General features: G+C 38.5%; 50 protein-coding genes and 5 tRNA genes (1 of these 55 only partly in view). 19 read left to right on the plus strand and 36 right to left on the minus strand.

Annotated features, from left to right (window positions below):
- Positions 1–2 precede the first annotated feature (2 nt).
- From DTA23_RS17150 to DTA23_RS17170, 5 genes are all read right to left on the minus strand, one after another.
- Positions 3–1,436, minus strand: coding sequence for an NAD-dependent succinate-semialdehyde dehydrogenase (locus tag DTA23_RS17150; RefSeq protein ID WP_070563128.1), 1,434 nt, complete (start codon positions 1,434–1,436; stop codon positions 3–5).
- A 77-nt stretch (positions 1,437–1,513) separates the two neighbouring features.
- The gene (locus DTA23_RS30480) at positions 1,514–1,909 is read right to left on the minus strand and encodes a thiol-disulfide oxidoreductase DCC family protein (RefSeq protein ID WP_070563123.1); all 396 of its coding nucleotides are present in this window, start codon (positions 1,907–1,909) and stop codon (positions 1,514–1,516) included.
- Positions 1,910–2,050: 141 nt separating this feature from the next.
- Positions 2,051–3,265 (minus strand): bifunctional 3,4-dihydroxy-2-butanone-4-phosphate synthase/GTP cyclohydrolase II, encoded by a 1,215-nt coding sequence (locus DTA23_RS17160; protein WP_070563122.1) that lies wholly within the window; start codon positions 3,263–3,265, stop codon positions 2,051–2,053.
- Between the two features lie 71 nt (positions 3,266–3,336).
- On the minus strand, positions 3,337–4,821 hold the full coding sequence (locus DTA23_RS17165; RefSeq protein WP_070563119.1) for an LptF/LptG family permease: 1,485 nt from the start codon (positions 4,819–4,821) through the stop codon (positions 3,337–3,339).
- Between the two features lie 102 nt (positions 4,822–4,923).
- Complete coding sequence (locus DTA23_RS17170) at positions 4,924–5,301, minus strand: START-like domain-containing protein (RefSeq protein WP_070563117.1); 378 nt, start codon at positions 5,299–5,301, stop codon at positions 4,924–4,926.
- Positions 5,302–5,367: 66 nt separating this feature from the next.
- Here DTA23_RS17170 and DTA23_RS17175 point away from each other — a divergent pair.
- From DTA23_RS17175 to DTA23_RS17185, 3 genes are all read left to right on the plus strand, one after another.
- Positions 5,368–5,441, plus strand: a tRNA-Met gene (locus tag DTA23_RS17175).
- A gap of 293 nt (positions 5,442–5,734) precedes the next feature.
- Positions 5,735–5,808 (plus strand) — tRNA-Met (locus tag DTA23_RS17180).
- Positions 5,809–5,943: 135 nt separating this feature from the next.
- Complete coding sequence (locus tag DTA23_RS17185) at positions 5,944–7,830, plus strand: peptide-N-glycosidase F-related protein (protein WP_112375499.1); 1,887 nt, start codon at positions 5,944–5,946, stop codon at positions 7,828–7,830.
- A gap of 223 nt (positions 7,831–8,053) precedes the next feature.
- Here DTA23_RS17185 and DTA23_RS17190 read toward each other — a convergent pair whose 3' ends face one another.
- The 4 genes from DTA23_RS17190 to DTA23_RS17200 all read right to left on the minus strand — a co-directional run bounded on the left by DTA23_RS17190 (position 8,054) and on the right by DTA23_RS17200 (position 10,955).
- Entirely contained in the window at positions 8,054–9,634 is a 1,581-nt protein-coding gene (locus DTA23_RS17190) for a hypothetical protein (protein WP_112375500.1), read from the minus strand.
- A gap of 1 nt (position 9,635) precedes the next feature.
- Positions 9,636–10,091: an ATP-binding cassette domain-containing protein gene (locus tag DTA23_RS29325; protein WP_256604135.1), complete on the minus strand. Its 456-nt coding sequence runs from the start codon at positions 10,089–10,091 to the stop codon at positions 9,636–9,638.
- Positions 10,027–10,413 carry an ATP-binding cassette domain-containing protein gene (locus DTA23_RS29330; protein WP_256604136.1) on the minus strand — a complete coding sequence of 129 codons (387 nt, stop codon included), beginning with the start codon at positions 10,411–10,413 and terminating at the stop codon, positions 10,027–10,029. Before DTA23_RS29330 ends, DTA23_RS29325 begins: the two co-directional genes overlap by 65 nt.
- A gap of 158 nt (positions 10,414–10,571) precedes the next feature.
- Positions 10,572–10,955 carry a hypothetical protein gene (locus tag DTA23_RS17200; protein WP_070563107.1) on the minus strand — a complete coding sequence of 128 codons (384 nt, stop codon included), beginning with the start codon at positions 10,953–10,955 and terminating at the stop codon, positions 10,572–10,574.
- 195 nt (positions 10,956–11,150) lie between these two features.
- Between DTA23_RS17200 and DTA23_RS17205 the strand changes: the two genes are divergently transcribed.
- On the plus strand, positions 11,151–11,411 hold the full coding sequence (locus tag DTA23_RS17205) for a hypothetical protein (protein WP_070563105.1): 261 nt from the start codon (positions 11,151–11,153) through the stop codon (positions 11,409–11,411).
- Here the strand turns inward: DTA23_RS17205 and DTA23_RS17210 are convergent.
- The 6 genes from DTA23_RS17210 to rplM all read right to left on the minus strand — a co-directional run bounded on the left by DTA23_RS17210 (position 11,408) and on the right by rplM (position 16,110).
- Positions 11,408–12,229 carry a helix-turn-helix domain-containing protein gene (locus tag DTA23_RS17210; protein ID WP_083295829.1) on the minus strand — a complete coding sequence of 274 codons (822 nt, stop codon included), beginning with the start codon at positions 12,227–12,229 and terminating at the stop codon, positions 11,408–11,410. The genes DTA23_RS17205 and DTA23_RS17210 overlap by 4 nt on opposite strands.
- 139 nt (positions 12,230–12,368) lie before the next feature.
- On the minus strand, positions 12,369–13,232 hold the full coding sequence (locus DTA23_RS17215; RefSeq protein ID WP_083295831.1) for an SDR family oxidoreductase: 864 nt from the start codon (positions 13,230–13,232) through the stop codon (positions 12,369–12,371).
- 188 nt (positions 13,233–13,420) lie between these two features.
- Positions 13,421–14,257 (minus strand): translation elongation factor Ts, encoded by an 837-nt coding sequence (gene tsf, locus DTA23_RS17220; protein ID WP_070563096.1) that lies wholly within the window; start codon positions 14,255–14,257, stop codon positions 13,421–13,423.
- A 195-nt stretch (positions 14,258–14,452) separates the two neighbouring features.
- Positions 14,453–15,250, minus strand: a complete 798-nt coding sequence (gene rpsB / locus DTA23_RS17225; protein ID WP_070563093.1) for a 30S ribosomal protein S2 — start codon at positions 15,248–15,250, stop codon at positions 14,453–14,455.
- Positions 15,251–15,268: 18 nt separating this feature from the next.
- Entirely contained in the window at positions 15,269–15,655 is a 387-nt protein-coding gene (rpsI, locus tag DTA23_RS17230; RefSeq protein WP_070563091.1) for a 30S ribosomal protein S9, read from the minus strand.
- Between the two features lie 11 nt (positions 15,656–15,666).
- Entirely contained in the window at positions 15,667–16,110 is a 444-nt protein-coding gene (gene rplM / locus DTA23_RS17235; RefSeq protein WP_046671993.1) for a 50S ribosomal protein L13, read from the minus strand.
- Between the two features lie 235 nt (positions 16,111–16,345).
- On the opposite strand from rplM, the gene DTA23_RS17240 reads away from it, so the two are divergent.
- From DTA23_RS17240 to DTA23_RS17260, 5 genes are all read left to right on the plus strand, one after another.
- Positions 16,346–18,067: a tetratricopeptide repeat protein gene (locus DTA23_RS17240; protein ID WP_112375501.1), complete on the plus strand. Its 1,722-nt coding sequence runs from the start codon at positions 16,346–16,348 to the stop codon at positions 18,065–18,067.
- Positions 18,057–18,860 (plus strand): lipoprotein insertase outer membrane protein LolB1, encoded by an 804-nt coding sequence (gene lolB1 / locus DTA23_RS17245; protein ID WP_070563085.1) that lies wholly within the window; start codon positions 18,057–18,059, stop codon positions 18,858–18,860. Before DTA23_RS17240 ends, lolB1 begins: the two co-directional genes overlap by 11 nt.
- A 108-nt stretch (positions 18,861–18,968) precedes the next feature.
- Positions 18,969–20,282 carry a murein hydrolase activator EnvC family protein gene (locus tag DTA23_RS17250; RefSeq protein WP_112375502.1) on the plus strand — a complete coding sequence of 438 codons (1,314 nt, stop codon included), beginning with the start codon at positions 18,969–18,971 and terminating at the stop codon, positions 20,280–20,282.
- Between the two features lie 93 nt (positions 20,283–20,375).
- On the plus strand, positions 20,376–20,573 hold the full coding sequence (gene tatA, locus DTA23_RS17255) for a twin-arginine translocase TatA/TatE family subunit (protein ID WP_046671996.1): 198 nt from the start codon (positions 20,376–20,378) through the stop codon (positions 20,571–20,573).
- A gap of 183 nt (positions 20,574–20,756) precedes the next feature.
- Positions 20,757–22,223 (plus strand): LysM peptidoglycan-binding domain-containing protein, encoded by a 1,467-nt coding sequence (locus DTA23_RS17260; RefSeq protein WP_112375503.1) that lies wholly within the window; start codon positions 20,757–20,759, stop codon positions 22,221–22,223.
- 9 nt (positions 22,224–22,232) lie between these two features.
- On the opposite strand, the gene DTA23_RS17265 is transcribed toward DTA23_RS17260, so the two are convergent.
- The gene (locus DTA23_RS17265; RefSeq protein WP_070563077.1) at positions 22,233–22,745 is read right to left on the minus strand and encodes a phosphoribosyltransferase family protein; all 513 of its coding nucleotides are present in this window, start codon (positions 22,743–22,745) and stop codon (positions 22,233–22,235) included.
- Positions 22,746–22,850: 105 nt separating this feature from the next.
- Positions 22,851–23,432: a C40 family peptidase gene (locus tag DTA23_RS17270; RefSeq protein ID WP_046671999.1), complete on the minus strand. Its 582-nt coding sequence runs from the start codon at positions 23,430–23,432 to the stop codon at positions 22,851–22,853.
- Positions 23,433–23,968: 536 nt separating this feature from the next.
- Here DTA23_RS17270 and thrA point away from each other — a divergent pair.
- From thrA to thrC, 3 genes are all read left to right on the plus strand, one after another.
- Entirely contained in the window at positions 23,969–26,416 is a 2,448-nt protein-coding gene (gene thrA, locus DTA23_RS17275; protein WP_070563074.1) for a bifunctional aspartate kinase/homoserine dehydrogenase I, read from the plus strand.
- 87 nt (positions 26,417–26,503) lie between these two features.
- Positions 26,504–27,442 (plus strand): homoserine kinase, encoded by a 939-nt coding sequence (locus DTA23_RS17280; RefSeq protein WP_046672011.1) that lies wholly within the window; start codon positions 26,504–26,506, stop codon positions 27,440–27,442.
- Between the two features lie 152 nt (positions 27,443–27,594).
- On the plus strand, positions 27,595–28,902 hold the full coding sequence (thrC, locus tag DTA23_RS17285) for a threonine synthase (RefSeq protein WP_070563071.1): 1,308 nt from the start codon (positions 27,595–27,597) through the stop codon (positions 28,900–28,902).
- Positions 28,903–28,917: 15 nt separating this feature from the next.
- Here thrC and DTA23_RS17290 read toward each other — a convergent pair whose 3' ends face one another.
- Entirely contained in the window at positions 28,918–29,859 is a 942-nt protein-coding gene (locus DTA23_RS17290) for a hypothetical protein (protein ID WP_070563068.1), read from the minus strand.
- 58 nt (positions 29,860–29,917) lie between these two features.
- On the opposite strand from DTA23_RS17290, the gene DTA23_RS17295 reads away from it, so the two are divergent.
- Positions 29,918–31,105 (plus strand): class I SAM-dependent rRNA methyltransferase, encoded by a 1,188-nt coding sequence (locus tag DTA23_RS17295; RefSeq protein ID WP_070563065.1) that lies wholly within the window; start codon positions 29,918–29,920, stop codon positions 31,103–31,105.
- A gap of 65 nt (positions 31,106–31,170) precedes the next feature.
- Entirely contained in the window at positions 31,171–32,367 is a 1,197-nt protein-coding gene (locus DTA23_RS17300) for an MFS transporter (protein ID WP_112375504.1), read from the plus strand.
- Positions 32,368–32,436: 69 nt separating this feature from the next.
- On the opposite strand, the gene DTA23_RS17305 is transcribed toward DTA23_RS17300, so the two are convergent.
- The 7 genes from DTA23_RS17305 to DTA23_RS17335 all read right to left on the minus strand — a co-directional run bounded on the left by DTA23_RS17305 (position 32,437) and on the right by DTA23_RS17335 (position 38,261).
- A complete protein-coding gene (locus tag DTA23_RS17305; RefSeq protein WP_112375505.1) occupies positions 32,437–33,198 on the minus strand; it encodes an SGNH/GDSL hydrolase family protein in 762 nt (253 codons plus the stop codon).
- Between the two features lie 34 nt (positions 33,199–33,232).
- Positions 33,233–34,420: an aspartate aminotransferase family protein gene (locus DTA23_RS17310; RefSeq protein ID WP_112375506.1), complete on the minus strand. Its 1,188-nt coding sequence runs from the start codon at positions 34,418–34,420 to the stop codon at positions 33,233–33,235.
- A 61-nt stretch (positions 34,421–34,481) separates the two neighbouring features.
- Positions 34,482–34,901: a hypothetical protein gene (locus DTA23_RS17315; RefSeq protein WP_231585177.1), complete on the minus strand. Its 420-nt coding sequence runs from the start codon at positions 34,899–34,901 to the stop codon at positions 34,482–34,484.
- Positions 34,901–35,857, minus strand: coding sequence for a hypothetical protein (locus tag DTA23_RS17320; RefSeq protein ID WP_070563055.1), 957 nt, complete (start codon positions 35,855–35,857; stop codon positions 34,901–34,903). The genes DTA23_RS17315 and DTA23_RS17320 overlap by 1 nt, the downstream gene beginning before the upstream one ends.
- A gap of 33 nt (positions 35,858–35,890) precedes the next feature.
- On the minus strand, positions 35,891–36,436 hold the full coding sequence (locus tag DTA23_RS17325; protein ID WP_046671841.1) for an RNA polymerase sigma factor: 546 nt from the start codon (positions 36,434–36,436) through the stop codon (positions 35,891–35,893).
- 21 nt (positions 36,437–36,457) lie between these two features.
- Positions 36,458–37,411 carry a transketolase family protein gene (locus DTA23_RS17330; RefSeq protein ID WP_046671842.1) on the minus strand — a complete coding sequence of 318 codons (954 nt, stop codon included), beginning with the start codon at positions 37,409–37,411 and terminating at the stop codon, positions 36,458–36,460.
- A 1-nt stretch (position 37,412) separates the two neighbouring features.
- Positions 37,413–38,261, minus strand: coding sequence for a transketolase (locus DTA23_RS17335; RefSeq protein WP_070563052.1), 849 nt, complete (start codon positions 38,259–38,261; stop codon positions 37,413–37,415).
- A 170-nt stretch (positions 38,262–38,431) separates the two neighbouring features.
- Here DTA23_RS17335 and DTA23_RS17340 point away from each other — a divergent pair, with 170 nt between their 5' ends.
- Positions 38,432–40,849, plus strand: coding sequence for a glycoside hydrolase family 3 N-terminal domain-containing protein (locus DTA23_RS17340; protein ID WP_112375507.1), 2,418 nt, complete (start codon positions 38,432–38,434; stop codon positions 40,847–40,849).
- A gap of 124 nt (positions 40,850–40,973) precedes the next feature.
- Here DTA23_RS17340 and DTA23_RS17345 read toward each other — a convergent pair whose 3' ends face one another.
- From DTA23_RS17345 to DTA23_RS17360, 4 genes are all read right to left on the minus strand, one after another.
- Positions 40,974–41,528 carry a NifU family protein gene (locus DTA23_RS17345; RefSeq protein WP_070563046.1) on the minus strand — a complete coding sequence of 185 codons (555 nt, stop codon included), beginning with the start codon at positions 41,526–41,528 and terminating at the stop codon, positions 40,974–40,976.
- A gap of 72 nt (positions 41,529–41,600) precedes the next feature.
- Positions 41,601–42,950 carry an adenylosuccinate lyase gene (gene purB, locus DTA23_RS17350; RefSeq protein ID WP_070563043.1) on the minus strand — a complete coding sequence of 450 codons (1,350 nt, stop codon included), beginning with the start codon at positions 42,948–42,950 and terminating at the stop codon, positions 41,601–41,603.
- 128 nt (positions 42,951–43,078) lie between these two features.
- The gene (locus DTA23_RS17355; RefSeq protein ID WP_046671847.1) at positions 43,079–43,303 is read right to left on the minus strand and encodes a hypothetical protein; all 225 of its coding nucleotides are present in this window, start codon (positions 43,301–43,303) and stop codon (positions 43,079–43,081) included.
- Between the two features lie 146 nt (positions 43,304–43,449).
- Complete coding sequence (locus DTA23_RS17360) at positions 43,450–43,653, minus strand: PG1828 family lipoprotein (RefSeq protein WP_112375508.1); 204 nt, start codon at positions 43,651–43,653, stop codon at positions 43,450–43,452.
- 354 nt (positions 43,654–44,007) lie between these two features.
- Here DTA23_RS17360 and DTA23_RS17365 point away from each other — a divergent pair, with 354 nt between their 5' ends.
- The gene (locus DTA23_RS17365) at positions 44,008–45,357 is read left to right on the plus strand and encodes an acyl-CoA dehydrogenase family protein (protein ID WP_204990850.1); all 1,350 of its coding nucleotides are present in this window, start codon (positions 44,008–44,010) and stop codon (positions 45,355–45,357) included.
- A gap of 114 nt (positions 45,358–45,471) precedes the next feature.
- Here the strand turns inward: DTA23_RS17365 and DTA23_RS17370 are convergent, their stop codons facing one another.
- The 5 genes from DTA23_RS17370 to rplS form a co-directional block, all read right to left on the minus strand.
- Positions 45,472–46,257, minus strand: a complete 786-nt coding sequence (locus tag DTA23_RS17370) for an META domain-containing protein (RefSeq protein ID WP_112375510.1) — start codon at positions 46,255–46,257, stop codon at positions 45,472–45,474.
- A 118-nt stretch (positions 46,258–46,375) separates the two neighbouring features.
- Entirely contained in the window at positions 46,376–48,202 is a 1,827-nt protein-coding gene (gene yidC / locus DTA23_RS17375; RefSeq protein WP_112375511.1) for a membrane protein insertase YidC, read from the minus strand.
- Between the two features lie 39 nt (positions 48,203–48,241).
- On the minus strand, positions 48,242–49,852 hold the full coding sequence (gene pyrG / locus DTA23_RS17380; RefSeq protein ID WP_070563031.1) for a CTP synthase: 1,611 nt from the start codon (positions 49,850–49,852) through the stop codon (positions 48,242–48,244).
- A gap of 123 nt (positions 49,853–49,975) precedes the next feature.
- Entirely contained in the window at positions 49,976–51,061 is a 1,086-nt protein-coding gene (locus tag DTA23_RS17385) for a carbohydrate-binding family 9-like protein (RefSeq protein ID WP_070563028.1), read from the minus strand.
- A 295-nt stretch (positions 51,062–51,356) separates the two neighbouring features.
- On the minus strand, positions 51,357–51,704 hold the full coding sequence (gene rplS / locus DTA23_RS17390; RefSeq protein ID WP_046671854.1) for a 50S ribosomal protein L19: 348 nt from the start codon (positions 51,702–51,704) through the stop codon (positions 51,357–51,359).
- Positions 51,705–52,046: 342 nt separating this feature from the next.
- On the opposite strand from rplS, the gene DTA23_RS17400 reads away from it, so the two are divergent.
- A tRNA-Pro gene (locus DTA23_RS17400) sits at positions 52,047–52,120 on the plus strand.
- Positions 52,121–52,165: 45 nt separating this feature from the next.
- Here DTA23_RS17400 and DTA23_RS17405 read toward each other — a convergent pair.
- Positions 52,166–54,541, minus strand: coding sequence for an ABC transporter permease (locus DTA23_RS17405; RefSeq protein ID WP_070563022.1), 2,376 nt, complete (start codon positions 54,539–54,541; stop codon positions 52,166–52,168).
- Positions 54,542–54,976: 435 nt separating this feature from the next.
- Here DTA23_RS17405 and DTA23_RS17410 point away from each other — a divergent pair.
- Both DTA23_RS17410 and DTA23_RS17415 read left to right on the plus strand, forming a co-directional pair.
- Positions 54,977–55,050, plus strand: a tRNA-Pro gene (locus tag DTA23_RS17410).
- A gap of 334 nt (positions 55,051–55,384) precedes the next feature.
- A tRNA-Pro gene (locus tag DTA23_RS17415) sits at positions 55,385–55,458 on the plus strand.
- 318 nt (positions 55,459–55,776) lie between these two features.
- Here the strand turns inward: DTA23_RS17415 and DTA23_RS17420 are convergent.
- Positions 55,777–57,671, minus strand: the 3' portion of a protein-coding gene (locus DTA23_RS17420; RefSeq protein WP_070563020.1) for a DEAD/DEAH box helicase. The gene runs 1,075 nt beyond the window's last position; only the last 1,895 of its 2,970 coding nucleotides appear in the window; its start codon lies off the right edge, out of view — the gene reads right to left on this strand; it ends in the stop codon at positions 55,777–55,779.

Genomic DNA, 57,671 nt, shown 5'->3' on the forward strand with positions numbered 1-57,671 from the left:
TTTTATTCACCGCCGAAGCAGATATATTTTAATTCCATATATTCATCCAAACCGTGTTTAGAACCTTCACGACCTACACCAGATTTTTTTACTCCACCAAAAGGAGCTGCTGCATTTGAAATAAGACCTGTGTTAATACCTACCATGCCAGCTTCTAGCTGTTCAGCAACACGAAAACAGCGATTTATATTTGTACTATAGAAATAGGAGGCTAGGCCAAATTCAGTAGCGTTGGCCATTGCTATTCCATCATCTTCTGTTTTGAAACTGAAAAGAGCGCAAATAGGACCAAAAGTCTCCTCGCGGAATATAAGTGCTTCTTTCGGGACGTTGGTCAGGACAGTTGGTTGGAAAAATAGGTCTTTGATGACCTTTCCTCCTGTAGCCAATTCGGCACCATGATTTAACGCGTCTTGCACATGATGCTGCACTTTTTCTAGCCCTTTTGTATTGATTAATGGACCTACCTGGACGCCTTTGTCAAGTCCATTGCCAACTTTCAATTTACTGACAGCATGGCTAAGTTTCATCGAAAACTCATCATAGACTTCTTCTTGGATTAGAAACCTATTGATGGAAACGCAAGTTTGCCCTGAGTTTCTAAATTTTCCGGCAATAGCTCCTTCGACTGCAGCATCAATATCCGCATCGTTAAAAACCAAAAAAGGAGCATTACCACCAAGCTCCATAGACACTTTTTTAATGTTAGAGGCTGATTGTTCTATGAGTGTTTTTCCGACTTCGGTTGAGCCTGTGAAAGATAGTTTTCGTATGAGGTTGTTCGTAGCGAGTTCTTTGCCGATACCAGCACTATCTTTTCCAGTAATCACATTAAAAACGCCTTTTGGAATCCCAGCATCTTCAGCCAGTTTAGCCAAAGCTATAGCAGAAAATGGTGTTTGAGATGCCGGTTTTAGCACAATGGTACAACCAGATACCAAAGCTGGAGCAACCTTTCGGGTGATCATCGCTAAGGGGAAATTCCAGGGTGTAATTGCAGCAACAACTCCGACCCCTTGCCTAATTGTAAGCATTCTAGTTCCTTTTTTTTGAGAAGGTATCGTCTCACCATAGGCCCTTTTTCCTTCTTCTGAAAACCATTCTACGAAGGAACTACCGTAGTCAACCTCTACCCTCGATTCGCTAAGGGGTTTGCCACTTTCTAAGGTCATGATTTCCGCTAGATCGTCTTTATATTGCTGAATAAGATCGTACCACTTTCGGACGGTGTTGCATCGTTCCAGTACAGTTGTGTTTTTCCAGCTTTTCCACGCCTTGTCAGCATCAATTATGGCTTTAGTACAGTCAGCTACTTTTAGATCTGGCAACGAAGCAATAACTTTCCCTGTTGCAGGATTTACCACATCAAAGGTGTGTTTTGACTTGATAAATTTCCCATTGATATAGGCACTGTCAATTAAAAGTGTATTTTTCATCGATGTAAATTTAATTGTCACAAGTATAATTAGAAGATTTCTGAACTAAACTTCACTTCAATATGATCGTTGTTTGTTCAAATGAATCTCTCTCGCTCAGATTTTGACGGTATTGTGCAAAACTCATTTTTTCCAAACCATCGATAGCGATTTTTAGCAAAATAATCATAGAGCGCATCTCTCCATTTGAGTGGTAAAATCTTCAGTAAATAACATGTCATGTATGGGAAGCCCAATTGCTTACAAATCTTTAAAACAGCTTCACTTTTGAGATAGATACCGGTTGGAGATAGGAAAACAATGGAGTCAGTATTTTTGGGAATATTTGTTAGTGTGGTCCGGGCAAATTCAGACTGCAAAGAACTAAATAAGAATTTCTTTCTGCGATCTATTCTTAATAATAGTTGAACAAAGCGATTACAGATCAAGCAATCACCATCGAAAAAGATGATATATCTCCCTTGTTGTTCCATATTATAAAGTTACTTCTATTTATTGAAAGTACTGCCACAACAAGATCATAAAAGGGAGAGATTTTATCATTAACCGAGTTTAGTCCTCTATGTAAAAAAGGCGGTGTTTCTATTGGAAACACCGCCTTTTTTAATTCCTTTTTATAGGTTTTTCATGATTGTATGTCCCATACGATCCCTTTTGGTTTTTAAGTACTCTTCGTTAAAGGGATTTGCAGTTATTTCAATAGGTACATTTTCTATAATTTCAAGACCATAACCTACTAGGCCAGCACGTTTTGTCGGATTATTTGACATAAGACGCATTTTTGTGACACCAAGATTTCGAAGAATCTGTGCTCCGACACCATAGTCTCTTAAATCTGCTTTAAATCCTAATTGTACATTGGCATCTACCGTGTCCAAGCCATTTTCTTGTAACTTGTAAGCATGTAGCTTATTGATCAGTCCAATACCGCGACCTTCTTGATTCATATAGACAATAACACCTTTCCCCTCTTGCTGGATCATTTCCATTGCTTTGTGCAATTGAGGACCACAGTCACAACGGCAAGAACCAAAAATATCACCCGTAACACAAGAGCTGTGCACCCGCACCAAAATAGGCTCATCTTCATTCCACTCGCCTTTGTAAAGCGCTAAATGTTGTTCGCCAGTGTCTTTTTGTGTAAAGGCTTTCATCTTAAAATCACCAAATTGCGTTGGCATATTAACAGTGACTTCTTCATTGATTAAAGAATCGTGCTTAAGACGGTATTCAATTAGATCTTCAATACTAACGATCTTTAAATCAAATTTTTTAGCAACCTCTATTAGTTCTGGAAGTCTGGCCATTTCACCATCTTCTTTTAGAATCTCAACCAATACACCTGCTGGTTCAAATCCTGCTAATCGAGCCAGGTCAACGGTAGCTTCAGTGTGTCCTGTGCGACGTAATACGCCACCATCTTTTGCTATTAGCGGGAAAATATGTCCTGGTCTACCTAATTCTTCATAATGAATATTAGGATCAATCATTGCTTTAATTGTTTTCGAGCGGTCTGACGCAGAAATTCCGGTTGTACAACCGTATCCCTGTAAGTCAATGGAAACTGTAAAGTTTGTTTCATATACTGCTGTATTCTGTCCCACCATTAGATCCAGATGTAATGCATCTGCTCTTTCTTTTGTAATTGGGGCACACACTAGTCCACGACCATGAGTCGCCATAAAGTTGATGATTTCGGGAGTTGCATTGCGGGCAGCTGTGACAAAGTCTCCTTCATTTTCGCGATCTTCGTCATCCACGACGATTACTACTTTTCCTGCTTGTATATCAGCGATCGCTTCTTCGATCGTGTTTAATTTGAAATCCATTTATTGATATATTGTAATTGGTACAAAGTTAGTGTAGAATCTAAATTTATTTATAATAGCGTTGTCACAATCTAATGTGATTCTTTCAATTTATTCTTTTTTGCAAGCTTTTCCTTAATCCATTTCCAAGCGGCTTCTACTTTTAATTTATATTGATCAATATCAAATAACGCGGAATCTGTCGTTGACTTGTATGTTAGAAAAGCGGCCAATGGTGTTAAGACAATAATGGCCATCCACATGCCAACGGCTGATGATATGGCACCATCTTTAGCTGTTTTTTCTGCTACTGTAGAGATAATGTGATAGATCAGAAAGAAAATGATGGCCATCACCACAGGAAGACCAAGTCCACCTTTTCTGATAATGGCTCCTAGTGGAGCTCCAATTGCAAATAGTAAGAGACAGGAGACAGCTAGGGTAAACTTGCGATGCCATTCAATACGATAACGGATATCTTTCGATTTGTAATCTTTAAATTCAAGTGTACGGCCGTTTAGATCTTCCTTTAAATAATTCAATTGGTTCAGCGCATTCATAGTGATTTGTGCTCGTTGTTCTTGTGGAACGAGATCGGTAAGCAAATTTTTAAAAGGTTTGATCTTAGCCTCTTTGACCTTTGGCTGTCCGGGTTGATTCACACTAAAATATTTCGAATAGATATTATATCGGGTGTCTAATGTACGGACGATTGCCTTTCCCATGCTGTCTATTTTGATATGATTGGAATCGATGTACATGTCTAACTGTTTCAGGTTTAACATGGCATGGTGGCTCTTGAAGAGGTTTTCGTCAGTTTTACCCTGTTGAAAACTTCCCATATCAAACTTTTGCTCTGTTTCCTTAAACTTAAACCGCGTAAATTGCTGGCGTGGATCGTAGGTCTTGGAGTTTTTAGTCCGTGCTTCCTCGTAGCGGATACCATCCTTAAGTTTAAGGATCATATAATTGTTGTCAGGAGAGTTATAGATATACCCTTCTTTGGCCATAAGTACATTATTGGCTGTATTACCGCCACGATGATCATAGATCATCAAGTCATAGAGAATTGTTCCCGCTTTGTTTTTTCCTCTAGCGCGGATTGAGTAACCTGGAATGGTGTTGTTAAAGATTCCGGGTTTGATGAGGAAATCTGCCTTTTTATTACGTACATCAGTAAGTAGCGTACCCATTTTTAGGTTCACTACGGGGAGAATATAATCGGAGAACAGAAAAGAACTTGTTGCGAAAATTGCAACGAGTATAAATAGCGGGGTCATTGCTTTACGTAAAGATACGCCTGCAGCCTTGATTGCAACTAATTCATAGCTTTCACCCAGATTTCCGAAAGTCATAATGGAGGAAAGGAGCATGGATAAAGGCATTGCCATTTGGATTTGAACAACGCATTGATATCCAATTAGCTCCATGATGGTATACCATTCAAATCCTTTTCCAATCAAATCATCAATGTACTTGAATAGGAAAAGCATCAATAAGACAAACATCACAATAAAGAATGTGACAATAAATGGTTTTATGAAAGCTTGAAGAATAAGTAAATGAACCTTTTTCATCCGTGACGCAAAGCAAATTGATGCCTTTACATTAAGGCATCTCCCAACTAAGAAGCTCCTGCTGGAGCCCCTAGTGGAAATATATTGCAAAGATAGGCTTTTTTATGCACCTATAACACTTTGAAGATAGACTATTGAATTTTTCCAAATTAACTTTCTATTTTCAAGGTCTTCTTCTTTAGCGTAATCTGTTATCTTAAGAGCAACATCATTCGTTAGCTCGTCTTGATCGATCTCCAGATCGAAATAATAGGGATCATCATCTAGCCATTTAAAGCGTACAGATTTATTTTCTTTTGATGCTACAATTTTTGCTCGGTGAGGTTCATCATCCCAAATGAAAGTATAAACGGTGTCTTTATAGTTTACATCATCTGCAAACCATTGTGCCAATTCGTTTGGTTCTTGCAAATACGGAAATAAAATTCTAGGTGAAGAGTTGATGATATATTCTAGTTGGAATTTTATTTTATCTGCCATAAAAATGTTTTTTTAAATTTTAGTTTGTTTAAATCAAAAATAAGCTATATTTGCATTCCCAAAAATGGCGGGGTAGCTCAGATGGTTAGAGCGTTGGATTCATAACCCAAAGGTCGGCAGTTCGATTCTGCTCCCCGCTACAAATCTCTTCCAAAATTGCTTTTTATTGCATCAACTTATTATTTGTAATAATACATATTTATTTTGTTATTGCAAGTTTTTTTGTAAAAAGTTGCTCCCGTTTTTTAATAAACATGTTGTTTTTTGGGCTGTCAATTTTTTTAAGTTCATTTTCTATTTTTCAATGCTAAATTTATTGAGTTAAAAATGAGTTTGTTGTGTTTAATACAAGTTTTAAATAGGCCAGAATCAGTAAAAAAATAAAAAAATCTTTTGAATTGACATACGAAGTGGTATATTTGCATACCGAAACGGCGGGGTAGCTCAGATGGTTAGAGCGTTGGATTCATAACCCAAAGGTCGGCAGTTCGATTCTGCTCCCCGCTACTAAAAGCATCAATCTTAACAAGATTGATGCTTTTTTTATGATTGCATGTATTTCCTTTTTATCGCATTTCCTTTTTTTCGCTGCTGGCAAGATTACATCTATCTTTGTATTGTTTTATGGATAATATTTAAATAATGAATATAAGACCTATACTAACCCTATTTTGCTTTTTTATCTGCCATCATGTTTTTGCACAACAAGGCACAAAAAGCCACGTCGTTACACATCAACGGAAAACCATTCTATGTGATGCACAGAAAGGCGAGAATTCTTACCCGGCTTGGGGAGTATTTCCAAAAGAAAATTATCCTATACGAAAGGTTACTATGTTTGTTACGCTGGGGAGCCCGGATAGTTTGCGCACGGCGCATTGGGACTATTTGGATCACATCGTATTACGTCGTAAAGGAGGGAAAAATGGACCAGCACTAAATTATGAATTAGGAAGAATGCTTACGCCATATGGTAGTATTTACAATAAGGGATGGAGTTGGAAGTGGCAGGTCGATGTAACTGATTTTGCTCCTTTCTTAAGGGATAGCGTGGAAATTGTCTATACTCATTCTGGTTTTGAGGACAAGACTGTGGGATGGGCACTTACCGTAGATTTTGAAATTTTATCAGGTCCACCAGTTGTTACCCCATTGGGAATAACAACGCTGTGGAATAAAGCCTATAAATATGGGGATGTCAACGAAAAGATAGCAGAAAATCTACTGCCAATAACATATACCTCGAGTGCGGGAGCAGCATTGAGCCGAATACGCATTCAGCATACAGGGCATGGTATGGATAAACCACGTGGCTGTAGCGAATTCTGTAGCCGGTGGCGCGAACTAACCTTCGATGGAAAGACTGTGGACAAACGTGATATGTGGAAGAAATGTGGGGGTAATCCACTTTATCCACAAGGCGGGACCTGGGTACATGACCGCGCATATTGGTGTCCTGGAGATTTACAGCAGCCTGATTTTATTGATGTATTTACTAAAGTTGGTACCCATCAAATTGCCTTACAGATGGAACATTATACAGCGACTGATAATGTGCAGGCTGTCGAAAATATATCCGCTTACTTGTTTCAATATTCTGCCCCTAAGCAAAAAGTTGATGTTGCCGTTGAGTCAATAATGGTTCCAAGTGATGAACAGCGTTTTTCTCGATTAAATCCGGCGAGTGTTGGCCCAAGGATCTCTTTCAGAAATTTAGGTGCTGAGCCGATTCGTACCCTAGAAATTGTTTATGGCACGAAGGGATTCCCTGCCAGAACTTTTCATTGGAAAGGTAATCTTTCTTTTAATCAGGTTGCAGAAGTTATACTGCCTGGAGAAATACAAGAAAGAGATCAGGAGAATGTATTTACGGTATCACTTCTAAAACCGAATGGCAAGTCGGATGCGTGGCCTATAGACAATAAGGCGGAAAGCGTCTTTACCGCGCTGCAGCTATTTCCCACTGATTTTGTTTTGGAGTTTATGACCAATAATAAACCGGCGGATAATCGTATATTTCTAATTAATGCAAAGCAGGATACGGTCTTTCGCAAAAATGGCGCCCAACTGGCTGCGGCAACGATGTATAGAGATACTTTACACCTTAATGATGGAAACCACTCACTCTCTTTGGCCGATACCGCAGGTAACGGACTGCAGTTTTGGGCACAACCTGAAAATGGTGATGGCCATTTACGAATCTTCGATTTGAAAGGAAACCTTATTCATGCTTTTGAAAGCGATTGTGGAAATGGCGAAATGTTTAGTTTCCATGCTAAACGTGGATTTGAGACGGGTCTAAGTTCAACGCAATATGCCTTCTCGCTTTATCCAAGGTCGGTTGTGGATAAGACTCAACTAAGCGTAGTCTCCAATGAACCGAGTGAGATGACTGTGCTTTTTATGGTTGATGGCGTTTTGTGGCAAAAACACGAATACAAATCCATTCAACAGGCTGTGCTGAATTATGATGTGAGTCATTTACCCATCAGGAAGAATAATCGTAGAAGTTTTGATGGATGGTATTAGCCAGTTTAAAGGACGAATAAATAAAAGATAACCGGATAAAGAAAAGCGTGAAGATATTTTGTGCTTAGATTTTGAAGAATTTGATAAAAAAAGCTCCATTATGGAGCTTTTTTTCATCTGTTTAATCAATTGTCGTCGTAAGCTAAGCCTTTCCAGTCTTCTCGCTGTAAGTACTTCAGCATTAAAAAGAAGATGAACCATGCAAGTCCAGCTAAGATCCAAATTAGTGTTTCATAGTGGAAAATGGTTTTATGTAAGTATCCCAAATACCCAATAGACCTAATATCAGTAGATTAGTTATTGCTTTTGAATTGGATTGACTAGCCTTCGAAAACGGATAGCTTTTGACAATAAAAAGCATAATCAGAATACTTTCGATACCGCCAATAGCGGAAGATAATAGCAGATCATTAATAGAACTGAGACCAAATAGTGGTACACAGATAGAAAGAAACAGAATGTTGAACGGTAAAACATATTTGATAAGACATGCTTTAAGAACTCCAGTCATCAGTTGTCCTGGTTTTTGTATGGGAGTCACATGGTAGACCCAGGCCGCTTTATATTTATTACTTTGCGTAATAAGCTGGAAAACGGTTAGTATGGTTAATAACGAAAGATAAAACATAATTATATACAAGCCTGAATCACGAAGCTTCGCTATTTTGCCAGCTATTGGGAGATCATCTCCTGTACGTAGAAATAAAAAAACGAAATAAATAGGTAGATAAGCCAACGAAGGGTATAGCTGTTGCTTAAATTCTCTCGTTTTAGAACTTATCAGCCATACAATGCTAAATCCTGCCTCTTCAACCGGGGATGAGCAAACCTTCGAGGAAATTCTTTTATATAAAGGTAATTGGGATGGATTATTTCGAGTTAATTGTGAAGCTTCATCAGGAAGGCTATCGGCGGTTGCAAGTGCAGCTATTTTCGCATTAAATCCACGTGAAAATAGCTTAGTACAAGCGTAAATACCAGCAAGAGGAGTTAGTATTCCTAATGTTGATAAGACGACCATATGTACACTGTGGCTGCCAAAGAGTAATGGTTGAAATGATGCAATCCAGGTACTTGGGAATATCCAAAGAAATCTGAGCTGTTCCATCGTTAAATGAGATTCTACAATAGATTGAATCAAATTAGGGCCAACATAATAGGATAGGAAAAGAACTAGCGAGAGACCGATCTGTATATAAGTAATTACATCTTTAAACTTTTGTATGGGGAGATATTTGATGCTAATCAGATAAAATCCGTTGACAAATATCAGCGCGATCAATGTGCTTAGTATAAGCTGCAGACATAGAAGAAGGACGGAGACGATATCCCAATTGAAAGATACATAAATAAGCACAGGTAAGGTTAACGCAATTACTTGATTAAAAAGCTTGATTGCAATAAAAGTTATTCGGGAAATAGCTAAAGTCTTATCATTAACTGGTCTGGGCATAATGATATACTGATCCCGAGTATCTAATAGTATGGGCGAAAAATCGGACACCAGTGTAATACTTAACATGCTAATGAAACTGAGTAGCATGATCGAAATGGCTAAGTACCTATCTGGAATCGACAAAATAATGACCATGAATATCAGGCCAAAGATGAGATACAATAAGAATTGTAAAATCGATGACGACGAAGATGATTTTCCCGAGCTACGTTTGCGAAAGCTAATAGGCTTTCGATTATCTAGGATTATTTTGGTTTCTAAGATGATTTTAAACTGTTCATAATTGATACCTAAGCCTTTCCAAACCCCACGAAAAAGAAGGATAAATTTTAAGATAAATTTTTCCATGTTATTGAATTGCTGTAATGATATTGGAAGCGTCCAATGCGCTGCTGCCCGTATTGGTTAATTTAGCAAATATATGCTCCAATGATTCGTTAGGATCTGTTTTTAGTTCCTCAATCGTACCATCCGCAATGATGCTCCCCTGGTTTATCAGTAAGATCCGATCAGATACTTTTTCAACAACGTCCATCATATGTGAACAATAGAAAATTGTTTTCCCTTCTTTTGCAAGTAATGAGATAAGTTCTTTAACAAAGATAACAGCATTAGCATCGAGTCCAGATAATGGTTCATCCAGCACGATAATTTGTGGGTTATGAATAATTCCTGAAATTAAAAGTACTTTTTGACGCATTCCTTTGGAGAAGGTATCCATCCTATTATTTACATTAGATTCAAGGCCAAACGCCGCTAACAGTTTTAAGGAACGTTCCTGAATGACCCTTATCTTCCATTCCATAGAGTTTACCTACAAAATCCAGGTATTCCATGGGAGTCAGTACATCATATAATTCTGCGTTTTCGGGAACATATCCCAATAATGCTTTTACTGCAAGTGGATCTTTTTGAATATTGATGCCATTTATTTCTACAGTGCCTGTGAAGTCCTCGATAAGTCCTGTTAATATTTTAACAGTAGTGGATTTGCCGGCACCATTTGGGCCAATATATCCGATAACTTGACCTGGGAATATGTCGAGGTTGATTCCTTTCAATATTTCTTTTTCTCCGTATGATTTTTTTAGGTCAACAATCCGGATGAGAGGTAATATACTTTCCATATCATTATAATCTTCAAAGTAAACTTACATAAAAAATTGGAGTTATAGTTTCCAATTGAAAAGTATATGATACCTAATTTTGAGAAGAAAGTCTTTATTTTAATCAATGGAAAAGGGACCTTCCGGTCCCTTCAAAAATTATGTTATTTTCGGAAAAACTACCTATCGTTTTTAGGATATCCCTCTTCATCGAGATCATCTCTCAAATCTTCTTCGTTCTCGGCTAATTTCTTGTCCAAAGGGGATAAACGTTCATGATCAAAAGTCTCGATTCGCATGTTAGCATTATCTAGATCTTCCTCTTTGAGTTCATCTTGTGTTGCATACTCATCTCCGACAAAAGGATTAGAGTCATCGTATGTTGAATCATCATCAATTGCACCTTCAGCTACTGTATCGTAGTCAGCCGGGTGATCGTAGTCTGGATCGTTGTCATCGACATCCATTTCATAACTGTCAAGTTCTTCATTAAAAGCAAGGTCCTGCTCTTTATCTGGATAGTCTTCTTCGACTTTCCCATTTTTACTTTCTTTTTTCGACATAATCCTGCTAATTTTTATTTATCTGTAAAACAGTTCCCGTAAAAAAAAGTTTTTGATTTATCTGTGAAAGCGAATGTTCCAGTGCCACTAGGAGGTCAGGAATGTGAAGATTCTTTTGGAAAGATAAAATCCAAAAAATGGTTAAAGCAGTAAAACAATATAATTATATGTTTGTTTTATTTTAAAATAGGAATTATGATCTTCAAGCGTTTAAATTATCAGACTTTACAGAGTTTACGCCTACAAGGCTACAATATTTTATTGACCATTGGTCGGGCTGAAGATGAGAACCCAATTTATTTCCCAATGAAATTGGAATCTTTTAATTCCAGTAGCTCAAATTTTGACAGTCATGATGCAGCGACCTTTCAAGGAAAGAAGATTCTTATTTTGGATGAAGCCATTCAACGCTCTTTAAATCACGATCTTAATGGTGTAATCCAACTCGACAATTAAGCACTATTTTTAGCTCTTTTATAAGAGCTGGGTGTAATATTTCTTTTCTTCTTATAGAAATTGGTTAGGTGACTTTCATCATTAAATCCGAGTTCTTCTACAATTTGTTTCATCGTGTATCTATTGGATGCTAGTCGCTCCTCAATTAGTTTAATACGAATATCGTCTATATACACTTTGTAGCTTTTTGAATATCTTTTTTTAAAAAAGGCCCCAAAATAATTTGCTGAAATTTGGAACTGATCTGCAATCGACTTGATTTGTAATTTATCCGGGAAATAGATATTTTGCTGTATGTATTGCTCGATCTCTTGAGACAATTCATAAGACTCGTTAATAGGTAGCTCCAGATCTGTCAATATATTTTCTACTAAAGCGAAAAGGGACATTGTCTGGTGGAATATAAAAATTGATGCCGCTTCATCTTCACTCTCATATTGTTGAATTAGCGAAATTACCCGCTCGATCAGTTTTTTATTTTCCTTTTTAAGGGATAGGCTCTTATTTAACAATGTCTTCGAGTTAAAGATATCAACCGGGTTGTGAGTAAGTCTAAAATTTTGTTGTATAAAGTGCAGATCTTTAAAGTAGGAGTTGGAGAAATAGAGTACAAATGCAGTTGTATCTTTTTTTGTCTCAAGTGTTTCGAAATCTTTATTCAAAAAAAGTAAATTCTCTTTGGAAAATTTTAAATTATTCCCTTTCGATACGAGTGTGCCTTCGGCTATATAAACTAACGCAAAATCAAAACCCGTTTTATTGAGTTCTAATTTTTCTTTATGCTTGATTTTTTGAGATTCGAAAGATAAATTCATCATATGTACAGAGTCTATTGGAATAATCGCTACAAACCTAAGAAAAATGGATTAAAGACCTTGCTATTTCCTCTTTTAAACCGGCATGTAATACAGTTGCGTATTCACCATAAAATAAATCATTCGTTATTTTAAACGATTATCAGGTGCTTTTTGCATTTCTGGTCATCTGTTCAATAGCATCCCATTGATCTTCAGGAATAATATCCAATCCATTGAACTCACCTGCTCCCTTAAGCCACTCGCCGCCATCTATCGTGATAACATCACCGTTGATATAACTGGCGTAATCGGATACCAGATAGGCCGCGAGGTTGGCCAATTCCTCCAGTTTGCCCAAGCGGCCCAAGGGGATACGTTTGGCAGGCGAGAGAAGTTCGCCTAATTCACCTGGAAGTAGCCGTTCCATGGCACCTGAAGTTTGGAATGGACCCGGAGCTATAGCATTGAGTCTTATCCCTTTTTTTCCCCATTCAACGGCTAACGATCGAGTTAATGCAAGAACTCCGGCTTTAGCTGTTGCAGAAGGAACAACGTAGCCAGAACCCGTCCAAGCATAGGTTGTGACGATACTTAGTATAGCTTTATTATGTTCGTTGGCCTCAATCCAACGCTTGCCCAGTGCTAGGGTATAGTTTATACTACCTTGGAGAACGATACCAATAACAGATTCGAAGGCGCGGTGGCTTAAACGTTCGGTAGGGGAGATAAAATTTCCGGCAGCATTGTTTATGAGTATATCTATCCCGCCAAAATGTTCATATCCACAGGAAACGACGCGCTCGACATCCTCATAATTTCGGACATCTCCAGCTACTGCAAGACATTTCGCCTGATATTTTTCCGACAATTCGTTCGCTGTATGCTGTATAACATCATCTTTACGGCTCGTGATCAGGCAAGAGGCGCCAAGCTCGAGAAAGTAATCTGTCATGGCTTTTCCGAGGCCTGTACCACCACCCGTAATCAAAATTCGTTTTCCTTTTAACGCGTTTTCCTTTAACATACCCATATGCTGTCCAGTTTTTATGTATCCTTAAGTTACACAAATTTGGGATAAAATAAAAGCCAAGGCCAGCGGTGAAAAATAGTTCGGGAATAAATGAAGGAAGAGATGTAAACAAAAACAGGAGCCATTCGAAGAATAGCTCCTGTTTTAAAAATTTCCAATTCTGGTAATGGAATGAATTATGCTTATGCGCCCAATTGTACGCGTTTGAAAGCAGTTACAGTTAATCCTTTGGAAACTGAATCTAAGAATTGAGCGATGTTTTTAGAAGAATCTTTTACGAATTCTTGGTTTAACAAAGTTGTGTCTTTGAAGAATTTATTCAATTTACCTTGAGCGATTTTCTCAGCCATTTCAGCAGGTTTACCTTCAGCAATGATTTGCTCTTTAGCAATAGCGATTTCACGCTCGATTGTGTTTTGATCAACACCATCTTTGTCAATTGCGATAGGGTTCATTGCGGCAATTTGCATTGCTACATCTTTACCTGCTTCTTCAGCACCAGCAGCATCAGCAGAAAGACCTACTAATACACCTAAACGGTAGTTACCGTGAATATAAGCGATAACCTTTTCAGCAGTGATAGTTTCGTATTTAGAAACGTCAATTTTCTCGCCAATTACACCAGTTTGCTCGATTAATAAATCAGCGATGTTTTTGCCATCAAGTTCCAAACCTTTTAATTCTTCCAAAGAAGCAGGTTTACTGTTTAATGCAACGTCTGCAATTTTTTCAGCGAAAGCAACGAAGTCTGCGTTTTTAGCTACGAAGTCAGTTTCACAATTAACTTCAACTACGATACCTGATTTACCATCAGCAGTAGCTTTAGCGATGATAACACCTTCGTTAGAGTCGCGATCTTGACGGCTAGCAGCTACTTTAGCGCCTTTTTTACGCAAGTAATCTACAGCAGCTTCAAAGTCACCATTAGACTCAACTAAAGCTTTTTTACAATCCATCATACCAGCGCCAGTTTGTTGACGCAATTTGTTCACATCTGATGCAGAAATTTGTACTGACATGTTTATTTCTTTTTATTATTATTTACGACTGAAATTTGTACAATATTAACTTAAAACATGTTAAGCTAATATGAAGTTTAACATTTCTTGATAAACGAGTATTGTTAAACCAAAAAACCGGACAGAGAGGCTAGTTCAAGAAAAGTAAACTTTTCCAGAAACTAACGCTACGCCATCCGGTTTGGAATAAAAATATTATTCTCCGTCTTTCGCTTTGCGAGGACGTTTAGCTTCTGAAGCATCACTATTATCAACTTTTGCTTTAGCAGCAGCAGCATCTTTTTCAGCTTCTTCTTCTTTGTCGCGTTTGCGCTCGTCCAAACCTTCTTGGATTGCTTGACCAATGATACCGGCGATTAAACTAATAGATTTACTAGCGTCATCATTTGCTGGGATTGGGAAATCAATGTTTGAAGGATCAGAGTTTGTATCTACCATTGCAAAAGTAGGGATGTTCAATTTCATTGCTTCAGAAACAGCGATGTGTTCTTTTTTCACATCGATGATGAATAAAGCAGCTGGTAAACGGTTCAAATCAGCGATACCTCCTAAAAGGTTTTCTAATTTGATACGCTCACGTTGAATCATCAACTTCTCTTTTTTAGACAATACATCATATGTACCATCTTTTTGCATTTTGTCAATGTTAGACATTTTTTTGATAGACTTACGAACTGTAGCGAAGTTTGTAAGCATACCACCTAACCAACGCTCAGTTACAAAAGGCATATTAACCTCTTTTGCTTGTTGTGCGATGATCTCTTTTGCTTGTTTTTTCGTAGCGACGAATAAAACTTTGCGACCTGATTTTACGATTTGTTTGATAGCTGAAGCAGCTTCTTCTAATTTCGTAAGAGTTTTGTTCAAGTCAATGATGTGGATACCGTTGCGTTCCATGAAAATGTACTTAGCCATTTTCGGATCCCATTTACGTGTAAGGTGACCAAAGTGCACACCTGCATCCAATAAATCTTGATAAGTAGTTCTTGCCATTTTTTGATCCTCCTTTGATTAACGTTTACTGAATTGGAATCTTCTACGAGCTTTACGACGTCCTGGTTTCTTACGTTCAACCATGCGGTCATCACGTGTTACTAAACCTTTAGCGCGTAATGCAGGTTTAACTTCTGGGTTAAGCTCAACCAAAGCTTTTGCGATCGCTAAGCGAACAGCTTCTGCTTGACCTTTAACACCACCTCCGTTAACGTTTACTTTTACATCAAAGTTTGCTAATTCACCAGCTACGTTCAATGACTGTGTAGCGATGTATTGCAAAGGTAATGTTGGGAAATACTCTTTGTAGTCTTTACCGTTTATGATAATGTTTCCGCTACCAGCAGTTAAGTAAATGCGGGCAACAGCAGTTTTTCTTCTTCCTGAAGTGTTAGTTGTTGACATGACGATTCTCCTTAAAATTTAACTGGTTTTGGATTTTGTGCTTCATGCTTGTGCTCAGTACCAGCATAAACGTAAAGGTTTTTAAACAATTGACGACCTAAACGGTTTTTAGGAAGCATACCACGAACAGCTTTTTCAATAATGCGTTCAGGAAATTTAGCCATTAACTCTTTAGGAGAAACGAAACGTTGACCACCTGGGTATCCAGTGTAGCGTACGTAAACTTTGTCGCCTAATTTGTTTCCTGTCAATTTAATTTTGTCTGCATTGATAACAATCACGTTATCTCCACAGTCTACGTGTGGGGTGAATGTAGGCTTATGCTTACCACGAATTACTTTCGCGATGTTGCTCGCCAAACGCCCCAAAATCTCTCCTTCAGCGTCAACAACGATCCACTCTTTGTTAACGGTGTTCTTGTTGGCAGAGACAGTTTTGTAACTTAACGTATTCACTTGCTTTTGTTTAAATAATTTATTAAAAAATTTTTCTTCCCCTTATCTCAAGGGTCTGCAAAGGTACATCTATTATTCTATATTTTAAAATCTATTTTGCTTATTTTGTTGAAAACGAGTTGAATTTCAAGCGAGCCCCACTAATCTCAATATTTTTACAACTTCCTCGAATGAATATTGTTACATTAGTTAGTATATTGCAGGAAGAATTTTTAAATTATTATAGCGGAAGTAGATGAGATTGAATTTTTTAGATAAACGATTTTTTTTAAGTTTTATTGGTTTACTCCTAGTAGTCCTGGGCTCATTAAAGGCGCAATCTTCGGATAATAAGCCTAAACCTTACGATGCACGACTCAAAAACGTACAGGAAATATTGAAGCAAGGAAAAATTGGCCCGGGGATGGATTCTTTGGATGCTATAATCGCAGATTACCCACAAGCCGATGACATCTATTTTACAAAGGCAATTCTTCTTGCGCAGATGAGAAATCAAGATGGAGCGATCGAAGCTATAAAAGAAGCGCTGAATATTCAGTCGAAGCCGGAATATCTAAGTTTTGCTGTAGATGCATTTAAAAGTAAAAACGACGCGGATAGTGCTTTAATCTATCTCGATAAGTTGATAGATCGAGATGACAATAATACTGCCTCACTAAAACGGGAGCGTATCATGCTCCTTTTCAATGGTGGGTACAAGGATGTGGCTTTGGAGTATTTCTATAAAACCAAAGAGATCGCTGTCGCTTCTGATACATTGGACATGGTTGGCAGTGTGTTGTTAAATGATGCCGGTAATTATAAAGCTGTCATTGATCTTTTGAAGCCCTGGGCAGACAAAGGGACTTCGCTGGCTCAAGTGTATGGACAATTAGCGCAAGCCTATAATCTTTCCAAAAATTCGAAGCTTGCATTGGACTACATTAATAAAGGAATTCAGACCACAAAAGAGGATTTTCTTTATTTCGATTTGGCTGATCTCTATCGATTTGATAAAAAGCTGAAATTATCTTTTGATGCACTTAAGCAAGGATTTCAATCTAAGAAAGTTGATTTTGCAGATAAGAATCGGATTATAATGACCTTGTTGAATCCGAAAGGTCCCTATACAAAAGACCAACTTTTGGAATTGGTGAATATCTTGGTTGAAGTTCATCCACGTATTGCCGAAAGCCATATGGCAAAGGGACAAGTGTTATGGTTGAGAGACGATAAGTCCGCTGCTCAAAGTTCACTAGCGGTAGCCGTGAGTATGAACCCCTACCAGATCGATGCTTGGCGGATGCTGATGAGTTTGGATATGGACAAAGGTGAATTTGATCAAGCCATTGCACATGGTGGGGAAGCGCTGCACTATGTGTCCAATAATGCGACCATACTCTATTTTACGAGTATGGCCTATTTGATGAAAAAAGACATGGAAAATAGCCGAAAGTTTATGGAGGCTGCACTTAATAATGCACAGGATGAATCGCCTTTTCTACAAGCAAATATTTATGGGGGATTAGGTGATATTTATAATTCACTTCAGATGTATAAAGCCTCTGACGCGGCTTATATCGAAGCTATTCGATTGGATAGTACAAATGTGACGGCGATGAACAATTTAGCATACTATTTGTCGTTAAGAAAAGAACGACTTGATGAAGCTATAAAGTATGCCGCAATGGCGACGAAATTGCAGCCCAATAATGGAACTTTTGAAGATACCTATGCTTGGGTACTTTTTGCAAATGGAAAATATGATGACGCACTAGTATGGATTCAAAAAGCGTTAAAAAATACAAATCCGCAAACGGCGGTATTACTGGAACATTATGGCGACATTTTGATTAAGTTAGGGAAAACAACGGATGCCGTTAAGCAGTGGAACCTCGCTTTAGAAAAGGGAGCTGATACGGAGGAGGGTAAGCTGAAATTGAAAAAGAAGATTGAGACTAAGAGCTATGTGGAATAAAATTGTTTGGGTTAGTGCTGTTGTGTTGCTGCTTTCTTCTTGTAGTTCTAAGAAGAAACTACTAAAAGGTGCTGACCTTAAAGCTGAAAACGAGTTGACCATAAAAGATAATACAAGGGAGGCGAAAAAGAATAGCTTACGTGATCTTTTTTTGACCAATTTGAATTATTCTACTTTTTCTGGAAAAGCGAAGATGCGTCTCGATCTTGGGAAGGACAATTATGATGTCACTTCTACTATTCGAATAGAGAAAGATAAAAGGATCTGGATTTCCATTTCTGCTACACTGGGTATAGAGGTTGCCCGGGTATTGATCACTCCAGACAGTGTACAAATTTTAAATAAGTTTCAGAGCGAATATATGGTTAAGCCATTTGACTACCTATATCGTTTTGCCAGTCCGGATTTAACTTTCGGAAATCTACAGGATTTGTTGCTAGCCAATCTTTCGGTGAATCTATTGTCCGATATTGATCAGGTTAATTTTAAACAGGACTCGATGTCTGTCCAGTTGGATGGCAAACTGAATGAACTAGATTTTTTATATAAGTTAAATAATAACAATAGGCCTTATCAGTTTAGATTAGCGCAACTTTCAAAAAAACAATTGCTGGAGGCCAATTACGGTGAATATGCCATGGCCTCTGGACAAGAATTTCCGATGCTTTTAAAAATGATCATTTCTGATGGTCGTCAAGAGATAAAAACAGAGATAAATTTTAACAAAGTGACTTTTAATGAACCAGTCGAAATGCCTTTTTCAGTATCGTCACGTTACAAAGTAATCCGATGAGAAGCTGTCTATTTCCTTTAGATTTATTACTTTCGCAATTAGTTTGCTAAAGTATGGGGTGAATTAATAGGATAGAAAGATGGCAAACACAAAAAAATAGTACTGTAAATGAACTTTAAAAAGACAATACTTGGTATAGCTGCTTTCCTATTCATGATTGGGATTTCATCGGCGCAGACTAGGGCTGAACTTGAAAAACAGCGTGAGAAACTCAATCGTGAAATTGCTGAATTACAGAATACGGTCAAAGAGATTGCAAAGGAAAAATCACTTACTCAACAACAAGTGACAGCATTGAGTAAGCAGATTAATTTGCGCGAGCAGAAGATAAATACCATTACTTCGGAAGTAGCTGTAATTAACAAACATATCAATGCCAATACCGCTGCCGTAAATAAGTTAAAGGCCGAATTGGAGAAGATGAAACGTGACTATGAGAAGATGGTGATGTTTGCGTTCAGAAACCGGAATGCCTATAATAAATTGATGTTTATTTTTGCATCCAAGGATTTTAATCAGGGGTTCCGACGGGTTAAGTACTTACAACAGTTTAACGATTCTAGAAAGCTGAAAGCTGCCGATATCGAAAATACCAAGAAACAGATTGAACAAAAAATTGCTCAATTGCAGGCGGACCGAAACAAACAGGTTGCCTTGATGAAAGAGCAGGAAAATGAGAAAAAAACCATATCTCAACAGCGATCTGTTTATTCTGGACAATTGAGTGAATTGATTGTTACAGAGCGCGGCGTGAAGAAAGATATTACCCAAAAGCAAAAAGAGGAGCGTCGTATTAATGCGGCCATCAAGGAGATCATTAGAAGAGAAATTGAGGCTGAACGTCGACGAGCTGAGGCGGCGCGTCGTGCTGCGGAAGCTGCTGCTGAACGGAATCGCAAAGCGAATGAGTCCACATCAAATACAAAGGGTAAAAATAATACAAGTTCGAAAGGCAGTAATACTGCGCGAAAATCAGATTCTGAAGTCTTACGTAGTACTCCGGAAGCAGTCAAACTTTCAAATGACTTCAGATCGAACCGAGGTAGTTTGCCTTGGCCTGTTTCTAATGCGAAGATTATGCAAGAGTTTGGTTCAGAAAGTGTCGGTAGAAATGTCAATTGGGATCATGAAACTGTCAAAATACAAACATCAAGCGGTTCGGCCGTGAAAGCAGTATTTAATGGAGAAGTTTTGAGTATAGTATCGATGATGGGGCAGCGTATTGTCATGATTAAACATGGTGAATACTTTACTGTTTATATGAATTTGGCTGGTGTAAGTGTTTCAAAAGGACAAAAAGTAAGTACGGGACAGACGATAGGGACGGCCGATGTAGATTCCGATACGGGAGTTCCGATGGTAGAATTTTCTGTACTACAAGGAACAACACCACTGAATCCGATGTCATGGTTGGCGAGATAAGAAATAATTACTATATTTAATAATTATCATTACATTTGTAAATAGAGAGAGAAGTTTTAGTTTAAAAGAATTGAAAAACAAGAAATTATAGTTATGTCAACATCATTATTAATCATGGGAATCGGGGGGCAAGAGTTAATTGTCATTGTAGTAATATTGTTACTATTATTTGGTGGCAAGAAGATTCCTGAATTGATGCGCGGATTGGGTAAAGGAGTAAAGGAATTTAAAGAAGGCCAAAAAGATGAGTCTTCACCTGAAAAAAAATCTGAAGTAGAAGATAACAAATAAGGGAGGTTTTGATCCCATATAGCATGGATACGATTTTGTGATGAACAAAATCGTATTTTGTTTTATACGCGACCTATAGCGAAATAGGACGAAAACCATTTTATACTAAAATCCATTTCTAATCGTTTAGATTATTGTTGATTTTTCAGCAGATGAATCAAACTCGGATTTAACAGTAAATTTATGATCGGAAAACAGACGTTAATTTCAATACTAGGAGGGGTATGCTATGTACTACCACTCATGGCCCAAGAAAGCGCTGTAGAAGGTATGAAAGAAGCTGCCCATACCTTCTTTCAAAAAAGCATCGAAAAAGAAAAACAAGACATTTACCAGTACCTGGACAGTATAAAATCTTCCGGAAGTAACCGACAGCATGATGCTGAAATTACAGATGAAGATATACAGCTTGTACGGAAATTAAAGGCAATAGAACGTGAGGTTCCATTAGACTACTCACCACGAGTGAAAGATCTGATTGCCAAATACACGTCGGATAATTATAATCCCTATATGTGTAGGATGATGGGACTAGGACAATACTATTTCCCATTGTTTGATAAAATCATGGATGAAGTAGGAGTGCCGCGGGAACTCAAATATCTAAGTGTAGTCGAATCATCATTAAATCCACGTGATATCTCTAGTGCCGGAGCAACAGGCTTATGGCAATTGATGTATTATGAAGCCAAAACTTATCATCTTACGGTGGACAGTTATACCGACCAACGTATGGATCCGATCGCTTCGAGCTATGCTATTGCAAAAATCCTAAAAGAAGCTTATGATGAATATGGCGATTGGTTGTTAGCGATAGCATCCTATAATGGCGGTAAAGGAGCGGTTAGCCGTGCGATCCAACGTTCGGGAAAGGAGAATGCTACTTTTTGGGATATCGCTCCATATCTAACGCAACAGACCCAAAACTATATCCCTAAGTTCATCGCAATGACCTATGCGATGAAATATGCGGACGAAAATGATATCAATGCTGCGGATACCGAACTTTCACTGAGAACTCAAGCATTAGATATCAATAAGCGTATTTCATTGAACCAAATAGCGGATGCTTTACAGGTGTCAAAAGAGACATTACGTGCATTGAATCCTAGTTTTAAAAAAAATGTATTAAATGGCACTGAAGAGTCCCCATTGCGATTAGTTTTACCTGTATTGGATAAAAAGATTGCCGCAGAGGAATTGTATGCAGCGCTCAATACGCCAATATCTTCGGTAAATCCTAGTCAGACAGAAAATCCAAGCGAGCCTTTACAGAATGGGAAATATAAAGTGAAAGTTGGTGAGACATTCGCTTCCATTGCTGACAAGTTTGAAGTAACCGTACAGGATATAAAATCTTGGAATAACCTGCGTGGAAATCAGATTGTCCCTGGACAAAACTTACTGATAAAAAAGGAGGATGATTTCGTCAATGCGAAATTAGCTCGTAACACAGAAAGGTCTTCAAAGAAAAACCAACAACGTGCCGCTAGCGCCACGCGTACAGCTTACTATGTCGTTAAGAAAGGTGATACATTATCTGAGATCGCAGATAAAAATGGCACATCAGTCGGTCGACTTAAAAGTGAAAATGATTTAAATGGAAGCCGGATAAAACCGGGGATGAAATTGAAAGTCTCAAAAAAATAACAGCATGGTTTAAATTAACCATGCTGCATCTTCTTCTTTGTCAAATTCTTCAAGAGTAACGGTAACATGTTCTCTTAATATCGTTGAAAGCTTCGTACCATAGTAGTCACTAAATATAGGGAACTTATGGTGGCTTCTATCAATTAATACAGCCGTTCTCATTTTCTTCAATGGAACGTTTAAGAATACACCCAGTCCATAGGCTAAGGCTCTACCACTATTCAGTACATCATCGACTAAGATGATGGTCTTATCTTTTGCAATATCAACAGGTATGTCTGTGCTTGCACTCAACGATCTACTCGTTTTCTTCATAGTAACTTTAATCAGCAGGATTTCCTTCGTTGAAATCTCCTGTAAAATCGCCTGAAGGCGTTGTGCAAATACATAACCCCGGTCAGCAATTCCTACCAATACAAGTGTTTCATCTTCAAAATTGTCTTCCAAAATTTGATAGGCAATCCGAATAGATTTTTGTTTTATTTGTTCTTTATTTAAGATGAGCGTTTTCTTTGAAGACATAATAGTATTCCAATGATTATGGGGTAAAAATAGGATATTATATTGTATAAAAAAAGTCCAAAACGAGTTAAACGCTTTGGACTTTTCGAGACTGAATCAATCTTATTAATTCAATTTATTATCTTTTTCCGCTTTTAATATTTCTGCTGTAAGCGATCTATTATCTTCTGGTAAACGACCACCATTGTAATAATAACGTCGCCAGTATGGCTCATCTAAATTGCTAATCATAACTCCTTTACTGGACGAGGCATGTGCAAACTTATTATCGCCGATATAAACACCTACATGGGTAATACTTTTACTTCTAATTTTGAAGAATACCAAATCACCTGCTTTTAGCTCATTTTTTTCGACAGTTTTGACTTGAGAATATTGATTTCTGCTATTATATCCTAACGAAGTGTTAAATACTTTGTCGTATAATTCATAAGAAAATTTAGAACAATCAATGCCTCTTTTTGAATCTCCTCCTAAGCGGTATGGAGTTCCCAACCATTCGTAAACAAATTGATAAAGTTTGGTATTTGTTGTTGCTGAGACTGCAACTCCCATGATTTGTGAAAAGTATTCTTTCGCTAGATTATCAGGATCTGATTCTGGTTTGGAGTTTCTGTTGGTTTGTGCCTGCGACACTAGACATAAGCCGATAAATAGCATTGACGCTATAAATTTCTTTGTTTTCATTAAATCGCTTTTTTGTACAACATTTAACTTTTAAAAATTTAACACTGTCATCTATTTTGGACAGCACTGTTGCGAATATAATACAATATCAGTTTAGGGTCAAATTTATTTTAAGGTATTTAACGAAATTTTAACAATTTTAACATCTTCATAACGCCCATTTGGGCATATTGTACTTTAATAATTCTGTCAACGATCAACGACAGTGCCTCGACTACCTGTTCGAGTAAAAAACGCTCCCCTAATGTCAGAATGCCACTTGATTATATGTCTCATTGTGAATCTTAAAAAAAATATTAATTTTCTTTGGTAAAGTGATAATATTTGTTCTATATTTACAAAACATAAGCAAAAGCAATGAACACAAATACAATTATTACATCGATTATTATTACCACCGGGATAAAACTCAGGAGGAAGTAGTTTCGTTGTATATAATTGTAGACACAATATTTAGAAGCGCTTTCCTCGACAAAGGAAAGCGCTTCTTTTTTTAGCATAAAAATCATCAATCTAAACAAACAGTATAAAACAGTATGAAAGTTTTAAAATTTGGAGGCACATCGGTCGGGACGGTAGAAAGTCTAAAGGCGGTCTTAAGCATTGTAAAAAAATCTTACGATGCAAAGGAAAAACCATTGGTTGTGTTGTCAGCTATGTCAGGTGTAACAAACTTACTTACCCAACTGGCGGAGGACGCTGCCGAAGGAAAGTCCTTTTCGGATGGTCTAAAGTCCTTGGAAGATAAGCATTTTACGGTTGTCAAAGAGCTCTTGGCTGTGAAATATCAAAATCCTGTATTTACAAAGCTAAAGTTGTTTTTTAATGAGATAGAAGATCTCCTGCAAGGAATTTCTGCACTAAAGGAGCTGAGTAATCAAAGTAAAGATTTGATCCTTAGCTACGGTGAGCGTTGCTCAAATTATATGGTATCTAAGGTGATGGAACAATATATTCCCGAGTCTCTATTTGTAGATGCATCCCATTATGTGAAAACTGATTCAAATTTTGGTAATGCACATTTAAATGAAATGCTAACGGAGCAATTGGTGAAATCATTGTATATCACGCATGGTGATAAACTACTGTTTGTCACCGGTTTTATCGGAAGTAATGAAAATGGACGTATTACCACCTTGGGAAGAGGTGGATCAGATTATACCGCAGCGATCTTCGGGTCGATACTGGACGCAACAGCCATTGAAATTTGGACAGATGTGAATGGGATGTTAACTGCCGATCCACGTATTGTGAAGAAAGCGTTTTCCTTGCCTGTATTATCATACACAGAGGCAATGGAGTTATCTTACTTCGGTGCTAAGGTGATTTATCCTCCAACGATGATTCCGGCTTTCTTAAAGAAAATACCGATAGTTATTCGAAATACTTTTGAGCCTGATTTTTCAGGGACAGTGATTCAGTTTGATAGTGGAAAAACTGCGCTGCCAATCAAGGGGATTTCTTCGATCTCGGATATTTCTGTCATCAACCTGAGTGGATCAGGGATGATCGGTAAATCGGGTTTTAGCGGGCGGCTTTTTACGCTATTGGCTCGAGAGCAGATCAATGTTGTGCTAATCACGCAATCATCTTCCGAACACAGCATCACATTTGCTGTCAATCCATCGGATGCCAAACGCGCTATACAATTGATCGAAGTGGAGTTTGAGCTTGAAATCCAGGCAAATAAACTGGTCGTTCCTGCGATCGAAGAAAACCTGTCGGTCTTAGCTATCGTTGGTGAAAATATGAAAAAAACTCCCGGCATGGCCGGTCGATTATTTGCAGCATTAGGACGCAACGGTATCAACGTCCGTGCTATTGCACAGGGATCATCCGAATACAATATATCTGTAATTATTGGTAAAGAAGATTTAGCGAAGGCACTTAATGCCGTACATGATGCGTTTTTTGCAGAGCTAAAGAAAACGCTGCATGTATTTAATATCGGTACCGGTAACATTGGTGCAACTTTATTTAAACAATTGGAAAATCAACATGACTTCCTATTGGATAAAAATGATATTGAAATTAAAGTTGTTGGAATTTCCAATAGCCGTAAAATGCTTTTCAATACCGAAGGTGTTGATTTAAATAATTGGTCGGATGAACTTGCTAAAAATGGAACTGAATCAGACCTGGCATTGTTTATAGATCGAATGAAAGCGCTGAATTTGCCGAACTGTGTATTTATCGATAATACTGCAAGCAAATTACCTGCAACCTACTACGAAGATATCTTTAAATCCAATATTTCAATCGTCACCTGCAATAAAATTGCGAATTCAGGTAAATTCGAGCAATATAAAACATTACGCGATACTGCTCATCGACACGGTGTAGATTTCTTTTATGAAACAAATGTAGGTGCAGGATTGCCTATCGTCAGGGTGCTCAAAGACTTGATGCTGAGCGGTGACCGTATTCTGAAGATAGAGGCTATTCTTTCAGGGACAATCTCGTATATTTTCAACAATTTTAAAGCAGATGCTTCTTTTTATGATATCGTCAAACAGGCTCAGGAGCTGGGATACACCGAGCCAGATCCAAGGGATGATTTAGGTGGTGTAGATTTTATGCGTAAAATGCTCATCCTGGCGAGAGATGCGGGGTATGCTGTTGAGGCCGAAGATGTAGACCTCGGTGCAATATTACCTCCAGCATGTTTGAAAGCAGATACAGTAGATTCTTTTTATACAGAATTGCAACAGGAAAATGAATATTTCGAAGCAATGAAGAAGAAAGCAGCCAATGAAAATAAAGTAATCCGCTACATCGGGAAATTGGAAAATGGAAAGGTATCCATTGCGATTCAGTTTGTTGATGAAAACCATCCTTTTTATGCTTTATCAGGCAGCGATAACATTATATCGTTTACAACAGAGCGTTATAAAGAACGTCCCCTTGTCGTAAAAGGTCCTGGTGCGGGAGCTGAGGTGACAGCTGCCGGTGTATTTGCAGATTTGGTAAATGTCGGAGCATAAAAACTATTCAAGGAAAATAAAAATTACGTGATGGCCAATAATTTAAATGTGGAGTATCTGAAAGATAAGGTGATAAATTTAGACAGCATGCTGTCGGAAGTTCGTGTTTTTGCACCTGCAACTGTCGCAAATATGATCTGCGGTTTTGATATATTGGGTTTTGCTGTTGAGCAACCCGGTGATGAGGTGGTGATGCGACGTACGCAACAACCTGGAGTAACGATTCGGGAAATAACTGGTGACGATGGAAGACTGCCGCTCGATCCCGGTAAGAACACCGTATCTGCCTGTGTGCAATATCTATTACAAGCCCTGAATATCTCATCAAAGGTAGGTGTCGAAATCGAATTGCATAAACATATGCCAATTGGATCTGGGCTAGGTTCCAGCGCAGCAAGCACCGTAGCTGGGCTTTTTGCCATCAATACCATGCTCGGAAACCCTTTGACAAAAGAAGAATTATTACCATTTTGTGTTGAAGGTGAGCGTTTGGCTTGCGGTACAGGCCACGCCGATAATGTTGCTCCAGCGCTTTATGGAGGCATCACATTAATCCGGGGAAATGAACCTTTGGATGTTATTTCTATACCTTCCCCAAAAGAACTCGTAGCAGCAGTGGTTTTTCCACAGGTCGATGTTCCCACACGTGACGCAAGACAACTCATAAAGGATAAAGTGCTGTTGAAAGACGCCGTGACACAATGGGGAAATATCGCGGGATTGGTCGCTGCATTGTTCAAAGAAGATTACGATCTCATTGCACGAAGCATGAAAGATATCCTCATTGAACCAACACGTGCAATTTTAATTCCCCAGTTTTATGAAATGAAGGAGATTGCTTTGAAAAATGGTGCCTTGAGTTTTGGTATTTCTGGCTCAGGCCCCTCTGTCGTTGCAATAACACGGGACGAAAAAATAGCAAAGGATATCGCCGACAAAATTCAAACTCATCTCAAAGAAAATGAAATTGACAGTTTTGGCTATGTTTCCCGTGTCAATGTCGAAGGACCCAGGGTTTTAGATTAAAAATTATTTACGGACAGAAACGAGGTTTATAAATCTCAGGTCAATTGATAATTGGCTCAGAAAAGATAATAAAATGAAATATCCGCATTCTAAAGTGAATACGAATCAAAATAACAGGATATTTTATATGGCCTTGACAAAATTATTTACATATGAAATTTTATAGTACAAATAATAAAACATTAGAAGTCTCCTTTAAAGATGCGGTCTTCAATTCTCTCCCTGCAGACAAAGGATTGTATATGCCTGAAGAGATTCCACAATTGGACCCGCTATTCATTAAGAATATTCAACAGTATTCCTTGCAGGAGATTGCTTTCGAAGTAGCTTCTACACTATTGGGAAAAGATATTCCCAAAGGCGATTTAAAACAGATTGTGAACGATGCCATCAATTTTGATGCTCCTGTAAGATTCTTGACCGACAGCACGGCTGTGCTCGAACTATTTCATGGGCCGTCTTATGCTTTTAAAGATTTCGGAGCTCGGTTTATGAGCAGGGTTATGGGCTATTTTTCAAAGACTGACGATAAATTACTGGACGTGCTTGTTGCGACGTCAGGCGATACAGGAGGAGCTGTTGCATTGGGCTTTTTGGGCGTAGAAGGAACACGTGTGACGATCTTATATCCTAAAGGTAAAGTCTCGGAAGTTCAGGAACTACAATTGACCACCAATGGACAAAATATTCGTGCTATTGAAGTTGAAGGAACTTTTGATGATTGTCAGGCATTAGTAAAGCAAGCTTTTAGTGATGCAGAACTCAATGCTGTATTGCGTTTGACCTCCGCTAATTCAATCAATATAGCACGGCTGATCCCACAGACATTTTATTATTTTTATGCGTATGCACAATTGAAGTCACAAGGAATCAATGAGGTCGTGTTTACAGTGCCGAGTGGTAATTTTGGTAATATCGGGGCTGGTTTATTGTCCTATAAAATGGGACTTCCAGTGAAGCATTTTGTAGCTGCAACAAACGTCAATGATACCGTTCCTCGATTCCTTTCTTCCGGCAAATATGAACCATTGCCTTCTGTTCAAACCTTAAGCAATGCCATGGATGTTGGGAATCCCAGCAACTGGGTGCGTATACAGGATCTTTTTGGCGGAAATGTGGAGGAATTAAAAAATATGCTCTCTTCTTATACATTTACAGATGAAGAAACAAAAGAAGGAATGCAAAAATTATATGAAGAATCGAACTATATCGCCTGTCCGCATACAGCAATCGCCTGGCTTGGCGCTCGTGCTTATGCAAAGGAGCATCCAGGTCATTACGCTTCGGTTTTCTTATCGACAGCACATCCCTGCAAATTCCCCGACGCAATAGCAGCAGATGTATTTGGAAAAATAGTGTTGCCTGCCGGTGCAGAAACATTGCAAGGAAAAGAAAAATTAGCGGAACTTTTAAAAGTTGATTTCGAAGCCTTCAAAAAATATTTAATCAACCATAACTAAACGTTGAGGGCTCCTTTAGGAGCCCTTTTTTATACCAAGATAAGTATCAATATAATTCTTTAATTCAAGTTTTTTATCCTTATCTAAGATTAAGTCATAGATGGGGATAGGTTGCTCTCGCCCAAATCTTATGAAATCTCCATTTTCTTCCGTCAATGAACTTAACCATGCACTGACATCAATGGTATTTTTTATCGGGTGCATATCAAATAATCGGAGATTGGCACCTGAAACAAACGCTACAATTTTCCAATCTTTTATGACTTTGTCATCAAGCACAGTTTTTTTGTCCAGGTATTTTATAAGATTTACGGACGCCCCCTTGGTGCAACTCAAAATGAGATGTGTGCCATACTTTTTTACAATAAGTTCTGGACTGTTGTTCTGAACAAAATTAATGAAGTCTTGATTTTGAAATTTCGGATCTTTTACTGCAAAGAAAAGCATGCTGTATTGAAATCCTTCAGAATAATAGTTGGTTAGTTGCATTTTCTGGTCCGAGGGAATGCGTGCCAATGCATCTGTTTCCGTTGTAACGAGTTGCTCCCCGTAATGATCAAATTGTATTCTCAGACTTCTCAATAGTCCCTCCTTATTAATATCTTCGCTAAATGCACCACCACTTGAAAAGCCCGTTGTTCTAGAAATATAAGAAGACTCCTTTAATTTTTCGGTATCAATGATTTTTGCACGTAGCCCCTTATTGACAAAAAGTAGGTTTTCTTTTGCATCATATCCATAGCCTACCATAAAATATGGTTCAGCTTTAATTGCTTGGCTGACTTTCATTTCTGTTTTTTCAAATCTAGACAACTCGACAAGCTCAAGATCTTCCTCATTTTTAATTGTGAGTTCAGAATCTGATTTTTTACACGAAAAAAGCGAACAAATAAATGTTGTGGTTAATAATAAGTGTTTTAAATTCATTTTGTAAATATACAAGAATAATTGTTTCATTTATTTTTTGACAAATAAAGAAGCAGGGTTTTACAATTAATACGTTAATTTTGCAACAATGAAATCAGTTTATTTGAATAAGGGTAAGGATAAAGCTGCCTGGCAATTGCATCCTTGGGTATTTTCTGGAGCAATTAAATCATTGTCCGATAAGATTGAAGATGGCGAAGTTGTTGGCGTTTACAATGCTGAACGTGAATTTATTGCCTATGGTCTATTTCACAATAGCTCGCGTGTAGCCATTCGTTTATTGGAATGGAACCCTCAAGCACAGATTGATGCAGATTGGTGGCGTGCACGCGTTCAGAAGGCTGTAGCAGCAAGACAGCATCTGTTGCAAGAAGGTGTCACCAATACGGTTCGTTTAATCTTTGCTGAAGCAGATTTTCTTCCTGGACTTATTGCAGACAAATACGCGGATTTTATATCCATTCAGGTTCATTCAGTTGGGGTGGAAAAAGTCAAATCAGTTATTATCGATGAATTGAATGCTTTGCTGCAACCCAAAGGAATTTATGAGCGTAGTGATCTGAAATCTCGCGAACATGAAGGTTTACCTGATACCAATGGGCTTTTGTTTGGAGAACTTCCATCTGAATTTGTCGACGTTATCGAAAATGGCATTCATTATAAGGTGAACATTATTGATGGACAAAAATCGGGATTTTATTGCGACCAACGTGAAAATCGCCAGCTGACGGCCAATTACGTTTCAAATAAACGCGTCCTAGATTGTTTTTGCTATTCCGGTGGTTTTACGTTAAATAGCTTGAAAAGTGGGGCGGCAGAAGTTATATCTGTAGATAGTTCTGCACTGGCTATTGAAACCCTGGAAAAGAATATTATTGAAAATGGTTTTGAACTTAGTCGACATAGCGCAATATTGTCTGATGTAAACAAGCAATTGCGTAAATTCATTGATGAAGGGGAAAAATTTGATCTTATTGTCTTGGATCCACCGAAATATGCACCCTCTCGATCTGCATTGGAAAGAGCATCAAGGGCGTATAAAGACCTCAATCGCCGCGGATTGATGTTGTTAAATAGTGGTGGTTTATTAGCGACATTTTCTTGCTCAGGTGCGATGGACATGGATACCTTCAAACAAGTGCTCGCTTGGGCTGCACTGGATGCCGGTAAGGAAATTCAGTTTATCAGACAATTTCATCAGCCTGAAGATCATCCTGTCCGGGCATCGTTCCCAGAAGGCGAGTATCTGAAAGGATTGTTGGTGCGCGTATTGTAATTATTATATGAAGATAGTTTAGGTTGATTTTAACAAATCAACCTTTTTAATTTTTGAACAACGTCATGATACAAGAGAAGACGAGTAGACCTATTTTTTCTATTTTGTTTGCCGTGAGCATGGTGCATCTTTTGAACGATATGATTCAGGGAGTGATACCGGCAACCTATCCCTTGCTCAAAGAAGAGCATCATCTAAGCTTTTCTCAGGTTGGGATGATTACAATGGTGTATCAGATAGCAGCTTCAATATTCCAGCCCGTTGTAGGCTCATTTACGGACAAACATCCTGTACCATACTCTCAGATCATTGGGATGTCTTTTTCCCTTCTCGGTATGCTTTTGTTTTCGAAAGCACATAGTTATGAATGGATCTTATTTTCTGTTTTTCTGGTAGGGATTGGTTCTTCAATCTTTCACCCTGAATCTTCTCGTGTAGCTTATATGGCATCGGGAGGGAGAAGAAGTATGGCACAATCTATTTTTCAGATTGGAGGAAATGCAGGGACCGCAATGGCCCCAATCATTGTCGCTTTTTTGGTATTACCGAGAGGGCAGCAGGCGATCGCCTGGATGTGCTTATTTACGATTCTTGGCCAATTTATATCTTATTATATTGGTAGTTGGTATAAAAAGAGGCTTCAGAGCTTTGCCAAATCAACGAAGAAAACAATACGCGTGCCTGATCTACCCAATAGCCGAATCATCGTGACCGTTATTATACTCCTCTTACTGATTGTTTCAAAATACTTCTATATAGCAAGTATTACAAACTATTTCCAGTTTTATACCATCAAGAAATTTGGGATTAATGAAGTGGAAGCACAAGTCTATCTATTTTATTTTCTGATAGCTGTTGCGGTGGGAACATTACTGGGGGGAGTATTCGGGGACCGATTTGGTCGCAAATATGTCATTTGGTTCTCCGTCTTGGGCGTTGCACCATTTGCATTAGCATTACCCTATGTCGGACTTACGATGACGGGAATACTAATCGTGATTATTGGATTGATTTTATCATCAGCTTTTCCAGCAATTATTGTTTATGCACAAGAACTATTGCCTAAGAAGTTGGGCATGGTTTCAGGTTTATTTTACGGCTTTGCATTTGGAATGGGAGGGATTGGATCCGCTGTACTTGGCTGGCAGGCAGATCATACGTCCATCGAGTTTATTTATCACCTATGTTCCTACCTGCCATTGATGGGTATTGTGGCTTATTTTCTTCCCAATCTACAAAAAACACCTTACAAAGAAATCTAGATTTGGCATATAGGCGCATGTTAAACACGAAAGAGCGGATTTCAATAAAATATCCGCTCTTTTTTGTTATTATTTGATGCAGTCCATCCAGGCTGAGGCCATCATCTGTGCGCCGGCAAGGGTAGGGTGTACACCATCTGCTGCCCAGTAGGCACCAGGAGCATTCTTTTGGGCATTGTCGAATATTTTTTGATAGGGAATTAGAATTGCGCCAAATTCTTTGGCGACTTCACGAGCGGATTCTTGGTAGGCCAAAAATTTTGGATACCACGCTTCAGTAATGTGACCTACGCCCTTTACTGCAAAAGGTTCTCCAATGATCAATTTGACGTTTGGAAGCTTTTGTAATGTCTCCTGTAGTAACTTTTGGTATTGGGATTTATACTCCTCAACCGTTGTCTGTGCTCCGCGGTCGATTGTTCGCCAGAAATCGTTCACACCGATCAAAATACTCAATACAGTGGGTTTAATTGCCAGTGTATCCTCCTGCCAGCGCTTTTGAAGATCGGGCACACGATTTCCACTAATACCTGTATTATATACCTTTAGTTTTTTTGCCGAATATTTATTTAAGAGCTGGCTGGCAGCCAATAGAGCATAACCGCGTCCAAGTGCTGCGGTATCATTGGCATTTCTATTGTTTCTATCTCGGCCCACATCCGTAATGGAATCACCCTGAAATAAAATGATGTCGTCGTTATTTAAACTGATTTTTGAGGAACTGGCGGTGGATTCGTGAGCGAATACATCGTTTCCCAGTATATTGGCACCAGTCAATAGACCGGAACCAATAATGCTTTTTTTGATAAATGATCTGCGGTTTGTGTTCATTATTAGGTTTTTGTTATGTTTAAAGTTACATACTTTAAGCATACTTTTCCAAACCTTTTATAATGATGTTACACGCTTTTTCAATTTCCAGATCTGTAATCGTCAATGGAGGAGCGACACGCAGTGCTGTTTCACAATGCAGATACCAATCGATCATAACCCCGTTTTCAGCACAATACTTACTCACGTTGTAAACCTGATCAAAGGAATCCAATTGCAGACACATCATAAGACCTAATCCTCGAATTTCTTTAATTGCAGGGTGTCGGAGTTTTTCTTTAAATAAAAGCGATTTTCGCTCGACCTGTTCTACCAATTTTTCTTCCTTGATAACAGCCAGTGAAGCCCGTGCTGCGGCACAACTTACGGGGTGGCCCCCAAAAGTCGTGATATGCCCAAGCATGGGATTATCCTTAATAACATCCATCACTTCTTTGGCTGCAACAAATGCGCCTAGGGGCATGCCACCACCGATTCCTTTGGCAAGCATCAGGATATCTGGGACGATAGCAAAATGCTCAAAAGCAAAGAGACGGCCTGTGCGGCCAAAACCAGTTTGGATTTCATCAAAGATCAGTAGGGTACCTGTTTCATTACAGCGTTTTCTGACGGCTTGCATGTAAGCGATATCCGGGACTCGGACACCCGCTTCCCCCTGAATAGCTTCGAGGATGACAGCAGCAGTTTGTTCCGTAATCTTTGTTAGATCGTCCAGATCATTAAACTCGATAAAATCTATTTCGGGAAGGAGGGGGGCATACGCTTTACGGTACGCATCGTTTCCGATAAGACTGAGCGCGCCTTGTGTACTGCCGTGGTACGCCTTTTTTGCAGCGATAATCTGCCTGCGACCGGTATATTTCTTTGCTATTTTCATTGATCCCTCTACGGCTTCCGTTCCACTGTTGGTGAGGTAAACCGATTGAAAATTAGGAGGAAGTTCTGCTAATAATTCTGTAGCAAATTGCACCTGTGGGGCCTGCACAAATTCACCATAAACGGTGACATGTAGGTACTGGTCCAATTGTGATTTTATAGCTTCCAAAACCTTCGGGTGACGATGGCCTATATTGCTGACATTGAAGCCAGAGACCAAATCCATGTATTCTTCTCCATTTGGGCCATAAAGGTAGACACCTTCAGCCTTAACTACTTCAACCAATCTAGGTGAGCTAGATGTTTGAGCGGTATTCATTAAAAATAATTCTCTGTTGCTTAACATGATCTTACAAATGTCCGAAAATAAAAAAGAAGTCTTCAAGACTTCTTTTTTATTTTCGAGATTATTTTCTTCTATTCTGCAGGGATTTGTATAGATGTTCCCTGAATTCCTGTTCTACTTCAAAAAATTGCGATGCCCGCGCATTGCCAATAACTTTGGCAAATTTGGCCCGATATTCTTTTTTGATCTCCACTTCTTTAGCATCATACTGTAAGACGTCTCTGGAGCCACCTCTAAAACTATTTTTTGGAGCACCATTCAATTTTTCTTTCCTGATATCCCAAAGCGTTTGGCTGTACTCATTATAGAGCGGGAAGAATTGCTGAGCCTCTCTCGGAGTTAAATCCAGTTCTTTAGTAATGTAAGCTATTTTTTCATTTTCTATAGCTTGAAATCGATTTTTGTCTTGCGCAAAGCCCAAGGCAATAGAAAATATACTAAAGAACAATGTTATCCATATGTATTTTTTATTGAACATCATTATAAGGTATAATTTAGATAATCTTCTATTTCTTGTTTAGATATATTACTTCCAAATCCCTTAGTAGGGAGATTTGCTTCGTCAGTATACTGGGCCATATAGATCATATCGTCACCAGAAGCCGACTCCGCAAGGTAATTAATGATTTCCTGCTTAGGAATTTCTGACAAATGCTGGCTTAACTGCTCTTCTGCAACAGCTTCTACAGGAGTCGTATTTTGCTGTTGATATTGATAACCCCAATATCCGCCTATACTCAACATAGCCGCAAAGGATGCCGCAACCGCATAACGAGCGTACCATTTTTTAGGTTTCCCAATCTGACGGATCGGTGTATTATCCTTTTCAAGCATTTGAACACGATCAATGATGCTGTCCGAAAGAATCTCAAAATAATGTTGTGGTACATCAAAACCTGCAGTCACAATCGTTTCTTTTAGTTTTTCTTCAGCAATACGAGCAAAAATTGTCGATTCAACTATTTCTTCGTAGCCAACAGGAGCTGTAAAACCATCTGTCGGAACTGTTTCCTTCAATTTCTCCGCCGCTAAACGGGCGAAGATGGAGTCTTCAAGGGTTTGATTATAAGCAGAAGGCATGGTAAAGCCATCCGATGCAATCGTTTCTTTTAATTTGTCTTCTAAAATTCGGTTGAAGATAGTTGAAGATAGTTCAGAAGCATAATTTTCAGGAATTTCAAAGCCGTCTGTAGTAACCTGATTTTTTAAACTATCTTCCGCAACCTTACACATTATGGCGTCAGATAAGCTATTAAAATATCCTTCTGGAACCTCAAAGATGGATTCTTCCTTGCATTCAACCAATTTGACTTGCGTAATTATTTTTGATTCTAAATCACTGAAATAATTTTCAGGTAAGCCAAATGGATTTTCACGCAACGATGCTGGAAGATTTGTAGGCTCCAGCCCATCATGATATGTGCCATTTTCCTTCATAGTATCTGTTAGAACCTAATTTCGCTAAAAGGTTTAATCGTTGTTGTTAAAAAATGCCTCTATTTTTTTGACAGCTAAATGATAAGAGGCTTTAAGCGCTCCGACACTTGTTCCGAGTACTTCTGAAATTTCTTCGTATTTCATATCTTCAAAATATTTCATATTGAAGACCAATTTTTGCTTTTCTGGCAAAGTCAACAAAGCCTGTTGTAATTTCATTTGAGCTTTATCACCGTTAAAATAATTGCCATCAGCAAGCGTTTCTGCCAAATAAGCAGTCGTGTCGTCATCCAACGACACGTTCTGCTTTTGCTTTTTCTTATTTAAGAAGGTAATACATTCATTTGTTGCGATACGATAAAGCCAAGTGTATAATTGTGAGTCTTCACGGAAATTCCCCAGGTTTTTCCATACTTTGACAAAGATATCTTGAACAACATCGTCCGCATCGTCATGATCGATGACCATTCTTCGCACATGCCAATAAATCTTCTGTTGATATTTCTTCAACAATAAACGGAAAGCTTCTTCTCGCGTACTCTCTTCGGCGAATTTTGCTATAATTAAAGCATCATCCATATATTGACTTGCGTAGTTTTGTTATTTTCTTTTGATTACTTTTTGAACCGCAGCCACAATAGCCGCAGCATTCAAACCGTATTTTTCCATCAATTGAGCAGGAGTACCTGATTCTCCAAAACTATCATTTACGGCAACGTACTCTTGTGGAGTAGGTAACTCTCTTGTTAACACTTGAGCAACGCTATCACCCAAACCGCCAAGACGATTATGCTCTTCTGCCGTTACGACACATTTGGTTTTCGCAACAGATTTTAAAATAGCTTCTTCATCCAAAGGTTTGATGGTATGGATATTGATAATCTCAGCGTTGATACCCAACTCAGCTAATTTCTCGCCAGCTTGGATAGCTTCCCATACTAAATGACCTGTAGCAATGATCGTAACATCCGTTCCTTCATTTAATAATACCGCCTTACCAATCACAAATTCTTGATCAGCAGGAGTGAAGTTAGGAACTACGGGACGGCCAAAACGCAAATAAACTGGTCCCTCATATTTTGCTGCTGCAATCGTAGCGGCTTTTGTTTGATTGAAATCACAAGGATTGATCACTGTCATTCCTGGCAACATTTTCATCAAGCCGATATCTTCTAATATTTGGTGAGTTGCACCATCTTCACCTAAGGTTAGGCCGGCATGCGACGCTGCAATTTTTACATTTTTGTCCGAGTATGCAATCGATTGGCGAATCTGATCATAAACACGTCCTGTTGAGAAATTTGCGAATGTACCAGTGAATGGTATTTTACCACCGATCGTAAGTCCGGCAGCAATTCCCATCATATTAGCTTCCGCGATACCGATTTGGAAAAAACGTTCTGGAAATTCTTTGATAAAATCGTTCATTTTTAACGAACCAATTAAATCAGCACATAATGCAACTACATTCTCATCTTGCTTTCCTGCTTCTAGTAATCCCGCACCAAATCCTGAACGTGTATCTTTTGACTCTGTATAAGTATATTTTTTCATTCTAGTAATCTCCTAAAGTTTCTGTAAGCTGATTCAATGCCGACGCCAATTGTTCGTCATTTGGAGCAACACCATGCCATTTATGAGAACCCATCATAAAATCAACACCGTTACCCATTTCAGTATGCATCAGAATAATGACTGGTTTACCTTTTCCTGTGCGTGACTTAGCTTCTGCTAAACCTGCAACAACAGCATTCATATCATTGCCTTTAGCAATTTCCATCACATCCCAGCCAAATGCTTCCCATTTTGCACGAAGATCCCCAAGAGATAATACTTGATCTGTAGATCCGTCAATTTGTGCTTTGTTATAGTCAACAGTAGCAATTAAATTGTCAATCTTATTGTGTGGTGCATACATCGCAGCTTCCCAAACTTGGCCCTCCTGCAATTCGCCATCACCCATTAATACATAAACTAGATTATTGTCTTTATTCAATTTTTTTGCTTGTGCGGCTCCAATTGCAACAGATAATCCTTGTCCCAATGATCCCGACGCAATACGAATACCTGGAAGACCTTCGTGCGTTGTTGGGTGACCTTGAAGTCTGGAATTGATTTTTCTGAACGTTGCTAATTCGCTCACTTCAAAATATCCCGCACGTGCCAATGTACTGTAAAATACAGGAGAGATATGTCCGTTTGACAGGAAGAATAAATCTTCTCCTTTTCCATCCATGTCAAAGGAAGGATTGCGTTTCATTGCATTGAAATAAAGCGCCACAAAGTAATCTGTACAACCTAACGAACCACCTGGGTGTCCTGATTGACAAGCGTGTACCATACGTACGATATCACGTCTTACCTGTGATGCAATTTGTTCTAGTTTGTTAATATCTGCACTCATTTTTTTTGTTGGTTTCACAATTGGTCGTAAAGTTAACTATTTTTAAGCTAGATGCTTGTTAAAAAATGAATTTATATTGACTTATTCCAGACTGACAATGTATTTGGCCTGCAGATTTTTATTTTTTTTGTACCTTGCTTCACTTTATAAAACCAACAATTTTCAGCATAATGCTTAATCAACTCAAAAGCTGCGTTTTTATTTCAGCGCTCTCAGTCCTATATTTGCATTCTTCTGCCCAGCACAGCAACATTTATCATAAGGATTGGATCGATTTTAACAAAAATGGAAAAAAGGATATTTATGAAGACCCCAATCAGAAAATAGCCAGTCGCGTGGAAGATTTGTTGCGCCAAATGACTGTTCAAGAAAAGGCCAATCAGACTGTCACACTTTACGGTTATGGGCGGGTTTTGAAGGATGAACAGCCCACTGCCGCTTGGGACAAAGAGATTTGGAAATACGGCTTGGCCAATATTGACGAAATGTTGAATAGCTTAGCTTATAATAAGTCGGCAAAAAGTTCATTTTCGTATCCCTTCAGCCGCCACGCGCAAGCCTTAAATAATGTTCAACGATGGTTTGTGGAAAATACACGACTTGGTATTCCGGTTGATTTTACCAATGAAGGAATTCATGGACTCAACCATGATCGGGCTACCTCCTTGCCGGCACCAATCAATATTGGAAGTACATGGAATACTGCGCTGGTACGTAAAGCTGGTGATATAATTGGTAGGGAAGCCAAGTATCTTGGCTATACAAATGTTTATACGCCTATTCTTGACGTTTCTAGAGATCCACGATGGGGAAGAGTGGTTGAAACCTATGGAGAAGATCCGTTTCATATTGCCGAAATGGGAAAACAAGTTGTTTTGGGGATTCAAAAAAATGGCGTCGCATCCACATTGAAACATTATGCGGTCTATTCTGTGCCCAAAGGGGGGAGAGATGGCAATGCACGAACGGATCCGCATGTTGGCTTTCGTGAGATGCATTCGCTTCACCTCTATCCATTTAAAAGGGTCATAAAGGAAGCCAAACCTTTAGGAGTCATGAGTAGTTATAATGATTATGATGGCGTGCCGGTATCTGCCAGTAGTTATTTTTTGCAGGACTTACTCCGCAAAGAATATGGGTTTGAAGGATATGTAGTTTCTGATAGCGAGGCCCTAGAGTTTATTTACAACAAACACCATGTTGCTGCAAACTATAAAGAGGCTATTAAACAGGCATTGGAGGCGGGTTTGAATGTGCGGACAAATTTTGATCCACCGAGTACCTATCTAACACCGTTAATGGAACTAATAGAGGAAGGGGGGCTGGATACCAAAATATTGGATCAGCGGGTTCGCGAAGTCCTGACGGTGAAATTTAAATTGGGATTATTTGATCATCCATTGAGAGAAGATATAGCGATAGCCGATAAAAAGGTGCATACCCCCGCAGATGAAGAAGTATCACTTCAAATGAATAAGGAGTCTATTGTTCTGTTGAAAAATGAACAGAATCTTCTTCCAATAGACGTGAATAAATACAAACGAATTTTGGTTACGGGACCAATGGCAGAAGCAACAAATTATACGACAAGTCGATACGGGCCATCCAATAACCCAATCACAACCATCAAAGATGGGATTATAAACTATGGAAAAACAAAGGCACTTCGGGTTGATTATGCAAAAGGGGTAGATGTCGTGGATAAAAACTGGCCTGAGAGTGAGATTATTCCAACAGACTTGTCAAGTGAGGAGCTGGAAAAGATGGCCGAAGGTGTCCGTCTCGGTAAAGAATCAGACCTAATCATAGCAGTAATGGGCGAGTCGGAACGGGAAGTCGGTGAAAGTCGATCGAGGTCAGATCTAAATTTGCCAGGCAAGCAACGCGACTATTTAATGAAATTGAAAGAAACAGGTAAACCTATTGTGCTGGTACTTGTCAATGGTCGTCCACTTACTGTCAATTGGGAAAATAAGTATCTACCTGCAATTGTGGAGAGTTGGTTTCTTAGTAATCAGTCGGGAAATGTTCTTGCCGAAATGCTGTTTGGAGGGTATAGCCCTAGTGGAAAATTGCCCATTTCATTTCCAAAGTCTGTAGGACAGGTTGAGATGAATTTTCCGACCAAGCCCGCTGCACAGGCGGGGCAACCCGGGGTCGGACCCAATGGGTGGGGAAATAGTCGGGTTGTTGGCTTTTTATACCCTTTTGGATATGGATTAAGCTACACAGATTTTAGTTTTTCAAATTTACAACTCACGAAGAAACAGATCAGACCAACGGATTCCCTTACAGTTACGGTTGATATTGAAAACATAGGGAAGAGGAAAGGCGCCGAAGTTGTTCAGCTTTATATCAAAGATGTGCTGTCTTCGGTAACGACATATGAGATGGATTTGCGTGGGTTTGAAAAAATTGAACTTAATCCAGGAGAGAAAAGGACCATATGGTTTACAATACTACCTGCCCACCTGGAACTTTTGGATCAGCACAATAACTGGACAGTTGAACCTGGCAAATTTGAACTATTTATCGGTAATTCTTCTGTTAATCTTCCGCTTAAGGATTCATTTGAAGTGGTCAATTAGGTTTAAAATTGCCAGACCAAATAGATGACGGATGGCAATCATTCCTTAGGACTTAGGGGATAAAAAAAAGGATTCAGCAAAATTAACTACTGAATCCTTTTTTTATTGTATCGAATAGCTGTGATTACATGGCCTCTGCCACTACTTCAGTCACTTCTGGAACCATGCGTTTCAACAATCCCTCAATTCCTGCTTTTAATGTGATTGTCGAGGATGGACAACCACTGCAAGAACCTTTTAGTTCAACTGTCACAATACCTTCGTTGAAGGATTTATAATGGATTGCTCCACCATCTTGTTCAACAGCAGGTCTCACATAATCATGTAATACTTGTTGTATCTTCACTTCAGTTTCAGTACCTTCAAAATTAACCTCTGTATCGTGGTGTACCGTTTTTACAGCAAGTTCAGACTCTACAGCACCTTTTACAAAGTCTTTTAGCAAAGCTTCAATGTCTTCCCATTCCGCATCTTCAGTTTTGGTAATGGTCACGAAGTTACTTGCAAAAAATACCCCATTGACAAAGTTAAATTTGAATAATTCAAGTGCAAACGGTGAATCTTGTGCTGCTTCTTTATTTGGATAATCTACACTACCGTTGATCAACAATTTGTTGACCAAGAACTTCATTGTAGAAGGATTGGGTGTAGACTCTGTATATACGTTAATCGTAGCCATGTATTATCTATTTTTATTCCAAGCAAATATAGGTCAAAAGAAGCTTTCTTAAGGTCATCTATAAGTAAAAGCTTATAAAGTAATACCTGTGTAGTTCGAAGGACTGATTGCTTTTAGTTCCGCCTTAACTTCCGCTGACACATTTAGATTATCAACAAATGTCGCTATCGTTTCTTTCGTAACATGTGTGTTGGTACGTGTTAGGTCTTTTAAAGCTTCATACGGCTTAGGATAACCTTCCCTTCTTAGTATAGTTTGTAGTGCCTCCGCAACAACAGCCCAATTATTTTCAAGATCATTGGCTAATGCCTGTTCGTTTAAGATCAATTTGCGTAACCCTCTCAAAGTTGATTTAATAGCAATTAGGGTATGTGCAAATGGAACACCAATATTACGTAATACCGTAGAATCTGTTAAATCCCGTTGAAGACGGGAAACAGGTAACTTCGCTGCAAGGTGCTCGAAAATTGCATTTGCAATACCTAAATTTCCTTCTGCATTTTCAAAGTCTATCGGGTTGACTTTATGTGGCATAGCCGAAGAACCGATTTGACCGGCAGTAATTTTTTGTTTAAAATATTCCATCGAAATATATGTCCAAATGTCACGGCATAAATCGATGACAATATTGTTGATCCGTTTTAAGGCGTCACAACTTGCCGCAAAGTTATCGTAGTGCTCAATTTGCGTGGTCGTTTGTGAACGGTCTAAACCCAAGATATTGTTGACGAAATTATTTCCAAAATCGATCCAATTTGTCGCTGGATATGCAACGTGATGCGCATTAAAATTACCAGTCGCTCCACCAAATTTAGCTGAATACGGTACTTGCTGTAATAGTTGCAATTGACGTTCAATACGTTCAATGAAAACATAGAACTCTTTGCCCAAACGAGTTGGAGATGCTGGCTGTCCATGGGTACGTGCCAACATCGGGATCTCTGACCACGAAGTTGCCAAAGATTTCAATTCATGAAGCAATTCTTCGATTGCAGGTGTATAGCTCTCTTTAATTGCTTCTTTCCAGGAAAGTGGAATGGCTGTGTTATTGATATCTTGTGAAGTCAAACCAAAATGAATAAATTCAAGGTAGTCCTGTAATCCTAATTTTTCAAATTGATCTTTTAGAAAATACTCAACAGCTTTAACATCATGGTTCGTAACTTTCTCCGTGTTTTTGATCCAAATGGCATCTTCTTCAGAAAAATTCCTATAGATATCCCTTAATTTTTCATTTAGTGTTTTGTCAAACTGTTGCAATTGAGCGATACCAGACTCGCTTAATGCAATAAAATATTCGACTTCTACGCGTACACGATATTTTATTAAGGCAAATTCGGAAAAAAATGCTGAAAGTTCATTAGTATTATTGTAATAGCGTCCGTCGATAGGAGTAACTGCTGTTAAAGATGATAAAGCCATAGATTGAATGATTTTTTGGCAAAGGTAAAAAAATGCTTGGAGCTTAGCAATTTAATTGGCGCAGATATAAAAAAAGCCTCCTTGGTGAAGGAAGCTTTTTTATAAGGTCTAAATTCTATTTCAGAAAATTAGTGAGCAGCTTTAGTTGAATCAACTTTAGCAGCAGCTGAATCTACAGCAGATTTTGCTGAATCTACAGCAGTTTTTGCTGAATCCAATTGTGTGTTAGCTGAATCTAAAGCAACATTAGCTGAATCAGTAGCAGCGTCAGTTTTTTTAGCAGTTTCACCACATGATGCGAAAGCCAATGTTAAAGCTAAACCTAAGAAACCGAATTTGAATGCGTTTTTCATTTTATTAAAATTAAAATATTTTTAAATCTTGTTATTTAGGGATTAATACCGATAAATTAAAAAGGTAACCCCAGGTTTTTCTCTTTTTGAAAAAAGAAAGACCTTTTGTTAAAAAAGGCCTTCCAAAAGCTTTATTCAGTCCTAAATTATTTTTTAGCAGCAGCTGAATCAACTTTAACAGCAGCTGAATCTACGTGGTTAGCAGCTGAATCCAAAGTGTTAGCAGCTGAATCAACTAAAGCAGAAGCTGAATCTGCAGCACCTTCAGCTTTTTTCTCTGAATTGTTACAAGATGCGAAAGCTACAGTTAAAGCTAAACCTAAGAAACCGAATTTTAATGCGTTTTTCATTTTCTAATTTTCTAATTTAAATTGAAATAATTTTCTTTTTCATCTCTTAATACACGTAACCAAAAAAGGTAACCCAAAAAATATGTTTTTTTTAAAATAATATATAAATGACTGAATTTAAGTTGTTTAATTTATTTAGAATAAGATGGTATCCCACAAGTCTCGGCTTGTGTCATCCTTTAGCTTAACAAGGGCTAAGGAAGGGTGATCATTGTGTCGTTCTTGTGTGTTTGTTGTGCTGAGCTTGTGTGAATGTATTTTAGCCAATCTAGGGATAAGATGGTATTGATAACAAACAATTTTCGATTATATTTCTTATTTTAAAAAGTAAACACTTAAAAAGAAATTGCAATTATGTTTGATAAAGTAAAGAATATAATGGATTTGGCAAAATCAATAGACTTTGGCAAATTGGAAGAAATATCGAAGAAAGTGGATTTGGGAGCAGTAATGGATGCCGTATCAAAAATGGATGATAAGCAGCTTCATGGTTTAATGAAAATGCTGAGTGCAGGAAAAGAAAAAAAGGAATTACCTCCTATTAATGGTGATTTCTATGCTATGGATAGCAAATTAAATGATTCAGATCGTGCATTGCAATTGAAGGTGCGGGAATTTATGGAGAATGAAGTCAAGCCAATTGTCAATAAATATTGGTTAAGAGATGAATTTCCTTTCGAAATTATACCGAAACTAGCCGCTTTAAATATTTGTGGCTATACCTACGATGGGTATGGCTGTATGGGGGGCAGTTCTTTAATGGAGGGGATCATCGCAGCGGAGATAGCGCGTGTTGATGCTTCTGTAGCGACTTTTTTTGGCGTACAGAGTGGTTTGGCTATGGGATCAATCTATATATGCGGATCCGAAGAACAAAAACAGGAGTGGTTGCCCAACATGCAGAAAATGCAAGTGATTGGTGCTTTTGGTCTAACCGAGCCCGAAGTAGGGTCGGGAGCAGCGGGCGGATTGACAACAACCTGTAAGAAGACCGCCGAAGGCTGGGTGTTAAATGGTCAGAAAAAATGGATCGGGAACTCCACTTTTTCGGATATAACCATTGTTTGGGCTAGGGATCTTGATGATGGCGAAGTTAAGGGGTTTATTGTACGAAAGGATAATCCAGGTTTTTCCGTTGAGAAAATTAAAGATAAAATGGCTTTGCGTATCGTACAGAATGGTCTTATTACTTTAGCGAATTGCATCGTTCAAGAAAGTGATCGCCTGCAACATGCAAATTCTTTTAAAGATACAGGAAAGGTTCTTCAGATGACGCGAGCAGGTGTCGCTTGGATGGCCGTAGGATGTGCGCGAGGCGCCTATGAAAATGCCTTGGATTATACGCGTAAAAGGAGGCAATTTGGTAAACCAATCGCCTCTTTTCAGCTTATTCAAAATCACCTGGTTGAAATGTTGTCCAATTTAACGGCTATGCAAACGCTTGTCTTCAGATTATCTGAATTACAGGATAAGGGTGAGCTAAGAGATGAACATGCCTCGCTGGCCAAAGTCTTCTGTTCTTTACGTACCAGGGATATTGTTTCCAAGGCTCGAGAGGTCATGGGCGGAAACGGTATTCTGTTGGAATATAATGTCGCACGGTTTTTGGCCGATGCTGAAGCCATTTATTCCTATGAGGGGACAAAGGAGATCAATTCACTTATTGTTGGTAGAAGTATAACCGGATTCAGTGCCTTTGTTTAGGGATTATCAGGCTGGTCTTTGGCATCCTGTTGCAAAATATCGCTTAATACATAAAAAGGGCGTTGTTCCGTAACAACGCCCTTTTTACTTCATTTGGAGCAAAAATCTAATTTTCTATTTCCGTTTGAATCGCATAATAGCAATGTCACCCATGATAAATGTCAACGTATTCTCGCTTATACTAAAGGTATTTACCTTTTCTAAGGTCGAAAAGAAGGTTACTTCGCCATTACCTTCGCAGGCCATCTTTGTCGACATAATGGGGCCAAAATTAATGGTGTTTCCATTCGTTTTAAAAGTCATATTGTAATTATTACAGCTGCTATTTCCGTTTACTTTACCACTGGAAACATCAAATATCATGGTTGGTTTACGATTGGGATATAGGCCATCGAAAGCAATCCGTGGGCCGGATATATAATCAAGTTCCCAAGTTCCACTAAGTTGTTGCTTATTGTCCTGAATCAACTTAAATTTTGCCAGGGGAGCCATTTTCGCTTTGTTCAAGCTAAGAATATCATCCTTAACCGTATAGTTATCTGCAGCAATCAGGTTTTTGGATAAGGCTTGTTCAATAGACATATCCGGACAGGCCATCATCGTAGACATACCCTGAGCAAATTTAACCTTTCCATTCTTTGATAAAGTCAATTCTCCACCGATGCCATTACATCCCCCACTTGCACTGTAACTTTTTTCATCCAGCTGGAGGTAAGGCATTTTACCGTTGATCTGAGCCGCTACTGGCTGTCCATTGATTTCAATCAATTGCCATTTTTTTCCAATTACTGACGACAGGCTACTTTCTGTGTTCTGCTCATTCGCGTTTTTCTTCATCACAGAGCAACTTCCAAGACTAACGATTAAGATGGCCAGTATGGCGATGTTTTTAAAGTTCATATTTTAAATTTTAACCTATTAACACCCTTTTTAACGTTTGGTTTGACAAAATGCTACAAAAGTTCACAAACAAAAAAGGCTTCCAGTTTGGAAGCCTTCTTTATCAGTAGGATAAATCTTACGATTTGTTTTTATTTTGTTGTGCTTGTTGTTGTGCACGCATCATTTCTTCCATTTTCGTTTGGAAGCTCGATTTTTTATCTGCTTTTGGATTCTTTTTATTTTCCTCCAATTTAGCTAAGATTTTCTCATCATTCACCATAGTGCGAATAACCAACTGCGTTAAGAACGTAAATAATGCACTTAAGAAATAGTAGTAATTCAAACCCGCTGGGAAGCTATTCAAAACAAAGAAGAAAATCAACGGCATGATATAGCCCATGTATTTCATTTGTCCTGTAGCACCAGATGTAGCGTTGTTATACCAGGTCGTTAACAGTGTTGTCAATGTCATCAAGATACACATCAACGAGATGTGGTTGAATGATCCAAAAATAGGTGCAAATGTGAATAGCGTATCATAAGTTGACATGTCCTTCATAAACAAGAAGCTTTGTCCTCTCAATTCAAATAAATTTGGAAAGAAGTAGAAGAACGCAATGGTAAATGGCATTTGTAAGACGAGAGGAAGACATCCGCCAAGTGGATTCACACCGACCTGTTTGTACAGTTTCATTTGCTCCTGCTGCATCAACATTTGATTGTCTTCACCCACTTTTGCTTTGATCTCATCCAGCTGCGGTTTTAAAACACGCATTTTGGCCATAGAGACATAAGACTTGTAGGTCATTGGGGAAAGAATCAACTTCAACATCAATGTCAATAAAAGGATAACGATACCATAGCTCATATGGAAACCATCCAGGAAGTTGAATACAGGTACTGTAATCCATTGGTTGATCCAACGCATAGGCCCCCAACCCATATTGATAATCGATTGATAATCATTTCCTTCAGCCTTCAATACATTGTATTGATTTGGTCCAAAGAAGAAGTTTAGGGAATAATTATTGTCCTTATGGTTATCAAATGCTAATTCCGCGTTTGTGTTGTAGAATTTAACGATATCGGTTTCTGACGCATGTTTTACATCCACTTTTGCATTGACAAAGCCATCTTTAGCGCTGAGGATACTAGAGAAGTAATGCTGCTTGAATGCAATCCATTGTACTTTTTTCTCCAATGCTTCATCAGCATCTTTTGATTCGGAAAGGTGATCTACTTTATTATCTTCTTTATAATACAGGGTAGATTTCTGTCTTTCCGATTCTATGTTTTGCTCTTTCTGTCTCAACGTGGTGTTCCAGTTCAGGGTCAACGTTTTTTGACTCTGCGGAATTAAATTCTGTATCCCTTTTGTGTTAATGTCCAGTCCTACATTATAACCTTTGCCAGCAATCGAGTATACATATTCAATATATTGATCGGCACTGTAATTTAGTCGGAATTTTACAGATTGTTTACCCTCAGCAGAAACTTGGATATCCGAAGATTCTGTATTGAAGTATAAATCATTTGTTGATACATTTTGACCAGCTGCATTAAACTGAAAACCAAACTTGTTGTCGTCGCCATCAAAAAGCATCAACGGTTTTCCATTGAAATTCTTTTCGCCTTTTAGTTCTACGGATTTAACCTTACCACCTTTTGTACTGATTTTGGCAATGATTTTCTCGTTTTCAATCGTAATGACTTTCTCCGTTCCAAATTTTGTCGCGCCAAAAGGTTTTTTCAATTCCGCCGAATCAGCAATCACTGCTGTTTGTGCTGCTTTGGCTTTAGCGGTAGAGTCACTTTCGGCAAGCAGTCCTTTTTCGGTACGCGCTTTAGCCTCTTGTCTCGCTTGTTCTTGTTTGATTTCCGATTCTGAAGGCTTCATCAGGTAAAATGAACCAGTGATGATAGCAAACATCAGGACCAAACCAATTAGGGTATTTCTATCCATTTTTAATAATTAAACTTAATTAATTGTATCCTTCTATTACTACTTTGATTTTTTGTTGGCCAAAGCAGCGGCTACAAAGCTAACAAAAAGTGGGTGAGGATTTGCAACAGTTGACTTTAATTCTGGATGAAATTGTCCGGCAACGAAAAATGGATGGTTTTTCAATTCGACAATTTCAACTAATCCAGTCTCCGGGTTGAATCCTGAAGCAATCATTCCAGCTGCTTCATATTGTTTTAAATAGTCATTGTTAAATTCATAACGGTGACGGTGTCTTTCAGAAATTTTTGTTTTACCATAGATGGCAAAGGCTTTAGTTCCTTTTTTAATTTCGCAGTCGTAAGCACCTAAACGCATTGTACCGCCCATATTGGTGATATTCTTCTGTTCTTCCATCAAATTGATGACCGGATTGCTGGTGTTGGCATCCATTTCAAAACTGTTGGCATCTTTTAACCCCAACACGTTTCTTCCGAATTCGATAACCGAACATTGCATACCTAAACAGATACCAAAGAACGGAATATTATTTTCACGAACATACTGAATAGCATTTAGCTTGCCGTCCAAACCGCGTTCGCCGAATCCTGGAGCAACCAAAACTCCATCCATACCTTTTAGCTTTTCAGCAACATTTTCTTTTGTAACACTTTCAGCAGCAATATAGCTTACTTTTACTTTACATTCGTTTGTTGCTCCTGCATGGATAAATCCTTCGATAATGGACTTGTAAGCATCTGGAAGTTCTACATATTTTCCAACCAAAGCAATATTCACTTCACTAGTTGGGTTTTTGAGTTTGCCAAGGAAGTTCTTCCAATTTTCTAAATCAGGCTCATTTTTGTTGGAAAGTTTTAGCTTTGTTAATGCTGTTTTATCAAGATTCTCCTTTAGCATCAGTAATGGAACGTCATAAATCGTCGACGCATCGATAGATTCTACGACGGCGTTGATGTTGACATTACAGAATTGCGCTAATTTTTTACGGATTTCTTGTGATAATTTATGTTCAGTACGACACACTAGAATATCTGGTTGTACACCATATTCCAATAATGTTTTTACTGAATGTTGCGTAGGTTTAGTTTTAAGCTCACCTGCAGCAGCTAGGTAAGGGACTAAAGTCAAATGGATAACCAGCGAATTATTGGCTCCTAATTCCCAGCGAAGTTGTCTTACGGCCTCCACAAAAGGTAAGGACTCAATATCGCCCACGGTTCCGCCCAATTCAGTGATGATAATGTCATATTCACCAGACTCACCCAACAGTTGCATTCTGCGTTTTATCTCATCTGTGATATGGGGAATCACTTGAACAGTTTTTCCTAAATATGCACCTTCACGTTCTTGTTGGATAACGTGTTGATAGATGCGGCCTGTCGTGACGTTATTTGCTTGTGAAGTAGGGACGTTCAGGAAGCGCTCGTAATGACCTAAGTCAAGGTCTGTTTCAGCACCATCTTCCGTAACATAGCATTCTCCATGCTCATATGGATTTAATGTTCCTGGGTCGATGTTAATGTAAGGGTCGAATTTTTGAATGGTAACTTTATAGCCACGCGCCTGGAGAAGTTTAGCAAGGGAGGCAGCAATAATACCTTTCCCCAACGACGAAGTAACGCCGCCCGTAACAAAAATATATTTAGTCATAACAATTAAAGGATTTTCAATTTTATGTGGTCAAAATGACCAATAATAGTTGCTTTATGTACGGGATACAAAGATAGCAATTTTTATTCAAAATCAGAATTGAAGATCGCTCGAATAATTAAATTAAAAATAGATGTTACCTTGGCTATCGATTGTCGTCTTTAATGTAGGCTGTGCTTTTGACTTGATTTCAATGCGATAGAAATTAATACTGTTTGAAAATACAATCTCATAATTTTTTTGCTCATTTATAATTTCAGGATATAATTTGCTTAACTCCTGAATTGACGTTGCATAACGTTTTTTATCGTTTCTATAGATCTGTTGCAGGTAAAAGATATTCCAGGTAACTTTTTCGAGCGCGAGGAATTGCTGGTCGATAGGTTGATGGTTTGCATCATCAACAAATTTTATATGTCCCCATCGCTCGGGGTAATGCATATTAACGAGGCCGATTGGAGACCATACCCAGTTCTCTTCAGCGAGCGTCTTACCCGTATTGTCTTTTCTCTTGCTGTAGGTGGTTTCGGTGTTGTCATAATGCCACTGAACGCGTGAGAAGTTTATCTTCCAGGTTTCATTTACTTTGATCTGATTTCCTTCGCCAAAGTATTTTAGACTTTTTACAGGTATTTTCATTTCCACAGTCCAAAATTCATCCTTGTCTTGTGGATTGTTGATGGACCCGGCATGATAGACTGCAGTTTCAATATCTTTTGTGTCCCAATTTAGATTAGCCCTACCGCCAAAGCGATAAGGTTTAGTCATCAAAAGATCCATAACTGTATTTAATGCATTTATTTCAATCTCTATATATTCCGGAGAGAATAGATTTGGCTTGAGAAAGATCTCAAAATCATTGTCATGATAGATGATTGTATCTTTCTGTCTTAAATATCCTTTGATATGAGGTTCTTGAAGCTTGGCAAAAAGATAAAGGTTTTCTTTATCCCAAAGCATCTTGACTTGCGTCTTAAAAGTAGGAACAGGCTTATTTAATCCCTCAATATCCTTAAAAGAGTCTGTCCATGGCGCTTTTGACCAGGAAGCCTCATCGTCCTTTCCGTCAATCGTGATTGCATCTGTTGCTGGGTGTACATAATAGGTTTCAGGGCGCGACTGTAACTGAAGAAATTCATTCAGATTCCGTTGTGCAAAAGTAAAGGTCGGATAGCTTATAAAAGCAAGGATAAAAGCTATAATTCTCATCAAGATACAGTTTGATTTTTAACGGCAGCAAAGTGAAGATGGAACAAAATTAGGATGTTTTTAACTATTGTGATCATCTACGATTCTACCTTTCAGATACGAAGCTAAAAGTAAGTAAAATGTTTTAGCGCGGCAAAGAGGAGGGTGTGATTTTAGGAAACAATATATAATTGTCCTAAATTTATTACAGAAGCAGTGGTTTGTATGACCTGCGTTTTGGAAGCTACGGGTGGTAGGGTATAAAAAAAGGCTTTGAATGATTTCAAAGCCTTTTTTTATGCCGTGGTAGTCGTAATTAGATTCTTTTCGATTTAATACGAGCAGCTTTACCAGTAAGGCCGCGTAAATAGAATAATTTCGCGCGACGAACTTTACCGTAGCTGTTTACTTCAATTTTTTCAATGTTTGGTGAGTTTACAGGGAAAATACGTTCAACACCTACACCGTTTGAGATTTTACGAACGGTAAAAGTAGCGTTAGCACCTTCGCTGTTTAATTGAATTACTACACCTTGGTACACCTGTACACGCTCCTTATTTCCTTCGCGAATTTTATAATGAACGCTGATGGTATCTCCAGCTTTGAAAGCGGGAATTTCATTCTTTACTACCGCTTGTTCTTCTACAAATTTTACTAAATCCATGATTTCGAGTAATTATTAACGATTTATATCCTGTAAAAATCGGAATGCAATATTACGACTTATTTTCTGAATATAAAAATACTTTTTTAAAAAACTATTGACTGATATTCAAATCGGATGCAAAGATATGAAAATGAAATGGATAATCTAAAGATATTTTGAATATTCCTTTGTAGGCTATATGGAAAGGGTTTTTGATTGCTAAATTCAATAGAATATATTCTTTTGATAAAAATATTATGCAATCAATCAGCTGTTTAGTGATTAATTTTCTATAGGGTGTTGACAAAGTCAAAAAATGATTCGATATTTGTGCCACACAAAACAAAGGTGATACCTTTTCGGGGTGTAGCGTAGCCCGGTATCGCGCCACATTTGGGATGTGGAGGTCGTAGGTTCGAATCCTGCCACCCCGACTTAAAAGCTCTAACGAAAGTTAGAGCTTTTTTTGTATCCTCTTTTTATTCGTCCCGTAAGCTGTTTATAGGATTAGCTATGGCTGTTCGGATAGCCTGCCAACTTACTGTAATTAATGCGATGCCTATTGTTACTAGTCCCGCCAGCACAAACATCCACCATTGGATCTCGATGCGGTAAGCAAAGTCTTCCAGCCATTTGTTCATGGTTAGCCAGGCGATCGGCGAGGCGATTATCAAGGCAATTAATACGGGTTTTATAAAATCTCTGGACAGTAATGTAGTGACACCCGATACCGAAGCGCCAAGCACCTTGCGAATTCCGATCTCTTTGTTTCGTTTGGCAGCCGTAAATGAGGCTAAACCATAGAGGCCTAGGCACGCGATAAATATGGCCAATCCAGAAAAAAGACTGAGTATACGTTGTTGCCTAAGATCAGTTTTGTACAGCATATCGAATTTCTGGTCCAAAAAACTGTATTCAAACGGATATAATGGGGCTACTTTCCCAAATGCGGTTCTAATAGTTTTTAGGGCTGCAGGGAAATCTTTTGTGTTTAAGCGGATAAGGGCTACCCTTAGATCATCAGAAGGGGCAACAACTAATGCATCCATGTTTTCTTTTAGGGATAGGAAGTTAAAATCATCAATTACACCAATGATTGTCCGGGGGGATTGATCGCGGATCGTATTTTTTATCCATTTGCCAATGGCCTGTTCGGGAGTAAATCCAAGCATCGATGCTGCAGTACGATTGACTAATACAGCCCTAGTGGAGTCGGTCGGGTGTTGTATTGAAAAGTTTCGGCCTGCTATTATTTTGAGTTTCAACGTACTTACATAGTCAAAATCAGTGAACTCTGTCCTTGACTTCCACTTCTCACCGTTCTTTCCTTCGACCTCGAATGTGTGGCTATCGAAGAAGCCGCCCGGTTCACCGGACATAAAGGAGACCGATGCAATATCACTGCTCACAGATAATTCGTTTTTGAATGTACGAAGGTTGTTGTACAGTTCTTCATTGTCTATTGGAATAACCACAGTCTGTTGGTTGTCGTAGCCGAGCCCTAGTTCTTTTACATATTTCATCTGCTTGGAGATAATCAGTGTACCGATGATAAGTAAAATGGATATGCTGAATTGGAATACAACCAGCGTATGTCGGAACAGTGTGCCGCCCTTGCCGAAGCGCAATTTGCCTTTTAATGCCTGTATAGGGGAGAAGGTCGAAAGGTATAATGCGGGGTAACTTCCCGCTAATAGACCTACTATAATGATAACTGCAATCAAAAAAATATAGATCGGCCATGAATTCCATGGGACTGTTAGGCTGTATCCCAATAGTTGATTATATACAGGCATGAGTAGTTGCAACAGACACATGGCGAGTGCGCAGGATATGCTGGTTAATAAAATGGATTCTCCGATAAACTGTCCCATTAATTGAAGACGTCGAGCGCCAAGTACCTTTCTTAAACCAACTTCTTTTGATCGGTCAACTGCACGTATTGTTGAGAGATTCATGAAATTGATGCAGGCGATAATCAATATAAGTATGGCGATGGAAAGAAAAATGTAAATAACCTTTTTGTCGCCATGTTTTGCGCTGTCAAATGCGCTGTGGGATTCAAGATAGACGTCTCGTAGCGGTGTAAGCGCAAGATCAAAATGAATGCCCATATTGGTAGAAACTGCTTTCATATGCCTATTCATGAAATCAGGAAACTGCTTTTCCAATTGCCTAGCATCCTTATGTTCGTCAAGTAAGATGTAAGTGAATAAATTGTTGTTTTGCCAGGCTTTAAAGGGTTCGGTATCGAGATAATTGGATAAGGGGATAATGAGATCAAAATCCAGATGCGAATTGACCGGAAGATCTTTAGCGATCCCAGTAACGGTTAATTGTTTATTTTTATCAAGCTGTAGTATTTTACCGATGGGATTCTCATCTCCAAAATATTTTTTCGCAGTTTTTTCCGTTAATACAACACTTGTTGGATTTTTTAAAACAGTCATTGGATTTCCCTTGATGAGCGGAAAACTAAATAGTTCAAAGAAATCGTCATCTGCAATAAAGAGTTTCTTTTCATTGAATGCGATATTGCCAAAAGAGAATAACCCATTGGCAGGCATTACCCGTACAGCTTTTTTGATATCATCCGGATAATCGGTTATTAAGGCGGTGGCATAGGGTGCAGATAAATAAGGAGCGCGGTCTTTGGTGTTGTCAAAGCCACGCATGACCCGATAGATCCGGTCACCTTGGCTGTGAAACTTGTCGAAGCTAAACTGATTGGCGATAAACAGGAATATCATTGCGCAGACGGTGATGCCTATTGTTAAGCCAAGGATATTGATAAAGGAAAAAACCTTGTTCTTAATAAGGTTTCTCCAGGCGATTTGGAAATAGGTCTTTATCATACTTTTTGTTATAAGTGTTCATTCTGAACTTATGGTAATCAATCCCGTTGAAGGATAGGTTGATTTCTATTTTGAAAAAAATGTTCAATGGATCAATTTCAAAAAAGCGGCCAAAGGGCTAAAGTATTTTTAGTCAATAGATTGTATTCTTTCTTTTTGTGGTTAAAGTGTTTGGATTCGAACACTTCATGTTCATATTCGAACAGGCTACAGTGGGGAGGTCAAAAAGATTTTAATTGACAGGTGAGCGCTTGATCGAAGTGACAAATATTCGAAATAGCATTAGATTTGATGTATAAAGGAGAGCTATGTATCGTCAGGGCAAAGAGTATGTCGCAATATAACAACTTGTTAGTTTTATTTTATGTTTTTCATTTGCAAATAATTTGTAAGAAGCGTATATTTGTGCCACACAAAACAAAGGTGATACCTTTTCGGGGTGTAGCGTAGCCCGGTATCGCGCCACATTTGGGATGTGGAGGTCGTAGGTTCGAATCCTGCCACCCCGACTAGAAAAGCTCTAACGAAAGTTAGGGCTTTTTTTTGTTTCAGGGTAGGAATGCGAACCTACGGCCTTTAGGGTGTTATTTAGATTGATCCGGAGGAAACTCAGTCAGGGCCAGCCAATCCCGCTATTTTAGCTAGCCAAGTGTTAACTTCGCTATTCAGGGCAGTCATGCTGGTTTTTAAAATTATTATGGATCGAAATCGATATGTGTTTTATATGTTTTGTAAATTATTTTACAATAAGTCAGCTTGTTAGGTGTTATGTAGAGAATATTTTTGAAAAAAACATATTTTTAATTTACTTTTGTGCCACACAAAACAAAGGTGATACCTTTTCGGGGTGTAGCGTAGCCCGGTATCGCGCCACATTTGGGATGTGGAGGTCGTAGGTTCGAATCCTGCCACCCCGACTAGAAAAGCTCTAACGAAAGTTAGGGCTTTTTTTGTTTCAGGGCAGGGTGCGAACGTACGACCTTTTAAGATATTAGTAGGTTCGATCCGTAGGAGGCTCAGGGGGGGTGTTTGGGGAAAGTGCGGCTGAGTCAATCCTGCCACCCCGATAAAATCCACTGGTAATCAGTGGCTTTTTCTATTTTTGGATATATTTCGGACAAATTTCCCTTGTTTTTTAAAGCTTGTAAAGTTAAGAAAAGTGGGATTCATGATACACGTACTTAAATATCCACCAATAGCACACGGTGCTGACCTAAACCTTAAACTTATTTTTCTCAGCGAAGGGTTTCTTCCAAAAATGCTTTCCAGAGGATAAAACCTCTTTCTGGATCGCTGTAGTCATGAAGGATGCGATTAAATCTTTCGGGAGTATGGTTTTCTAAGAAAGCCTGTCTACCTTTTTCACGAATAATCTGCAGATCTTTATCTATCATCGCAACAGCGTCTTTCAAGACGGTTTTATTTTTATCTGTGTGCCAGATATAAGTCGCCTCCTCCGTATCTAAGGTTTCAAGGATGATGTGGTACTGGCTCTCTCCGGATAGAAGAAATACAAATGCAAAGGGACTAAGCACGAATCTAATCTTCATAATACTGCTCTGGTGGTGATCGGCTAAGAATTGAACTTGACGAGAGTGTTTGTATTTTCGTAAATTAAGGATTTCAGAAAGTAACTCTTCGGCGTTTTGATATACAGTATCGCCATTCTGTAACTGATCTGAAGTCAAAATATTTTGTTTTTGCAAAGGTAGCTTGCCTAATAGTCCCTTGTTCAGAAACTGGAATTTCACACCTTCTACAATTTCTTTATTTATTCGTTCTATATCATCGGAAGTAGCGATTTGCGCGACCAGTTTTCCGTATTCAAATTCAGCGTTTAACTGAACGTTGATGTTTTTAGATTTCAGTATCTTGATAAAGTAAGGTTTTAATACCTCAAACTCAGGCCTAATCTCCAAATTTTCGATTTGAAATTCCAAAACCGTATGCATCTCTTCTACTTTATAAGTGAAGACCACATGGCCATAATGAAACGATAGATCCTCAATGGGTATCTTGGTACTTTTTTCTAAGGTAAATAAATGACCTATTTGAGACTGGTAATCCATCGTTGGTTCATCAAAAAGTGTAGCTTGTTTGGTGATTTTACGATAATAGATATTCCGTTTTAGAAACATCTTGTCTAGATAATCGATCTGTACATCCCGATAGTCGTATATAGTTGGATTGATCTCGGATCGCTGCACCCGACCGATGTATTGAATCAATTTTCCATGGAAAGCAAAGGGATAGGCCAAAAGTAGTGTGCTGATATGCTGAATATCCGAACCTTCGCCAAAATACTGACCTGTCGTAATTAGTACTTGAAAATTCCCTTCTGATAATGTTTTCCATTTCGCTTTCTTACTGCTGTCTGAATCATCTCCGCTGAGCGTTATGGTTTCATAATTTGATTTTAGCAATAGATTCAGCGTCTCGATATGTTCTTTTCTTTCGGTAATTATAACTGCCTTTTTTCCTTGGTTTAGCTCGGCGGATACATCGTTTACTATTAATCGGTTTCTTGCTGTATCATGAATTAGAATTTGGGAAAGTGTTTCGAAACTGTCGGTTTTAGAATTATAGGGAACATGGAGTGTGGTATTCCGTACGATGATATTTGCCCTTTTGTAATCTTCAATTTCCTCTGGTCGGATTTCTGTAATGATATCACCGAGATAGGTGAAGATCAATTTATCATCATTATATTTCCGAAAAGGAGTCGCTGTGAGACCGTAGCAATAAACACTGTTTAGTTTTCCGACGGTGGTACGATAAGATTCCGCCGGAATATGATGACACTCGTCGATTAAGATCGCGCCAAATTTGTCCTGAATTGTTTCAATATGTTTTGGAAGACTTTGTATCGTTGCAACGGTTATTTTATCAGCACCCAATTTTGCTTTTCCCTGGCCTATAATCCCAATTTCTTTCTTCGGTATCCCTAGGAATGATTCGATACGTTCTATCCATTGATCTAACAGCTGTTTACGATGCACGACAATAAGTGCAGGTTGTTGTTTGTCTGCAATAATCTTCAAGCCAATAACAGTTTTTCCTGTTCCTGGTGGAGCAACGATCACACCGAAATCCTTTTTTTCTACTGCGGCGACAGCATTGGTCTGATGCT

This window comes from Sphingobacterium multivorum (genome assembly GCF_900457465.1).
Taxonomy (GTDB): Bacteria; Bacteroidota; Bacteroidia; order Sphingobacteriales; family Sphingobacteriaceae; genus Sphingobacterium; species Sphingobacterium multivorum.

Excerpts from the sequence above, each read along its gene's own strand:
- DTA23_RS17150 (WP_070563128.1), bottom strand. The coding sequence starts at position 1,436 with ATGAAAAATACACTTTTAATTGACAGTGCCTATATCAATGGGAAATTT.
- DTA23_RS30480 (WP_070563123.1), bottom strand. The coding sequence starts at position 1,909 with ATGGAACAACAAGGGAGATATATCATCTTTTTCGATGGTGATTGCTTG.
- DTA23_RS17160 (WP_070563122.1), bottom strand. The coding sequence starts at position 3,265 with ATGGATTTCAAATTAAACACGATCGAAGAAGCGATCGCTGATATACAA.
- DTA23_RS17165 (WP_070563119.1), bottom strand. The coding sequence starts at position 4,821 with ATGAAAAAGGTTCATTTACTTATTCTTCAAGCTTTCATAAAACCATTT.
- DTA23_RS17170 (WP_070563117.1), bottom strand. The coding sequence starts at position 5,301 with ATGGCAGATAAAATAAAATTCCAACTAGAATATATCATCAACTCTTCA.
- DTA23_RS17185 (WP_112375499.1), top strand. The coding sequence starts at position 5,944 with ATGAATATAAGACCTATACTAACCCTATTTTGCTTTTTTATCTGCCAT.
- DTA23_RS17190 (WP_112375500.1), bottom strand. The coding sequence starts at position 9,634 with ATGGAAAAATTTATCTTAAAATTTATCCTTCTTTTTCGTGGGGTTTGG.
- DTA23_RS29325 (WP_256604135.1), bottom strand. The coding sequence starts at position 10,091 with ATGGAATGGAAGATAAGGGTCATTCAGGAACGTTCCTTAAAACTGTTA.
- DTA23_RS29330 (WP_256604136.1), bottom strand. The coding sequence starts at position 10,413 with ATGGAAAGTATATTACCTCTCATCCGGATTGTTGACCTAAAAAAATCA.
- DTA23_RS17200 (WP_070563107.1), bottom strand. The coding sequence starts at position 10,955 with ATGTCGAAAAAAGAAAGTAAAAATGGGAAAGTCGAAGAAGACTATCCA.
- DTA23_RS17205 (WP_070563105.1), top strand. The coding sequence starts at position 11,151 with ATGATCTTCAAGCGTTTAAATTATCAGACTTTACAGAGTTTACGCCTA.
- DTA23_RS17210 (WP_083295829.1), bottom strand. The coding sequence starts at position 12,229 with ATGATGAATTTATCTTTCGAATCTCAAAAAATCAAGCATAAAGAAAAA.
- DTA23_RS17215 (WP_083295831.1), bottom strand. The coding sequence starts at position 13,232 with ATGTTAAAGGAAAACGCGTTAAAAGGAAAACGAATTTTGATTACGGGT.
- tsf (WP_070563096.1), bottom strand. The coding sequence starts at position 14,257 with ATGTCAGTACAAATTTCTGCATCAGATGTGAACAAATTGCGTCAACAA.
- rpsB (WP_070563093.1), bottom strand. The coding sequence starts at position 15,250 with ATGGCAAGAACTACTTATCAAGATTTATTGGATGCAGGTGTGCACTTT.
- rpsI (WP_070563091.1), bottom strand. The coding sequence starts at position 15,655 with ATGTCAACAACTAACACTTCAGGAAGAAGAAAAACTGCTGTTGCCCGC.
- DTA23_RS17240 (WP_112375501.1), top strand. The coding sequence starts at position 16,346 with ATGAGATTGAATTTTTTAGATAAACGATTTTTTTTAAGTTTTATTGGT.
- lolB1 (WP_070563085.1), top strand. The coding sequence starts at position 18,057 with ATGTGGAATAAAATTGTTTGGGTTAGTGCTGTTGTGTTGCTGCTTTCT.
- DTA23_RS17250 (WP_112375502.1), top strand. The coding sequence starts at position 18,969 with ATGAACTTTAAAAAGACAATACTTGGTATAGCTGCTTTCCTATTCATG.
- tatA (WP_046671996.1), top strand. The coding sequence starts at position 20,376 with ATGTCAACATCATTATTAATCATGGGAATCGGGGGGCAAGAGTTAATT.
- DTA23_RS17260 (WP_112375503.1), top strand. The coding sequence starts at position 20,757 with ATGATCGGAAAACAGACGTTAATTTCAATACTAGGAGGGGTATGCTAT.
- DTA23_RS17265 (WP_070563077.1), bottom strand. The coding sequence starts at position 22,745 with ATGTCTTCAAAGAAAACGCTCATCTTAAATAAAGAACAAATAAAACAA.
- DTA23_RS17270 (WP_046671999.1), bottom strand. The coding sequence starts at position 23,432 with ATGAAAACAAAGAAATTTATAGCGTCAATGCTATTTATCGGCTTATGT.
- thrA (WP_070563074.1), top strand. The coding sequence starts at position 23,969 with ATGAAAGTTTTAAAATTTGGAGGCACATCGGTCGGGACGGTAGAAAGT.
- DTA23_RS17280 (WP_046672011.1), top strand. The coding sequence starts at position 26,504 with ATGCTGTCGGAAGTTCGTGTTTTTGCACCTGCAACTGTCGCAAATATG.
- thrC (WP_070563071.1), top strand. The coding sequence starts at position 27,595 with ATGAAATTTTATAGTACAAATAATAAAACATTAGAAGTCTCCTTTAAA.
- DTA23_RS17290 (WP_070563068.1), bottom strand. The coding sequence starts at position 29,859 with ATGAAACAATTATTCTTGTATATTTACAAAATGAATTTAAAACACTTA.
- DTA23_RS17295 (WP_070563065.1), top strand. The coding sequence starts at position 29,918 with ATGAAATCAGTTTATTTGAATAAGGGTAAGGATAAAGCTGCCTGGCAA.
- DTA23_RS17300 (WP_112375504.1), top strand. The coding sequence starts at position 31,171 with ATGATACAAGAGAAGACGAGTAGACCTATTTTTTCTATTTTGTTTGCC.
- DTA23_RS17305 (WP_112375505.1), bottom strand. The coding sequence starts at position 33,198 with ATGAACACAAACCGCAGATCATTTATCAAAAAAAGCATTATTGGTTCC.
- DTA23_RS17310 (WP_112375506.1), bottom strand. The coding sequence starts at position 34,420 with ATGTTAAGCAACAGAGAATTATTTTTAATGAATACCGCTCAAACATCT.
- DTA23_RS17315 (WP_231585177.1), bottom strand. The coding sequence starts at position 34,901 with ATGATGTTCAATAAAAAATACATATGGATAACATTGTTCTTTAGTATA.
- DTA23_RS17320 (WP_070563055.1), bottom strand. The coding sequence starts at position 35,857 with ATGAAGGAAAATGGCACATATCATGATGGGCTGGAGCCTACAAATCTT.
- DTA23_RS17325 (WP_046671841.1), bottom strand. The coding sequence starts at position 36,436 with ATGGATGATGCTTTAATTATAGCAAAATTCGCCGAAGAGAGTACGCGA.
- DTA23_RS17330 (WP_046671842.1), bottom strand. The coding sequence starts at position 37,411 with ATGAAAAAATATACTTATACAGAGTCAAAAGATACACGTTCAGGATTT.
- DTA23_RS17335 (WP_070563052.1), bottom strand. The coding sequence starts at position 38,261 with ATGAGTGCAGATATTAACAAACTAGAACAAATTGCATCACAGGTAAGA.
- DTA23_RS17340 (WP_112375507.1), top strand. The coding sequence starts at position 38,432 with ATGCTTAATCAACTCAAAAGCTGCGTTTTTATTTCAGCGCTCTCAGTC.
- DTA23_RS17345 (WP_070563046.1), bottom strand. The coding sequence starts at position 41,528 with ATGGCTACGATTAACGTATATACAGAGTCTACACCCAATCCTTCTACA.
- purB (WP_070563043.1), bottom strand. The coding sequence starts at position 42,950 with ATGGCTTTATCATCTTTAACAGCAGTTACTCCTATCGACGGACGCTAT.
- DTA23_RS17355 (WP_046671847.1), bottom strand. The coding sequence starts at position 43,303 with ATGAAAAACGCATTCAAATTCGGTTTCTTAGGTTTAGCTTTAACATTG.
- DTA23_RS17360 (WP_112375508.1), bottom strand. The coding sequence starts at position 43,653 with ATGAAAAACGCATTAAAATTCGGTTTCTTAGGTTTAGCTTTAACTGTA.
- DTA23_RS17365 (WP_204990850.1), top strand. The coding sequence starts at position 44,008 with ATGTTTGATAAAGTAAAGAATATAATGGATTTGGCAAAATCAATAGAC.
- DTA23_RS17370 (WP_112375510.1), bottom strand. The coding sequence starts at position 46,257 with ATGAACTTTAAAAACATCGCCATACTGGCCATCTTAATCGTTAGTCTT.
- yidC (WP_112375511.1), bottom strand. The coding sequence starts at position 48,202 with ATGGATAGAAATACCCTAATTGGTTTGGTCCTGATGTTTGCTATCATC.
- pyrG (WP_070563031.1), bottom strand. The coding sequence starts at position 49,852 with ATGACTAAATATATTTTTGTTACGGGCGGCGTTACTTCGTCGTTGGGG.
- DTA23_RS17385 (WP_070563028.1), bottom strand. The coding sequence starts at position 51,061 with ATGAGAATTATAGCTTTTATCCTTGCTTTTATAAGCTATCCGACCTTT.
- rplS (WP_046671854.1), bottom strand. The coding sequence starts at position 51,704 with ATGGATTTAGTAAAATTTGTAGAAGAACAAGCGGTAGTAAAGAATGAA.
- DTA23_RS17405 (WP_070563022.1), bottom strand. The coding sequence starts at position 54,541 with ATGATAAAGACCTATTTCCAAATCGCCTGGAGAAACCTTATTAAGAAC.